The following is a 56,232-nucleotide window of genomic DNA, read 5'->3' as shown; positions in this document are numbered from 1 at the left end:
GCGCGCCGTCTCCTCCGGAGACATGACGCGCCGTCACTACCGTGACGGAATGCTGCGGCGTCGCTCCGCGACGCAAGCTGGCTGGCTGGGGCGGCGTGAAGTCGGACGGCTCGACGCAGTGGGTGGTGGCGGTCACCGCCGGCCCGATTCTGATCTCTGTAATGCGAACCAGGTTCCTCGGGCGGATGGTTCGCTCAGGGCTGGCTCTGACCTGCCAGTTTCATGGGGACCGGCTTGGGCCGGGCGTTTCGTGGCTGCTGTGCGGCCTCATTCTAGCGTTCTCAGCGCCCTCCGGGCTCGTTCCGCCTCCGGCGGAACGAGCGATCTGTGAGGGGCAGCCAGGTGATGCCGTTTCCTCTGCTGCAGAGGTTTTCGTGACCCTTAGTTAGGATCAAGTCAGGTCTAAACCTTTCTCATTGGTTTAGACCATGCTACTTGGCAACTAGAGAATGAGAGTTGGTCGGCCGATATTATGTAACGGGATGTCGACGGCTTGCGGATACGCATGTGTAATGCCAATGAGGCAAGGTTTCGGCGATACAGAACTGATCGACCGGGTGGGTTCTGTATCGCACACGGCTGCCCGGCCGTGATGAACTCGTGGGCAGTTGCTTGGCGTTGAGGGCTGACGCGAGCCCAGCCAGTGGGTGCGCCTGGCCCAGGTTCCCGGCCGGGTTCGGGCGTCAGGTGTTGGGGGTCGTGTGGTGGGGCTCCGCCGGCGGGATGGTGAGATTGTGGTGGGTGAAGAGGGTGGTGAAGAACTGCTCGAGGAGGGGGCCAGCGTGGTGTCGGTTGCTGAGTTCGGTGGAGCTGAATCGGTAGACCTCGTAGCCGCGGAGCTTGAGGTCGCGGTCGCCGCGGACAGTGTCCTCGTACACCTTGGCGGTCGCGTAGTGGTGGCGGCCGTCGACTTCCAGGACGGCGCGGTGGCCGCCCGGTAGGAGCAATAGGAAGTCCATACGGTGGTTCAGCAGGGCTTCGACGCCGCGTTGTTGGACGGTCTTGTGGTCCCAGTGCAGCCAGACCTCTGGGAGCAGGGCGGGTAGGGTCCAGGCGCGGGCGCCGTAGATGCGGTGATAGAGCCGGTAGAGGTCGCGCTGGGGAGAGACGTCCTCGCTGGGCATGGAGGCCAGCAGGCGGTTGTAGAGGTCCTTCTTGGCCTGCTCGGTGTCGTCGGTGCCGGTTCTCTCCTGCCACCACTGCTGCAGGTCGCACCAGCGGATGCCGTCCGGGCCGATGGGCCGGTCGTAGACGAGGACCTGGTCTATCCCCTGCAGGACTTCGAGATCGTTGTCGACGACGCTCAGGAAGCGGATGTCGGACTTGGCAGTGGTGGCGAAGATCAGGGTCTTCGGCCGGCGGGAGGCGCCGGGGCCGGTGCGCAGGAGCTGGAAGTGTAGGTAGCCGTCGCGCCAGCCGGTCTGCTCGAGGCGGATTGCGGTCGGTGCCAGCGCCGTGTTGAGCGTCTCGACGAGGCGGACTTGGGCGCCAGCGTCCGGGAGGGTTGCCGGGTCGACCAGGGTTTCGAGGAAGCGGGTGAACCTGGCGGAGCCGGCCTCGAAGACCCCGAGCTGCTCGAACAGCTCCTCCGCCGACCAGTCCTCTCGGTTGCGGAACACGTGCTGGTGGATCCGGGCCCGCAGGCTCGTCGTCGACGATCCCGTCCACAGCGCCATCGAGTCGTCGTCCAGGTGCCAGAACCGTTCCAGTGCGCGCTCGAACCTGTCCTCGCGGTAGAGCAGCTCGTCGAGGTTTATCGCGGCGGCCAGCTCGCGCCGCACCCGGCCCGGGATCTCGATGACCGTTCCGGCGTCCCAGACGGCGTCCTCGAGGGCGAACCGCTCCTTCCCGCGGACGGACACCTGCGGGGAGTCAAGGAGGCGCTGCGCGGCCTGGAGGAGGCCGCCGTCGTCCGGGAGTGCCTTGAGGCAGGCTTCCAGGCGCAGGCTCTTCGAGCCTGTGTATGCCGCGGGTATCGGTAGCCTGAGCTCGGGCCCCAGCTCGGTCAACTCCCGGTGGGTACAGGAATGGAGCCCCTGCACGACAGTGCTGACCGCTTCTCGCAGCTTCTTCGGATCCACCGCCACGGGCCGAGTGTGGCAGACCGCTCGGACAGCTGTCCCAGAAGCGGCGCAGCCGCCGTCCCGGCAGGCTCCGGGGTGCTGCACCGGAGCGCCGTTGCGCCGGCCTGGGCAGGTCGGCGCAGCGGGGGTACGCGGAGGGCGGCGTTCTGGCCTTCCCGGAAAGGGGCGGTGCAGCGGGGTGCGGGGCGCAGCGGCAGGGTGGGACGATGTGGGGCGTTGGCGGGGATGGGCCCGTCTGTCCGGCTGGGACGTGTGGTGCTTGGTGGGGAAGATCGTCAAGCCGCTTGTGGCCGCAGCACCTAAATGATCTTGAGTGCTTCGTCCCACACGTTGCCTCCGTCCGCCCAGGTCCACAGCCATTGGCGCAGTGACGGTGCGGCGTAGCACAGGCCGTCGTGGGGGTTTTCGCCCCAGTCGGGTTCCCAGCCGTCGGCGTCCCAGAGCAGGACGGGGTTGTCGATCGCGATCAACGAGACGTGCCACTGCATGCTGCAGCCGCCGCCTGTCAGGAAGAGCCATGACGCCGGCCGCCCATACTTTGGCCCTCGCGTGTGAGGGAGGTTGCGCAGGGCCAGTCCGGTCTGTGCCGGTACGGGACGCGGCGCGGTGTCAGCGAGGCGAGGCCTCCTTCCGGGCCGAATACCCCGTCGCCGATCTCGGTGTAGATGCGTCGGATCAGTGGCGGCAGCTCGTAGCCGAGTTGCCGCTCCATTTGCTCGACCTTGGCGTTCGTGAGCGGGGGAAACGGCTGGTCCGGGAGACAGCCGTGGGGATCGCCTGTGGTTCCGGTGCCCCACGCGAGGTCGTGCAGCCGTTCCAGGAGTGCGTCGTCGTCTGCAGCGGTGCGGCGGAGGGTACCGGTCACGGGGCGGAACTGTAGTGGGGTGGCTACCTGGGGCTCCGTAGTGCGGGTGGCCGTTCGGGGACTGCCATCAGTGCTTGAGGTGGTGGTGTTCAGGCGCCGAGGCCGATGTGGGAGACGTAGGTATAGGCGCCCCAGTCGGAGTCGAGGTCGGCGATGACGTCGTCCCAGATCTCCTCCAGCTTCGCCTCGTCGCCGTCGACCATGGCGTCGACGGCCTCGTCCCAGACGTAGCGGACCTGGATGGTGCGCAGGCGGAGGTTGTCGCGGCGGCGGGGCTGGTCGACGAGGTCCTGGTTGACGGGATGGATCTCGACTCGGGTGCCGCGGCCGGCGTTGTTGAGGTGCTGCTTGAAGCCGCCGGGGTTGGTAAGGACGTTGTGGGCGCGCAGGTTCCAGTAGGCGGTGTCGATGGCTTCGAGATTGTGAGGGCGGGGGCGCTGGGTGCCGTGGGTCCAGGCGCGGATGGCGCGGGGGGTGGCGGTGATGCCGGCGTCGCTGAGGGCCTGGGTGCCGCCGGTGGTAGTGGTGAGATAGCGCATCCGGGCGAGCAGGCCACGGCGGGTGGTGGGCGGGGATTTGATGCCGCCTTCGATGATCATGCGCTCGAGGGCGTCTTCGAGGGCGCGGCCGAGGGCGATCTTGCCGTGGACGTTGCCGGGGTCCAGATGGGCGCCGTACTTGCCGAAGTTCTTCCATCCGTCGGTCGACACGTTCAGGCGGCCTTTCGGGTGCGCGGGAGGATGTACTGGTCCTTGAGCTTCATCTGGGTGGTGAGGCGGCCCTCGGTGAACACGGTGCGCCAGTCGGTGCTGTCGCTGGTGGTGTGGAGTTCGTCGGTGCCGCGCAGGGCGACGATGGTCAGGCCGTGGGTGTGGGCGCGGTGGGCCTTGTACCAAAGGTTGGCGAAGGCCTGGGAGCGGATGATGTGCATCCAGTCCGGTCGGCGCAGGTCGCGGTTGTGGGTGGATTCGCCGATGGTGGAGACGAACTTGGCGTAGATCGCCTTCACGTAGGCCTCGGTGACGGTGTCGGCGGTGGTGATGGCGTTCTCGCGGGCGATGGTCAGGACACGGCGGAACTTCTCCAGCAGGCTTTCGCTGGCGCCGGAGGTCCAGGCCTCGGTGATGTGCGGGGCCTCGCTCAGGCCGAGCTTGTGGCAGCGGATCAGCAGGCGGACGGTGGCGTCGTCGAGGAGGACGGGGCCGGTTTCGCGGCGGTTTCCGATCGGGTCGGGCAGGTGGGGGTACTGCCAGGTGGGGCGCTTGGGCAGGAGGTAGATGCCGGAGCGCTTCGGGTCGAAGCCGCCGTCGGGCTGGTGCTGGAGGGCGCCGATCGGCAGGTGGGTCTTCAGGGCGGTGCAGTAGGCGGCGTTGGTGTCCAGGACATCGACCGCCACCGGGAGCAATCGGCCCTTGCGCAGGTCGTCGAGCAGGACGACGTTCTCCCACTTGTGGCGGCCCTCCCAGATGTCGTCGGCGCCGTTGCGGGACTTCTTGCGCAGGAAGTCCAGGGTCTCGGGGTAGACGGTGTGTTCGTAGGTGGCGCCGACGCGGGTCGCGTCGAAGAGTTCCATCCCGTTCGGGATGGCCTTGTTCTCCAGCGCGGCGATCGCGGCCTCGGTGTCGCGGCCGTGCTCCTGCAGGGCCTGGTCGACCGCCGAGCTGATCATGTCGAGGTAGTAGCTGTAGTCCCGGTCCGAGTAGCCGGTGCCGCGGGCGGCGGCCGCCCGGGCGCTGCCGGACCGGGCGGGGCACAGCGGCTGGTTGCCGGTCTCGAAGGTGGCAGGAACATCCGCGGCAGGGCTCTGCACGGCGGGCACGTGGGACGGGCCGTGGGGGCCCTCGGCGGCCAGGGTGGTGCCGGGAAGCGGCGTAGCGGGCTCTGGGAGGCCTTCGGTGGTCGTGTCGGGTGTCTGGGGCACCTTCGGTGCCTGAGCGGGTCCGGTTGCGGGCACAGCGGGGGCCGCGCTGGTCGGGGCGGGTTCGGAGGCCGGGCCGACGGAGGGAGCGGGCGCGGGAGCGAGCGGCGCAGTGGGGGCCGCGGCGGGGGTTGCCGCAGGGTCGGGGGTGGGGTCGGTGAGGCGGGCGTGGGCCGGGTTGGCGGCCAGGGTGAGGGTGGTCAGGGGGCCGAGGTCGCGTTCGGCGATGGCGAGACGGATGTAGCCGCCAGTACCGGTGGTGTCGGGGGTGAGGGTGAAGGTGACGTCGGCGGCGAGGGAGGAGATCAGGTCGGGGTTGTCGGTGTCGAGGGCGGCGAGCACCGGGAGGTGGTGGGTGCGGGCAAGGTGGGCCAGGGCCTGGCCGGCGTCGGCGAGAGCGGACGCGCCGGACAGGGGCAGGCGGGGGTCGGGGGCGGTCTGGAGGCGGTCGACCACGACGAGGGCCAGGCCGGGAATGTCGGCGGCGGTGGTGGTGATTGCCTCCGCGTCCAGGCCGGTGCCGTCGTCGATCAGTAGCGGCGCCGCGGCGAGGAGCTCGGCGGTGCGGGCGACGGCCTGGCGGTCGGCGTCGTCGAGGGTTCCGGCGCGTAGGCGGCGGTAGTCGGTCGGGGTGTGGGAAGCGATCACGCGGGCGGCGATGTCGGCCCGGGTTAGCCCGGAGGCCGCGTACAGGACGGTGCGGTGCTGGGTGAGTGCGGTGGCGCGGGCGGCGCTGATCGCCAGCAGGCTCGCCCCGGTGCCTGGGGCGCCGGCGACGAGGTAGAACCGGCCGGGCTGCAGACCGCCCAGGGCGGTGTCGAGGGTGGTGATGCCGGTGGGCAGACCCGTTGGCGGGGCGGGTTCGCCGTCCCCGGCCGCGGCGGTGCCGGTGGCGGGGAGCAAGGTGTCCAGAGCCTCCCCGAGCGGGGCGAGCCGGCGCCGTGGGGCCGGCGGCACCGCGGCGGCAGCGGGCTCGGGTGCGGGCGCAGTGGCAGTGGCTGACGGCCCGGCAGTCGGAACGGTCGGAGCGAGCGCGGCAGGCCCGACTGCCGGAGCAAGGGGGGCCTCGACAGAGTCGGTGGGGAGGTGAGACGCGGCGGCCGGAGTCTGCGTGGCCACAGCCGCCGGGTTCGCCAGTGCGGTGGGGGTCTTGGTGGTGGTGCTCGGCGGGGCGGGTGTGGCAGCGGCGGGGACTGCTGGCGGCGGGGACGCGGTGGCCGGGAACAGGGCGGTGGCGCAGGCCAGGACGGCTACCGGCCGCTTGTGGCGCAGCAGCACCTGTGGGGTACCGGCGGCGGCGTGGGCGACCAGGTCGCCTAGGACGGGGCGGGCCTCGGCGATGCCGAAGGCAGGCGAGTCGGCGGTGGGCAGGCCTGCCGTGGTGGCCAGGTGAGCGGAGACGAGCAAAGCCCGCTCCCCCTCGCCGCGGGTGAGCTCGGTGATGGTGCCCTGCTCGGCGTCCCGGATGAGCTGGGTCAGCAGCGGCCTTGCCTTGTGCACGCCCAGCGACACGGCGGGCGCACCCTGGCCGGGGGCGGCGAGGTCGGGCGGCGGGGCGGATGCGGCGGGCACCAGGGCCTCCAGGGGACAGGAGCACGGCAGCGGGCAGGAACAGCAATCAGTAATGTAATGCAGACTCTAGCACGTGCGATACATAAATCTCATATGCGGTGAGCTGCAGAGACCGAGCAAGTCGCCTGTTTTGGACAGATTCTGACTGACAGTCAATTATGTAATGGACATATGCGGGTTGGGTGCTTAGGAGGCTCACGCTGCCCCTCGAACCCATGCAGCCTGAGGGCGCCAGTCGTGGCGCACGACGTCCGCGCCGTACGGAGCGCCCCGGTGGTCGTAGCACCAGGGCACAGACGCTGTGCCAGCCGTTGGTCGGCGGGGTGTCGTCGTTGTCGCAGGGGGCGTCTGCTCCCGCAGGCCGGGCGAGTATGCCTCCTGGTGCGGCTCTGGACGAGATCGGCGTCGCCGGCCTCTTGATGCTGGCAGATGCTACCGAGCGGCCAGCTCCGGTGCTCCCCGAGAGAGCGTCGGTCAGGGAGAGCAGGCCGCCGCGGCCGTAGTGCCACCACACCTCGCCCATCGGCCCCAGCTCGGCCAACTTGTCGAGGGAGGTGACCGGGATGGGGATCGAGTCGGAGTAGTCGAGCCAGCTGTCGGTGGAGTACTCCTCGGCGCGGCGGCGGCCGCGCCAGAAGTCGGCGGCCAGGTCGCCTACCTGCCCGGCCGGGTTGTTCAGCGTCGTGGCGCTCGCGCCGGCGAGGACCAAGACGACGGGCGGGTAGCCTTCCCGGGGCGACCCCGGGTAGGCGCGGCGCCACCAGTACGTCATCCGCTCCGCCGCCGACTCCTCCGCCAGCGCCGGGTCGTTGCCCCGGCTCTTGGCGCGGAACAGCACGCGGTAACCGGCGAACTTCGCAGCCACCCTCGCCGGGGACATCGTGGAGCGGTCCGCCTCGACCATCAACACCGGCACCCCGATCTCCGGCGCCTCCCACACCGCGTCCGGGCACACCTACAGCGGCCCCCCAGCGTGAACTCCACCTCCGTCGCCCAGGACGTCACCGTGCCGATCCCACCCGAAGCGTCGGGTTCGGTGCCGCCGCGCACGAACGCAAGCACCGTCTCGTTCACCGCCATCGCGTGCGGCGCACCCGATTCACCCACGCCCCGGGCCGTCGATCTGCGGCCTCGTGTTCCAGCCGACGCAGATTGCCCCGCTTGGTATGGAGGCGGGCTCGGTCGTCGACGTGCTGGTGGTGGAACGCGAACCGCCATCCCCCGGGGTAGCGGTCCGTCCACCACACGAGCACGGCCAACACCGTTGCCACTGCGAACAGGACTGTCCAACCCCAGGCCCCCATTGCGTCCTCCCTAGGTGGCGCGGCACGACGCCAAGGCGTACGCGGAATCCCTTCGGCTGCTGCGGGGTGCCCGCAACGCGATGGAGCGGTTGGGCCTCCTGACCTCCGACATGCCTGAGGAGCGGCTGCGAGACGTGCTGCTCGTTGCCCTCAACGCCTACTTTGAAGGGCAGTCCACGGGCGAGACTCTGAACGGCAAGGGCAAGACCGACATCCTGATCCGAGTCGGAGACCGCAACGTGTCGATCTCCGAGTGCAAGTTCTACACCGGGCCGAAGTCGGTTACCGACGCACTGGACCAACTGCTCAGATACACGGACAACGGCGGCCGGCGGACGCCACTGCTGATGTTCTAACGGGAGAAAGACCCGGATGCCCGGATCGCCGACACCATTGCCGCGATCCGTTCCCACCCGCAGTGCGAGTCCTTCGACTCCAGCAGAGCCGACGAGGACCGGCAGTGGGGTTTCGTTGTCCGGGGCAGCGAAGATCCGGGCAGTGCTCCCCATGCCGAGGTGGCGTTCATTCCCTTCGTCATCGCCTGACCCGCTGGTGGAGGCGCACGGCCAGTCGCGCGCCTCCACCAGTGAACCGGGTTCCCAGGCGTGCTCGTACGCGGTCTTCGGCCGCTCGGTGTACCCGCTTCGCCACCGAGGGGTCCTCGATCCCCAGCTGCACGCCCAGGTGCTCGACCACCGACCACGGCACGTCCACCAGGAATCGGCCGACATGAGCGGTCGTTGCAGGTGTGCCTCGACCAGGAGACGTTGGTGCGCAGACGCTGATCGGTGGGGGCTCGCACGGACCGAGGGACCTGGGTACGTATCGAGCGGCGGGGACTCGACCGGATCGGCGTGCAGGGCCACGACGGCCTGCTGGGCCTCGGCGGGGACGGGTGTGAGGCGGCGGCCGCAGGTTCGGTCACGAGCAGTGGGGCCCAGCGTCGGGCTGTCCGAGGGTCGAACGAGCGCCGCTCGGCGCAGGCGGCTGCTGTCCCCCGCATATAGTGCTCCCACGATCGGCGTACGACAGGGGGTGACCGCGATGGGTGAGGACGAGAGCGGGGAGAGGCAGAGTCTCCCGCTTCAGGTTCAGACCGTCCGGGACGCACTGGTTCGGGACTTCACGGACCTGATCGAGGGCGGCGACGGCGCTTTCCCCCTGCAGGTTTTCCTGAGCCAGGCCATGGCGGCAAGGAGCGTGCAGATCCTCACCGGCTGCTCCGTGTCCGATGCGGCCGCGGCGGTCACCGACGGCCCTGGCGATCTTGGCATCGACGCCGTGGCGGCCTCCCCCGCCACCGGTGAACTGTGGCTGGTCCAGACGAAGTGGAGCGACCGGGGCCGGACCCAGTTCCGTCCCGATGCCGTGCACAAGCTGCTGGCCGGGTTCCGTGCTCTCGACAGCCGGGACTTCGGCCGGTTCAACCCCCGTCTGCAGGCCCTCGCGGACCGCATCGACCAGGTCCTGTCCCAGCCCCGGCCCCGGATCTACCTGGTCCTCGCGGGCACGGGAGACACGCTGCCCGGCCCCGAGATCCACGCACTGGCCGACACTGCAGCAGAAGAGTTCGGCTCGACGGTGCAGGTGCGTGCACTGACGATGGCCGACTTCCTCGAGGTGGTGCAGCGGGAGTCCGCGCTGCGGCCGGTCGAGCTCCAGGCCACCTTCACCGGCGGCTGGTTCCGGCAAGAGGACCCGCACCCCGCGTTCGTGGGGACGGTGGACGCATCCGAGGTCGCCCGCTGGTACGAGGAGCACGGCCAGCGACTGTTCGGCTCCGACGTGCGCTCGTTCCTGGGGGGTACCGAGGTCAACGAGGCCATCGTGGCCAGCGCCAGGAAGAACCCGGACGCCTTCTGGTACTTCAACAACGGCATCACCGTGCTGTGCCAGAACGTGACTGCGGAGTACTTCTCCCGGCGAGCGCCGGGGCAGCCGGTCCGGCTTAGTCTGCAGGACGCCTCGATCGTCAACGGCGTACAGACCGCCGCCTCGCTGTACCAGTGCTACGCACAGGACCCGGCCGCGACCGAGGACATCAAGGTGATGCTGCGCGTCATCACCCTCCGCACCGCGCCCGACGGCTTCGCGCAGGAAGTCACCCGCGCCACCAACACCCTCAACAGCACCCGGGCGCAGGACTTCGTCGGGCTGGACCCGGTGCAGGTGCAGTTGCGCGAGGAGTTCCGAAGCGCTCTGGGCAAGGAGTACGTGCTGCGTCGGGGCGATCTCGAGCCGGCTCCCGAGGCAGGCTGCACGGCCATCGAAGCGGCGGTCGCACTGGGATGCGCCCACCCGGACGCCGGTGTCAGCGCCCGGGTCCGCGCCGACAGCGATGTCCTGTGGCAACAGGGGCCCGACGGCGTCTACCCGCTGCTGTTCGGAGGCCGGCCCTCGGCCGAGCAGGTGTGGCGCTCTGTACTGGTGCACCGGACGGTGCAGCACACCCTGTTCGTTCTCGAGGCGGACCTACGCGGACGTGCCGCGGCAACGGTCCAGCACGGTGCGCTGCTGGTGGCGCACTTGGTGTTCCAGCGCCTGGGCACCTCCTTGATCGACGACCCGGACGCCGACTGGGACACGGTGCTGCAGGACGTCCCCGGTCTGGTCCGGCAGTCACTGGCCGCCCTCGTCCGGCAAGTTGACGCACACTACGGCGTGCACTCGATGCTGCGAGGGACGTTCACCAGTCCCGAGCGCTGCCGGAACCTGGCGCGGGCCGTCCTCGCTGCCACGCCTGGGGACGACACCGCGGCCACGCTCGAACTGACGCCCCGCAGCAGCAGTGCCGCTCGCCAGCCGCGCCGCCCCAGCAGTGTCAGGCTGCTCGTCGACCGCGGGCTGCTCGCGGAGGGCACGCAGTTGATGTACGTGCCCAGCGGCCCGGAGGAGCTCGCGTTGCGTGAGTGGCTGGACGCCGACCCGCGACGGTTCCTTGCGACGTGGCACAACGACGCTCGCCGCCCGCTGGTGTGGGCGGTGGACCGCAACGCCTACTCACCCAGCGGGCTGCTGCACCACCTGTGGGAGGCCGCCGACTGGCGGCAGCAGCCGGTTGCCGTGAACGGATCGACTAGATGGCGTCTCCCGGGTGGCCCCACTCTTGCCGAGCTGGCGCAGTCCGTCTGGGTGCCCGATTCCGCCGGCCCATCGGATGCGGGCGGCGGCGGCCGGGAGGACGGACCGGACGGTGCATGAAGGAAGGCTGGTCGGCAAGCGCTACGAGCTCAAGCGCCTGCTCAGCCGCGGGGGGATGGGACAGGTCTGGCGTGCGCGCGACCTGACCCTGGACCGCGATGTCGCAATCAAGATGATCCGCACCGATCTGCCACCCGAAGAGCAGGACGAACTACTCGAACGATTCAAGCGGGAGGCGAAGGCGACAGCGGCACTCGCGCACCCCTGCATCCTCGAGATCTACGACGCGTGCCTGGACGACGACCCCGACCGTGCCTACATGGCCGCCGAACTCGTCCAGGGGGAGCTGCTGGCCGATGTGATAGCCGCGACGCCCCGGCTGCCGGTGCCCTGGGCCGTCTGCCTCGGTGTCCAGCTGTGCTCGGCACTCGCCTGCGCTCACGACGAGGGCATCGTGCATCGCGACGTGAAGCCGGAGAACATCATCATCGGGTTCAACGGGACGCTGAAGCTGCTGGACTTCGGCATCGCGCTGTCGCTGACGCCCGGCCAGACCCGGCTGACCGGCCAGCACCCGATCGGCACCATGCACTACATGTCGCCGGAGCAGCTCCTCGGTCAGGTCACCACGCCTCGAGCGGACCTGTACGCGGTCGGAGTGCTCATGTACCGGTTGCTGGCGGGCACGTTGCCGTTCGATGGAGAGACTTCCGTCAACATCATCGCCGCGCACCTGGAACAGATCCGGCCCAGGGCGGTCGATGCCACCCGGCCGGAGGTCGGCCGAGAACTGGGGCAACTGCTGCAAGACCTGCTCGCGTTCCGTGCAGAACATCGGCCATCCGGCGCCCGGGCTGTGATCGACCGGCTTCGGCCACACCTGCTCATGCCTGCCGCCGGCCCACTGCAGCTTCCGGGGTTGCCGGGGCTTGCGCCGCCCGTACTGCCCTCCCCGCTCCCGGCTGCCAGACCCCCGGTCTCCCCCGCCGGGGGTGCTCCCTGCACGTTCGGCGGACTGGCCACCCGCGTCGACGCCGCCCGGGCCATGTTCAAGGCCGGACACATGGCCCGGGCACTGCCCGCGTGCGAGGCGCTGGCCGCAGAGCTCGCGAACAGCGGTCCGGAGAACGCGGACCGGGCTCGGGAGATGCGCGTCCAGGCGGCGCTGTGTCGTGCCGCGCTGGGCGAGCATGACAGCGCGCTCGAAGCGCTGCGCGAAGAGTTGGATCCGCTCGTGTCACTGCGCCCGGAGCGGGATCCCGAGGTTCTGGCACTGCGCCAGCACATCGGCCTGCTGCTGTCGGCCCTTGACCGCATCGAGGAGGCGACCGAAGCCCTGGCGGGCGTCTACGGCGATCTCGTCGAGGTCTTCGGTCCCACCTCCGAGCAAGCGGTGCTGGTCCGCGACGCGCTGATCGGGATCCGCCGACGCCCGCCGATCCCATTCGAGCCGCACCCCTGAGAACCGGCCCGGGGCAGGTCAGCTGCGGTCGCGACTACCCCGAGCCGATAACGGGCCTGCACCCCGGCCAGTCCGTCTGCATTCCCTTGGACGGCTCTTGCCATCAATGCGACAAGGCGGCGTGTGGTCGGCGACCCTCGACGTCCGGCAGCGCCTGGCCGCACGAGGCGCGCTCGCCCGCGTCGCCGCCCTGCCGGAGCGGGTCAGCACCGAGGCCCGGTTGCTTGCCGCGATGGGCGCGCTGTGTGGCCACCGCGCTGGCCACACGCCACTCCCCACGGCCTGATCCGTTCCCTGCGTCTGACACAACCCGGCCGGACCATCGGCGAGTTGCAGGACGTGAGATGGCTGCACTACCCGGGCCGGCCCGCCGTTCTTGTTCCCGACCTCTTTGGCCACCGCGGCCCACCGCGCCGGGCAGTTGGCGCTGCGATTGCTGGGTGACCCTCGTATGGCAGGCCTGGACGCGGCCGCGCACCTGACCGTCCTCGCGATCCTCACCTGGGCCGAACAACCAGGCAAGGGTTTCTTCTTCGAACCCGACGCCGCCGCACGCACCGCCGGCCTGCACCGTCTGGCGTTCGAGGCCGCCGTCGCACACGCCCGGACCACAGGCGCCCTGGCCCCTTGCACCGCCCTGCCCAACAGGCTGCTGCGGTGCGACCGACCCAGTGCGGTGAACCCGTGGACAGAATCAGACATCTGACGATGCATGAGCAGTAAGGAGCTCGCTGCTCCGAGGCCGCTGGGAGCGGGATGTCTTGAAAACGGCCGACGTCCGCGGCGGCCGCGACACGAAGATCCGCCGATGTGCTAACAGGTGTTCCGGCCCGCTTCCGCGCGCGGGCCCGACGGCACCGGTAACATCCCAGGGAGCGCTCATGGCAAGGCAGTTGGAAGTCCTCCACCTGGACGCGAACGGGGTGCGGCGGACGCCGCCCGTGGAGCAGGTGGCCGGGGCTCCCCTGACGGAGCGCGGCGAGGTGTGGCAGCCCTCGCGTCATCCGGCGCGGCGCAGTATCGCGACGTGGTGGTGGTCGGCGACAAGCGGGCGGCATGTGGGGTGCCGGTCGCTGGATCGGCTCTCGACGGCGATGCTGCTGGACTTCCATCCGGGTGTGGCCAACTTCGGTGCCTGGTCGGCACAGTTGGTGTGGCGGGAGCGCGGCCGGGAGCGGCGGTTGGTGCCGGACTTCTTCGTGCGGACAACGGGCGGGGAGACGCTGGTGGTGATGTGTCCTCCGCAGAGCGGGCCCGGTGAGCGGTTCGAGCGACAGTTGGGGGTGCTGCGGGAGGCGTGCGGGGCTGCGGGTTGGCGGTTGGCGGCGCCGAGTCTGCCGTCGAGGGCGGCGCTGGCGAATCTGCGGTGGGTCTCGCGCAGGCGGCATCCGCGGTACGGGGACCAACAGGTGGAGGCCGCTCTGGCGGAGGCATTCGCGCAGCCCCGGCCGCTAATGGAGGGTGTCCAGGAGTGCGGGGCGGCACGGCAGTTGGCGCTTCCGAGGCTGTACCACATGCTGTGGCACCGCCGGCTGGGCATGGACTGGGGCACGCCGATGGGCGCGGGAACGGTGGTGGGACCGATGGGCGCGGCGGGGCCGGACGCGGTGCAGGTGCCTGTGGTGGTGGAGGCGCGGTGACGGACGACGCGGCGGTGCAGGTTCTGCGGGCGGACGTGGTGCTGCCGCGGGCGCAGGTGCGGTGCGCGCCGCGCGGGGTCCTGGTGCGCGGGGACCGGGTAGTGTGGCGCGGGGCCGCTTACACGGTCGCGGGCTTCGAGGGGGTGGAGGTCCAGCTGGCGGCGAACGAAGAAGGTCCGGCGGTCTCGGTGATGCTTCCCATGCTCGCGTCCGCCGCCGACTTCGCGGTCCTGGACGGCGCCGGGCGCCGGGTTGTGCGGGCGGAGCTTCCGGATTTCTCGCTGATGGAGGGGATTCCCGAGGGCGCCGCGCTCAAGGCGCGGCAGTGGGAGCTCGCGGTCGTCGAGGTCGACACGGGACTGCTGCCCGGTGCGCTGCCGGGGTCGGTGCCCCGGCCCGCGTTCGACCCCTCGTCTACGACGCTGATCGAGCGGTACCAGGCCAAGGCCGCGGAGATGAACGCGGTGCTGGGCTGGGGGGTGTCGTGGCAGACGGTGCAGTCCAAGCGGTTGAAGTACGTGAAGAACCCGACCGCCGTGGCGCTGGTCGACGGTCGCAGTGTCAAGGCCAAGAAGCAGCACGGTCTGACCGATCCGCGGGTCGTGGAGCAGTTGCTGGTCCTGGTGGGGCGCCAGCAGCGGCGGGTGGATGCGCCCAGTGATGCGCGCAAGCTGTTCGGGCAGCTGCGGCGGGCGGTGCGCGGCGGGTACGGGCCGACGGTGAAGGTCCCGGCGGAGCCGACGCTGTACAAGCTGCTGAAGCGGCTGGGCTTCGAGGCGCGGGACCTGTCCGGGCCCGGCGGTGAGCGAGCGATGTCGGGGCGCGGGCCCGTGCCGCCGTTCTCGGTGACGTCGGCGACGATGCCGGGTGAGCTGGTGCAGATCGACTCGACCGATCTGGACGTGTGGGTCCTCGGCGACGACGGCCGGCCGGCGCGGGTGGAGCTGACGGCCGCGATCTGCGTGGCGACCAGGAGCATCATCTCCGCGGTCGTACGCCCCAAGCAGGCACGCAGGCACGGCAAGAAGCACCGGGACGGAACCGTGGGGTTCACGCGGGCCACGGGGCGGGCGACGAAGGCGGTCGACGCGTGCGAACTGCTCGCGCAGACCCTGAAGCCGCTAGCGATGCGGCCCACGTTCGATCCCGCCGCGCACGCCGCCAATTCCGACCTGCCGTTCGAGGAACTGGCGGCCGTCGACGAGCGCTTCGCTCAGGCCGCGGCCCGGCCGGTGATCGTCCCGGACCTGATCGTGATCGACCATGGCACCGTGTTCACGAGCGGGACGTTCTTCGACGCCTGCGCCTACCTGGGCATCTCGGTGCGGCCGGCACGGCGGCGCACCCCTCAGGACAAGGCGATCATCGAGCGGACGTTCGGGTCCATCAAGTCGATGTTCAGCCAGCATCTCAACACCTACACCGGCAACGACCCGGTGCGGGTGCGGCGGACCATCGACGGCGAGCGGCTGTGGACCCTCGCCGAGCTCGACGACATGCTGCAGCAGTGGATTGTGCTGGAGTGGCAGAACCGCCCCCACCCGGAGCTGGCCGACCCGTACGACGCGTACCTGCCCCATCTGACGCCGAACCAGATGTTCGCGGCGTGCGTGGAGGTCGACGGCTACCTGCCGATCCCGATGACCCGCGCCGACTACCTCCGGCTGCTGCCGACCGCCTGGGTGGGGGTGAGCGAGCAGGGCATCCGGTTCAAGAACCGCCTCTACGACAACCCGGAACGCGACCCCGAAAAGGGCCTGAACCCGTGCCGCCGAACGCCCTCGGGGCTCAACGGCAAGCGGCGCGGGCGCTGGGAGGTGCGGTACACCCCCAACGACCCGTCGAAGGTGTGGCTACGCGACCACCGCAGGGGCGAGTGGGTGGAGGCGACGTGGGTGCACCAGCACAAGGTCGGAGCGCCGTGGACGCAGTTCCTCTGGGACACCGCCGCGTCCCAGCACGTCGCCCGCGGCGGACGGTTCAAGGACGAGGAGGCTATCGCCGAGGCGCTCGCGGAGCTCCTGGAGCGGGCCTCCCTCGGCCCCGACCGCCTCGGGCGGCCCACCGCCCCGGACGGCTGGGCACCCCCTCCCCCGCAGGCACCCGCCAGAATGTTCGACCCGTACGCCGGCCGCGGACCCGTCGACCTCACCGACCTGCCGGACCTGCCCCCGGTCCCGGCACCCGGGCAGGCCGGGGAGGACCTGCTGGCGTTCAGCGACATCGGCCTGTCCCCGGCAGCCGGCCCCGGTGGGACCGCGATCGACTGGAGCCGCAGCGCGCTCCCTCCCGATGCCTCGCTCACCGCCTGGGAGCACGGCCCCTCCGCCGCCGGTGTGGCGGTGCACGGGGCCGGCACGGCTGCCGTCGGCGACGACCTCGCCGAGCGCTACCGGCAGATCTTCGCCGCCCTCGACACGCCCCCCGACGACGGGTCCTCGCCGTGACCGGGCCGCCGAGGCCATCCGACTCGATATACCGGCCCCTGCCCGGTACGGCGTGCCGCAGGCGCGGCAAGATCCGACCGCAAGGAACCGAACGGACGCCGGACAGAGCCGGCAGCCGGCGGTCGACTGATGGGAGACCTGTGAGGATGGACGGCTCCGAGCGCCTGGACCGGGCGGAGAACCTGCTGCTGCTCGAGGAGCCGACACCCGGGCAGCTGTCGCTGAGACCGCCCGCCCCGGTGTGGCCGCAGGACTGCCACGCCTGGCGGGCGATCGCCGCCACCTACTGCTCAGCACCGGACCTGGCGGACTGCGCACCCATGGGCACCAAGGTCGCCGACCACGACAAGCGACTGCTGTACCACGGCATGATGCTCACTGTGGCCTCCCCGGCCATCACGAAGGCGCTGCGCGTCGTGACAGGGCAGATCCGGGCGAACCGGCAGCGCCCCGACGGCAAGGTCGGCGTCGTCCTCGACGGCCCGCGGGGCACGGGCAAGAGCACCGTCCTGCAGGCCATCGGCGTGTACTGGGAGCGCCGGCTGCGCGAGCTGTACGGGCCGGACGAGAACCGGCATCCGGTGGTGGCGCTGAGCGTGCCGCCCCCGGTCCGCGGCAACGTCCGCAACTGGGCCGGGACGTTCGCTCACTACTTCGGGCAGGACCGCGAGGGAGGCGACCCGACCGGCTCGGTGATCCGCACGATGCGCAACGCCCGGACCCTGCTGGTCCTCGTCGACAACATCGACCGCCTGCGCACGGCCGCCGAGGCGGAGCAGGCATTCCAGTACTTCGAAACGATCGAGAAGGACACCGGCGCGACGTTCGTGTACTGCGGGCGCGGTGCCCGGGGCATCGTCGACCCGCTCACCCGCGACAACGCCACCCTGCTGGAGCCCGACGAGGAGCTGTGGAGCGACCACCCGGTGCTGCGTACCGGCCGGATCGGCTACAGCGACGAGGAGATGAAGAAGTTCGCCCGCATCGTCGACCTGTTCGACGCCGACCTGCGGCTGTACCGGCACGAACTCGGCGACCTGCGACCGCTGGCGCCCTACCTGCACAAGCGCAGCCGCGGCTACATGCGGGCACTGTCCCAACTCCTCTGCCAGGCCGCGCAGAAGGCCATCCTGACCGGACAGGAACGCATCACCCAGGAACTGCTCGACGAACTTTCCCTGGGCCGCGTCGAGCAACTGTGACGCCTCTATCCCGGGCGCCGCACCGGCCTTTCTCTTCTCTACTGGGCGGGGCGGCCTGGTGGGGCTGTGCGGCGTCCCAGAGCGGGATCCCAGACCATGCGCAGCCCCTCCAGGGCGAGGCGCTGTTCCGGGGTGAGGCTGCGGAAGGACGTGCGGCATTTGTGGATCCACGTGCCCAGGGCGAACGGCTTCGCCGGGGCACGGGTCAGTGCTGCCAGGACCGGCGGCTCGTAGTGGTTGCGCGGTACGTCGAGGTGGCCCTCACGGAGGGCGAAGGCAACAGCGTGGACCAGCGCGTAATTAAACGTACCGTGGGCGGGGCTGTCGGGGCGATGCCGGCCCAGGGCCTCGGGCAGTGGCGGGATCCCGATGCCGAGCAGCAGCGCCATCTGGTGCTCGTGCAGGCGGAAGAAGCTCTTCTGCTGCTTCTCGATCCACACCGCCGTGTCACCCTCCTCCGCTGTGATGCGCATGTGCAGGGGCGTCCCGGTCTTCCAGAGGCGGCCATGTCCGGGCAGCAGGGTTTTCGCTCTGGCGTACCTGCGCTGCCATTCCTGCGGCCACGACGGGTTCCAGTGGGGGTCGATGTCGGCGAGGGCCTTGTACTGAGCCGGGAGGAGTTTGCCTTCCCGGTCCTTGGTTCTCTGGGTGGCGAGCCAACGGCCCAAGGGGTGGCCGCCCATCTTGCTGCTGGCGGGGACCGCGAGGTGGCCGTGGGCGCGGTGCCAGGCCCTGGCGTGTTCGAGCATGGAATCGAAGGTCTGGATGCGGGCGGTCCACAGCATCCCGAGTTCGTCCAGCGCCCGCTGCTGGCCGGCCGGGAGGCGGCCGAGGATGTGGCGCAGGCGCAGGCTGGCGATGCACTCCCCCAGTGCGAAGCCGTCCGGATCGGTGTAGTCGGCGGGTACGTCCAGGTGCCCGAAGACGGTGCGGTAGGTGCTGGCGGAGGCGTGGGTCTGTTCCCAGCTGCCGATGGCAGGCAGGGCGATCTCCAGGCCGAGTGCCCGGGAGAGTTGCGCCGCACGTTCGGGATGCGCGTAGTGGAGGGGGATTCCGGCGGTCCTGCCGCGGCGTGAGGGGTCGGGCAGGGCGATACGGTCCATGAACGTCTCGTCGTGGGCGCGCAGGGCCTGCAGGATCGTGATCAGGTTCGCGAACGCCGATCCTTTCAGCATGTCGTCGGCGCTCAGACCGCTGCCAAGGTAGACGGGGATGACCAGAGTGGTCTTCTTGCCGGCGCCGGGCGGTTGGCGCAGCCCGCGGCCGATGGCCTGGATAGCGTCGATGATGCTGTACCGCGGATCGACGAAAGCGACCCCGTCGACGTCGGGCATGTCGACGCCCTCGTTCAGGACCCGGACGTTGGACAGCACGGCGCACTCCCGGTCCGCAGTGGCGAAGTCGTCGAGCAGGTCGCGGCGCCAGTCGCTGGGCTGTTCGCCGTGGATGGCCTGTGACCAGAGGTTGTCCACCCGCAGCGGCGCGTCCACTTCGAGGGCGGTGCGGGCCAGTGTGTCGGCGAAGGACTGGGCGGTGGAGACGCGGTTGTGGAAGGCGAGGACGCGGCGCAGGCGGTGTTCGGCGATCGCGCGGAGCAGAGCGACCTGGAGGGCGGCGTTGCGCAGTCCGTTGTGGTGGGCGGTGGTGAACGGGCGGTGCACCGCGAGGATGCCGTGCAGGTCGCCGTCGTCGACGAAGGGCATGACGACCTGGTAGTCGGCGAGCAGGCCCCGGCCGATGGCCTCGGCCATGCCGAGGCAGTACACGGTGGGTCCGAAGATCTCGTAACGGTCCATGGTGGCGAGCGGGATGCGTTCCATGAACGGGTGGCGGGCGGGTGCGGCTTCTGAGCCCCAGATTCTGGGGGTCGCGGTCATGTAGAGGCGGGTCCTGGCAGGGATGGCCGCGTCGTCGTGGACGGTGCCCCAGCCGTCGCCGAAGGCGGAGCAGGTGCGGTGCGCCTCGTCGGCGATCACCAGGTCCCAGCGCGGCAGGCCGTGAAAGCCGTGGGCGCCCTGGACGTGGTGGAGGGAGCCGTAGGTGCAGAACACCGTGACCGGCTGCCCCGTGCGGGCCGCTCGAGCGATCTGCGCCATATCGCGAGTCATGGTCGCCTCGCGGGGGTGCAGTCCGCTGTCGTTCTGGCTCAAGGAGCAGACACCGAACATGGCACCAGGCTGGCCGGCTTGGCGCCAGCGCCTGATCGTCTGTGTCACAAGCGCTTTGGTGGGCATCAGGACCAGCACCGTTCCCCGGGGAGCCAGGCGCCGCGCCGCCCGCTGGGCAATCAGCGTCTTGCCGGTTCCGCACGCGGCCACCACAGTCATACGCGGATGGCCTGCAGCCACTGCGGCCTCGATCGCGGTGAGCGCTTCGACCTGGTGCTCGCGCAGTTCCACGCGTCCTCCTTCCCCGGGCCGCGGACAGACGGGCCGATCGCGCGGGGAATGTACGGGCACCGGGCGCGGTCGCGTCCCGGACGCCGATCGCTTTCGGCCAAAGCTGCGCAGGTGTGGGGCAAAGAGGAAGAACCGGTCGGACTGTCGCCGCGCGTCCCGTAGACACAGCGGTGGAGGCGAAGTTCTGCCGAGGCAGTCGATGGGGTGTCGCGGCACTGAGCGGATTGCGGGGACCGATGGCGGGGACGGACGCGGCCCGGACAGGGCGGAGGTCGCGGGCGAAGGCGTTGCGGCCGGCGCGGCGCCTGGCGCTGTCGGTGCGGTTCATCGGCGGGGAGTCGACCGGGTCGTTCGCGCGGCGTCTGGCGGACGCCAACGGCATCCCAGAGGAGGAGTTCTGGCCGATGCTCGGCTCGTGCGCCCGCAAGAACGGCTCGCCTTCCGATCCCCGGTACAGCGACGGGTACCTCAATGCCGCGGCCCTGGAGCGGCTGGCGGTCATGGCGGGCCGTCAGGTGGGCGAGTTGCAGTTCGCCCTGCCGAACCTGCGCCCCCAGCGGCTTCTGCCAGCCGGGAACGGCCCGGTGTGGGACTGGCCGTGGGACGCCTCGGGCTGCTTCCTGGTGCGCGTGTGCGAAATGTGCGCCCGCATCAAGGGCACGTCCCTGGATTCCTACCTCGCCGCGGATGCGACGTGGCAGGTATGTGCGCGCCACGGCCGCTGGCTCGACAACCGCCGCGAACCCGGCGCCGGTGCCATCTCCCTGACCGCGCTCCCTGAGGTCGTCGAGGCCCACCAGCAGCGACTGCTGATGGAGTGTCGGCTAGGAGCGGGTGGGCGCGCCGCGTTCGCCGACGCCTACGCCCTGCTCTCCTGCTGGTGGAACCTGCCGGCTCTCCACCCCCGCGCGTGGCAGGACCGTTTGCGGGCCCTGGGCCGGAACGGCCGCGACCATCTGCGGGTGGCGCCACTGCTGTTCTACCCGGAGGCTGTACCTCTCGCCCGTGCACTCGCCGCCCGGGAACGCCTGCGCCTGCGCGGCACCCTCACCGACGAGCACGAACACGCGTGGCTGGCCCGCACCATCGAACTCATCGGCACCTGGGGAGTGCCGCCCGAGCCTGCCCTGCCCACCCTGGCACTCTGGGTCTCCCGCAATCCCCACGCGCCCAAGCATGCGCAGGCCCCGTCCCCCGCCTCGCGCCCTGCCCGGGGCCGCAACCGCCCGCTGCCCGCACCCGGCACCCCCGCTGGCCATGACCTCGACGCCACCCTCGGCGAACGCTCCTGCCTGCCTTGGCAATTAGGCGAACTCATCACCACCACCCCGACCCCGGCCGAAGGCGGCTGGACCCTCAACGGTCGCGCCTGACCGCCTTCAGCGCCACAGCCTTGCCATTGGAACCACTTGTCGGTGGCCAGCCAGAATTTGGGCATGCATCATTGCGCGGAAACGGTTGAAAGGCATCTCATACGACCTTATCCTGATGCCTCTCGCCGCTCCCTGGGGGCTACATGGCACCGAGCAAATCCAAGCTGAGGTTCAACTGCTTCCTTCTGCGCGACGGGCTCGATTCGCACGAACAGGCCTTTCGGGTCCAGTACCGCCCGGGAAATAGCCAGGGCATGCGGCGCCTCGCATCCGGCGAAGGCATCCCGGAAGGCTGCGTGGCCTACCTCAGGGAGAACTCCGAGAAAGTTTCTGCTTGGGCCCGGCTTCTGACTCCCACGTTCCCCGAGCTTGAGGCCATCAAGAACGTGTCCCACCGGCTCGTCATCTTCCTCCCCGTCCATGGCCGCACCTTCGCCGTCTGCTTCGGCTACGGCAGCTCCACACTGGAGTGGTCACACATCGAGGCCAATTTCGGGCTCCGCTTCGCCGCCCGAACGTTCGACAGCAGCGCTGTGAGCGGTATCGCAAGCCGGCGCATCGACGCCTCAGCTCGGTCCCAATGGGTCCAGATCCCGTCCAACTCCTCCATCAGCGGCTTCGAAGTGGAGCTGGAAGGGGAGTTCACGCGGAAACTCATGGGAGACCTCGAAGACGGCGTCGAGCTCCCTGAACTCGGGGCCGTTGTAGCAACCGATTCCGTGTCGTTCAAACTCGACACCGACCTTCACTCCGTATGCGATGTTCTTGCTCAGATGCTTCAGGTCACGTTGGAGAGCGAGGCATCACAAGACCTCGCATTCATCGACTCACTGGAGCCTCTTCGTGCCACCAGCGACGTCGTGAAGCGCCTCGAACAGCGCCTGGCCCAGGAGCTGTTCAAAACAACCGACACACCCCCGGTCAGGGACGCGAATCCGTGGAACGTGCACCTCCTCGCCTTCGCCCCTCCGGACGACCTGTCCATCGAGAATCTGCACGACTTCGTCGTCTCCAAGAACGACGAGTCGCGCGAGTTCGACGAGATGTCGTTGGACGCCTTGCGCTCGGCTCTCTCCGACCTTCCCGGCAGGAACACGGTCGGCAGCCTGAAGAGTGTGAGGGTCATGGCACGGGATGCCAACGGGGATCCCGCCAGCATGTCCAAGCCGATCAAGCACTGGCTCGTTTTCGAGGCGGGAGACGGGAACCGGCGGTACCTGCTCACCCTGGGGAAGTGGTACGCCATTGCTGAGGGGTACTGCGAGAAGTTGGACCAGGACTTGGCTCAGATCGAGGACGTCACTGCAGTGCTGGGCCTTCGGACCTGGGACGACTGGGGACCGAAGCTGAACTGGGAGAAGCACTACAACGAGAACGCGACTGAGGATCGCTCGGATCTGATCTGCCTGGACCGGTATCCGCTGTTCGCGGAGGACGGTGACCAGATCGAGGCCTGCGACCTCTTCCACAAAGACGGGTACCTGATCCACGTCAAGCAGTACACGGGGAGCCAGACGCTCAGCCACCTGTTCTCCCAGGGGTTCGTTTCCGCTCAGACCCTCATCTCGGACGCCGCCTACAGGGAGGCCTTCATCGAGGCGGTGAAGGAGATCAACGCGGATCTGGAGGAGGCGGCGAGCGCCAAGCCGCCCCGCTTCGTCACCTACGCGATCGCGTTCGACGGGAAGCAGCGCCTCCCGCACGACCTGCCGACCTTCAGCAAGGTCAACCTCCGCAGTTTCAGCAAGCGCATCAGAATGGTCGGCTCCGTACCGACCCTCGCCCGAATCCAGATGACCTTCAAGCCCAAGAAGGACAAGTAGCCTCCCTGCGGTCCTGCGCGCCCCCGCGCGGGCGAGTGTGCCACGTGTGGGGGGCGACGGCCGGTAATACCTTTGCAGGCAGCGCCCGCCAGGAACGAGTCCTGGTGCCCTCGCCCGGATCACCGCGGGCCACCGCTGGGTCCGCTGCCTCCGACTAATCGGCGGGGATGTCGGAGGTGTGCTTTACGGTGCCGCCATACGTATCCGCTCACCAGGGTGACCACGGCGCATACCCTGGGGCGGGTTCCGTGCAGCCAGGACACGTAGGAGGCGACACAGTGGGGCTTCGCCCGACACACCTCGGCTACGCCTACCAGGACCTGCTGACCGGGCTTCGCCTCGTTGACCTTGCAGTGGGACACGCAAGGTCGGTCGTCGTCGACACCAAGGCGTTCGCCGGGGACCGGTTCGACGACATCACGTGCGAGTGGAGCGACGGCAGTCGCGAGCGGTTGCAGATCAAGCACACCAGCCACGATCGCGCATTGTCGGCCGACAGTTTCACGAAGGACACCCGGAGTCTTCGCCTGGATCTCCTGTTCACCTCCACCGGCCGCGACCTCAATGCGCCATCCGGCACGTCGCACCGTCTCGTGGTGCGCGACACGGATCCGGACGACGCCGATCTGACCAACGTGTTGCGGCCGGTCGGTGCGGGCAACGACCCGGGGCCAGCCTTCCACGGTCTAAGCAGCAGGCGGTTCCGCTTCGATGCCGCGGCCCTGCGGTCTCATGAGCCGTGGAGAACGATGCTTGCGGGCATCGGTGACGATCTGCTCGGCCGTGCCTGCGCGTCCTTGGTCGTCGACACCGGTGTTCCGGCGTTCTCCCTCAACATCCACGATCCCGGGCCGGCCGAGGCGGCCCTGCTGCACCGGGTCGCCACAGAGCTCGGTGCCGGACGTCCTCCGAACCGACACCGTTCGCCCGAGGAGGTCGCACTCGCCCTCATCGAGGCGGCCAAAGCGGCACGCAGCCGCAACGGGACCGTGACGGCTGAGGACCTGCTTCCCCGTCTGGCGCTGGAGGTCGACTTCGGGGCTGTCCGTGAGGGGCACCCCGTGGACCGTGCTGCCGAGGTGCGGCGCCCCGCCGTGCTCGCGAGCATGAAGAGGGCTCTGGAGGACACGGCGCGGCAGGGTGGCGTCGTGGTGGTCACGGGGGCGCCCGGAATCGGCAAGTCGTGGCTGTGCGAGCAGATGGCCGATGACCTGCAGGACACGTGGCTTGCTGCACGCCATCACTGCTGGCTGGGCGCCTCGGACATGGATCGTGAGCAGCGGGTGCTCACCGAGGTCGTGATCGGCAGTCTGCTCCGGCAGCTTGAAGAGGCTGTCCCGAAGGCGGTGGCCGAGGTGAGGCCGCGCTTTGCGGCGACTCCCGAGTCGCTCGTGGACGCTGTCACTGCGGCGCGGCGTTTGGCCCCGGATGTGCCGATCGCGTTGATCGTGGACGGCATCGACCACGTCAGCCGGGTGCTGGGGCACAGTACCGGCGGCGTGTTCCGGGAGCAGTCCGACCCGGCCGTGGGCCTGGTCGAGGAGCTCAGTGCTCTGAGGATGCCGCCCGGTGCCGTCCTCGTGCTCGCAAGCCAGCCGGGTCCCCACCTCGCGTCGGTGGACAGTGGCGCCGACCACTTCACCGTTCCTCCTCTCAAGGGTTCCGAGCTGCGTGATCTGGCGGATCGTCTGGGTCTGCTGGCAGTCCTGACGTCGTCGGATGTCGGCCTTGAGCCTGCCGGCAACCAGGAGGAAGCCGCCGTCACGTTGATCGAGGAGCGTTCACGGGGCAACGCCCTCTACGCCACGTATCTGTGCCGTCAGGCTCTCGGGCCGGCACCTGGACTGGGGTCACCGCAGGCGCGGGCCGTGGCCGGCGGCCCACTCGATCGGCTGCGCGAGGTCCCTCCGTCGGCACACGACCTCGACGACTACTACGACTACCTGCTGAAAGGACTGACCAGCCAGCAGCGCGCTGCCGTCAGCATGCTCGCGGTCTGCGACTTCGCCGTGAGCGCCGAGGAGCTCGGAGAGATCTTTCCGCTGCCCGGGATGATGCTCGGTGCCGCGCTGAGCAGCGTGGCACCGATCGTCGCGCAGCAGCCGGGTATTGGTGGGCTGAGGATCCATCATGAGAGTTTCAGTCGTTTCGTCCGCCGGAGCGACGGCCACCATCGCTGGGTCGATCAGGTCCGGGCCCAGGCTGCCGAGTGGCTGTTGCGGCGCGGGTTCTTCACGGATCCGCGGGCGTTCAGGCATCTGCCCGAGCTCTTGTCTGCTCTGGGCCGAGACGACGACCTCGCCGTGCTGGTCGGTCCCGATTTCCTGTCCCAGGCGATTGCGGGCCTGCAGCCCCCGCATGCCATCATCCACACTCTCACCGTGGCGGCGCGACGGGCGGCGGCCCGTAAGGACTGGCCCATGCTGGTGCGTTGTGTGGAGCTCAGCCGAGCGCAGGCGACCTACCAGGACGAGGGTCTTCCGGGCTCGCTGGTGCCGTACGCGGATGTGCTGGTGGCGTTGTCGGGGGCCGACCGGCTCGCGGCGAGCCTGATGTACGAGGGCGTGCCCACAATGTCCGCGCGGTGGGGGCTACAGCTGTGTGCGGCCGTGGACAGGGCAGGCTGTGCCGCCCCGTGGGAGGCCTACCTGGCAGCGTGGGACGAGGTACGTGACCGCGAGCGCACACACTACGGCTCCGAGAGCGACGAGTCGGTGTTCCTCGCCGAGTTGCGCGGACGGATCCGGCTTCCCGGCCGGGGCACCGGCGAGCCCGGGTCCGGACAAGGGGCGCTCGCTCTCGGGCAGCGTGTCGCCCGATTCCTCGACCAGGAGAACCTGGGCTCCCCCGAGCGTGCTGTCGGTGTGCTGCTGGAGTGCCTTGGCCCCGAATCCTTGATGGAGAGTGCGCAGCTCATCGAACGTCACGACCGGCGTGCTGCTCTGCTGCTCCATCTTGCGGAGACCCGCGGCAACGGGGGCAGCGGTCTGCCCTCTGCCCGGATGCTGGCCAGTGCGGCCTGGGCCAGCGGGCCGTGCGATCCGCGGCGGCTGCTCCACCTCGGCGTCGCAGCCGAGGACATTGCCGGGGACCTGTTCTCCGAGGGCGTCGCCGAGACACTCGCACGGGTGACGCAGGAGGTGCTGGTCGATCGGGCCGGCGGGTTGTCCGGACCGGTGGGCAGGTGGCTGTCGTTGCTCGCCGTGGCGCACACAGTCGACCGGCATGCTCCCTCCCGGCTGCTTCCCCTGTTCGACGGCGTCGGTTTCTACCGCGCCTGGCTGCGGTTCGCTGTTGCCACCGTCGGCCTGCGCCGGGACATCGATGCGGGGACGATCCTTGCCGAGGGCGCGTCCACGGCAGCCCGGGTGTCGCTCGAGGAACTGGCCGGGCGCGCGAACCCGTTCACGGGACAGCCGAGGGCCTGCGACCTCATGGACATCCACCACCTCGTGCGGCGGGTACTGCACGAGGCCGTCACCCTGCTGCTCGACGACGACCTGGCGCTGGGTATCGCTGCCCTGCAGGCCATCAGTCGCGGGACCACCACGTCGCTCATGGGCATGGCCGGATCCGGCCCGCTGATCACCACGGAACTGGTATCCCTGCTGGCCGAGAGCGCGGGCCAAGCCGGAGCCGGTGTCGTGCGCGAGCTCATGGAGACGCTGCGCACGGCCCAGGCCGGGCGCCGCACACTGTACGCCGAGAACGCCGACTTCGAGCTCGAGATGGCCCGGGTCAGTCTCGCCTGCGGCGATCCGCAGGAAGCGCAGCGCTGCTGGGAGCGTGCCGCCCGGTACATGGGCGCGTACGGGAGCCACAAGGACGTCACCGTCGACGAACTGCTGGATCCGCTGCCCCAGCTCATGCAGGCCGATCCTGTCCAGGCGCGTGTACGGCTGGCCCGAACGCAGTCCCTCGTGCATCTTGTCGTGGACCACACCGACGGACGGGGCACCTCGGGGACTGTGCACGAGTGGTGGCGCTTTCTGGCGCTCCTGGACTCGCGGGCCGCCGCACAGTTGGGTACCGACTTGCTCCTGACCGAGCCCGGACTGCCCGATGCCCGGGTGGACGCAGCCCACCAGCGGCTGCTGTCCACACAGGCCGACGCCGCCGACCCTGTCGTCCTGGCGGTGCTGCGAATCGCTGCAGGGCCCGACGGCCGCTCCCAGAAGGCCGACACCGCGCTGCTCGGCCGACTCGCCGACCTGCCGGGCAGCGACGCGGCGCAGGTGCGGCGTCTCCTGCCGGTGCTGGCCAATGCGATCACCTCGACCTACGACGACCAGGTCATGGTCTCCACGTCGGACAGCGCCGGGGACGCACACACCGTTGCACTGCGTGCGGCGGCACAACGATGCGGCGGTGAGGGCGGCCCGCTCTGGACACCCCGGGCCGCTCCCCCGAGAACCTCCCGTGACTGGCGGGGCCCCAAAGAGCGCACCGCCACGGGCGCCTTCCTGCATGCCCAGCAGCGGCCTGCGCTGCCGGAAGGAGCTGCCGGCGTGCTGGCCGCGGTCCGTGACCGCAACAGCAAGGCATATGACGATCCGCCCGGTCCACGGTGGTCCAGGGACGCTCTGGCCAATGCGGTGGGTTGGAGGCTGTTGGAGGCCGTCGACGGCCACGGGGCTTCCGCAGCCGCCCAGTTGCTGCACCGAATCGCCGACGAGATGCGCGCGACCGGGCCCGTTGAGCTGCTCGCAGACCTCGCCGCCGGGCTCCACGCACGCCGAGATATCGCCCCCGAGGTGTTCGGTCCGCTCGCCGCGACGGCGGGCATGCTCGCTTTCACCAAGATGCGGGGCGGCGGCGGGTGGAGGTCCTTCGCCGGCAGTGACCGGCTGGACCTGTGGCAGCAGGCCCACTTTGACGACGCCATCGGCGCGGCCCAGGATCTCGCGGACCGGGTGGCCGACGCTGTCGCCGGCGCCTCCTACAGTCACACCATCGGTGTCAGCCAGGCCCTTGCCTCGGCATTCGCCATCCAACCACCCACTTCACCCCCGGCAGCCGACGCGTTCGCGTGCTGGGACGCGGCGTACGAGGTCATCGCCCACCGTTTGCCGGGCGACGCCCGACTCGGGGAGGGCGTCTACGTTCCGGCCTCAGAGCCGGCTCGGCAGGACGACGTGGACGCGGCACTGTGCCGACTGGCCCTGGCAACCGTCGCCTTCCCCGAGCGCGCCGTCAAGCGCCGCGCCCTGGTCGCCGCGGCGGTCCTCCTCGCGGCCCGGCCCGGGCACGCGCAAGCAGCGTTGGCACACGTCCTCTCCCCCGCCATCGGAGCCGGCCCCCTGACCTGGCTCCTGGCCGTCCTGCGCAACCACATGCCGGACGGGCCACTGGAGAGCACCCTTTGCGAGCAGCTCGTGGACCTGTGCGGCAGCAACATGCTGTCCGTGCGGGCGGAAGCCGCCGCAATCCTCGACCAGGCCGGGCACCGGCCGCCCACCCCTCCGGCGACCTCGGCGCATCCGACACTCGCCCGCATTCTGTCCGCAAGCTTGAACACCGAGGACTGACCATGGACGACCCTCGGCCGTACGCGACCCACCTGGTCGACTACTACCTTGGTGTACGCCTCGACGCGGCCGGGTCCCCGGCCGGCCTTCGTGAGGCCGTAATCGACCTCGTCACCGGCGCCTTCGCCGAGGATGTCGAGCCTTTGATGACCGCCCAGCTGGACCTGCTGGCCGAGCGTCGCTCCCAGATGCCCGACGCCTACCTCGCCGACCAGGCCGCCGTGGAAGACGCTCTGCAACAAGCCGCGGCGGGCCTGCGCGCCGCGCTCGCCCAGGCGGGGCATCTCTGCAATGCCCAAGCCTTCGAGCGCGGTGCGGCCGCACGACTGCGCGACGACCCCCAGACGGCTCTACGGGCCGAACTCGCCCGCGTTCCCCGGCCCCTGACTCGCCCTGAAGCGCTGCAGTGGACACTCGATCCCGCACCCTGGTTCGACGACGGCCAGCAAGACCCACAGCCCTGGCCCCCTCCCGGTCTCGCCTCGGCCGACGGCTTGCGGTCGCTACCGCACAGCGCCTCGGCCTTCCCCCGGGTCACCGACGGCCCTCGCACGGGCTGGGTGCAGATCGGCCTCGCCGAACGGCAGCGCACTCCTGCCCGCCGCCACCCGGACCAGCCCGCCCGCCAAATGCGCCTCGTCGTCGGGCTGGAAGCTTCGGTCGACGGTCCGCCGCCCGACACACTGCCCTTCGCCGAGCTGCCCTGGCATCTGTGGACGACCCCGTGGCGCCGACTGGCACTCGGCCTGGCAAGCCCGGAAGCAGCAGCCACGCACCTCAAGACCTGCGACCGGCCGCTGGTCGGACTCACCGACGCCGGCAGCACCACGACGCTCCCCTCGCCCCGCCCCCGACCCGGCCCAGGGGTGCCCCCATATGTCCTCGCGCCTGTTGCGCCGATCATCGCGGCACTCGATCTCGCGCCCACGGGCGGCATATGCGGGTTTAGCCTGAGCGATGCGACCGGCGAGGCGCTCATCTGCCGCCAGTGGCGGGGACACCTCGTCCACGACGGAAACTACGAGCCACTGCTGCCCGCGGTCACAGGGGCGGACCTCATCATCCGTCCCGACCTCTTCAGGCGCCTGTGCGACATCGTCGGCCCCGCCCGCTGCCGAGCTGGCCTCAACGTCCACCACATGTCAGCACCCCACGACGATGGTCTCCCCGACGAGGATTGAGCACAGTCCGGAGTCCCTACCGTCATCGGCCGCCGAGGCTTTTGGGCAACTGGTACAACTCGCCTGCCAACGCGACAGCCTGTGCTCACCACGTCGTCCACACCCAGGGCCCGGACCGGTGGAGCCGCCAGGCCAGCAGGGCACGTTCGCGACTTGGCTATCGCCGACGGCCGTTCGCCAGTAGCGTTGCCTCTCAACGCACTTGGCGGCCGCCAACACGAGCGGGGAGCCTTCTTGACGTCCGAACTGGTGGCGACCGTGCCGCCGCTGGTGGACGTGGCGTTGGGTGCCGCAGGCTCCTTCGCCACCCAGTACCTCGCCACGCGGGAGACCAAGCAGCAGGCGTCCAGAGCCGCGCTGACAGCGGTCACGACTGAACGCAAGGAAGCGGTCCTGGCGTTCCTGGAGGCCTCGCAGCGAGTGGAGCACAGAACTTTCGAAGGGTGTGTGGTGGAGGTGTGTGGGGAGAGCGGTGTCGGAGCTGACGGGGCGTTACAACTACGAGCGGCTCATGGAGAAGCCGTTCCAGCTGTGCAACGCCCTGCTGGTGCGCGGGCTTTCCCCGGCATCCAGTGCTTCCCGGCCTGCCACCGGGACGGCGGGCGCGACACTGCCCTGCCCGTGGAGGACAAACGGGCGGTGATCTTCCAGGTGAAATGGGCCAGCCATCCGTCGAAGGATCCGGTGATCTGGCTGACCGAGACTATCAAGTAAGTGAATTCCAACATCGAGCACTTGGTCTCCGCGGCTGCCATTGTCTACTTCGAATACGTGGCCCGTGAGGTCCGGGTCCTGCAAAACTGGGCGGGCGCAGGGGTGGGTGGCCTGCTCCCGGCAGGTGGCGATACAGGACTCAAGACCGGTGGGTACATGGAACCGTGGTTCGAACGGATGGCGGCAATCCCTGGCCTGAGCTTCACGGGCAGCCCCGGTGTGGTCCGCGAGTCACTTCCAGGAGCGAATGACCGTCCCGACGAGTCGTACGGCTCTGCGATGTGGCCAACTCCTGAGGGCAGTACCTCTGCCACACCTGCCAGTCGGCACGTACCGCGCGAAGCGCGGGGTCCGGAGTTGGCCGTGCGGGTCTGGGAGGCGTTGGAGATCCCGGGTTCGGCGATGGACTACCACTTCGTCCTGCAACACGCAGTCAGCCAGCTGTGGGCTGAACGCCGTTCTGACCCTGATGCGCTGGAGTTGCTCGAGGTGTTCGCTCTGCTCGACCTTGAGTTGATGGAGGCCGCCCCACAAGCTGTGTCGTTCGACTTCACTGACGATGAGCACTCGTTCGTGCGGGTGTCCTCTGTGCCGCAGTTGATCGATTTGCTCGAGCGCGAGGGTGCCCTGTTGGAGGCCCTCGACCTGGCACGCCGCCTGGCCCGCTTCGGACAGGGCGAGGACCTGGTGGAGCAGTTGTCGGGGAAGGTCACTGTGCTTGCCTCCGAGGCGGACCTCGAGGACGGCCCGGCATGAGCGCTGGGTTGGAGCGGTTGATCCCCGCCGCCTCGTTCCTGGAGGAAGCGTTCTTGCGATGGGTGCTCACCCCGGCGGCGGGGCGGGGCATCGTCGCCCGCGTGCACAGCCAGCACCCGGTGACCGTCGAGGAGCGCACCTACCGGTTGGATTACCTGATCACGGGTGACGTGCTGCGGGTGGCTGTCGAGTTGGACGGATTCGCGTTCCACAGCGACCGGGGTGCGTTCACCTACGACCGGATGCGGCAGAACGACCTGGCCGCCACCGGGTTGACGGTACTGCGGTTCTCCTATGACGCAGTACGCACGGACACCGCGCGCTGCGTCGCGCAGTTGCAGGCGATGCTGCGTCAGGATCCGGCGCTTGCTCCGTTGCTGACCGCTTCACCTCATGTCGAGGTCCCGGACATGGCGGGTGATCCGATGCGGGCGGCTGATCCGCCCCGCCGGGCATCTGTGTTCGGGGCCGGGGGCGGATCGTACTTCGACGACGTGCGGGCGCGGGTGGACCGCGGGCCGCTGCGGGCGTGCCAGGACGAGGCGTTGGGGGCGCTAGCGAACTACTACGCCTCGGGAGGACGGCACGCGGCCGCGGTGATGGCGGTCGGGGCCGGCAAGACCGCGCTGGGGGTCGCGGCCGCGTTGTCGTTCGCCAAACGGCGGGTACTGGTGGTGACGCCAGGCTCGGTCATCCGGGGCACCTTCGCCAAGGCCCTGGATGCGGGTGTGCCGGGCAACGTTCTGTACGGTCTGGCGGGTGGGCCGATGCTGCCCGGTGCGCGTCCGCCGGCAACCCTCGTCCTGGACGCGGCGGACGGTCAGATCAGCCGGGTCAGCCGCGAGCGGCTGCTGGCCGCCGATGTCCTGGTCACCAACTTCCATTCCCTGGGCACCGGTAAGGCCGACGGGGACCTACTCGCCAAACTTCAGCCGGGAGATGTGGACTTCATCGTCGTCGACGAGGCGCACATCGCGGCCAGCGCCTCCTACCAACGGCTGTTCGCCCACTTCCAGAGCGCACGTACGCTGCTGATGTCCGCATGCTTCAGGCGCCTGGACGGCAAGCCGATCGATGCCGATGTCGTCTACCGCTACCGTCTGGTGGACTCCGTCGCGGACGGCTCGGCGAAGAATCTGCGGGTCCACCGCTTCGCGCCGGACGTGGCGGCGACCGTCTACGAGGCCACATGGCCGGATGGGCGGCGCGAGCAGATCGTGGGCCGTGACGCGCTGTTGGCCGCGTTGGGCGACGAGCGGCGGATGGCGCGTATCACCGCGCAGTCCGAAGCGCCGATCCATCACGTGATGGCGGTGACCCGCGCCTGCCTGGACGCGCAGGCTAAGCTCCTGGCCGCCGTGAAGCCGCGGGTGCTGTTCTCCGCCATGGGCCAGGCCCATGCCGAGCAGATCGCGCGGATCGCCGAGGAGCACGGCATCGCCTGCGCCACCTTGCACCACAGCATGGTGCCGTCGGCGATCTCCTCCACTGTGCGCAGGTTCGAGTCCGACTCCGGGGACCTTCAGGGCATCGTGCAGTTGCGGATGCTCGGCCAGGGCTACGACTTCCCGCCTATTACTGTTGTCGTGCCGATCCGCCCCTACGGCAGTTTCGGCGAGTTCTACCAGTTCATCGGACGCGGTGTCCGTGTGCTGCGCCACCCGGGCGTACCCGCCGGACAGCAGTACCTGGACGTGGTCTGCCACGCCGAACTCGGCCTGGAGGACCACCTGGAGGCGCTGTGCGCGGACAACGACATGGACCCAGCTCTGCTGCTGGACGCCCCGCCAATCGAGGTCGCCTCCTTCCAGGGTGACGGGCAGGAAGGGGACGACCCTGCGGAAGGTGCTGGAGGCGACGACGGTGCGGGCGGGATGGACGCGTTCGTCCTGTACGAGCGAGGACGGGTGGAGCAGCGCGTCGTGCATGAGCTGGATCGGGTGGAGGCTAGGCGGGCCGAGCGGGAGTTGGAGTTCATGGCGCAGCGCTACGCCGTCTACGCGCAACGCACGGCGTCGCCACTGCCGTTCGAGAAGTTCGTCGAGCTCATGCGGAAGGTGACCGGTGGCAGCTGACCCGTCGCGGTGGTGGCTTTCGGCTGCGGATGCCCACCCTGAGGTAGCACTTCGCGTGGAGGCGGCGGCCGGCCGGCAGCAGCGCTTCACCGACGTCGACGCGCTCACGGCCCGGTTGCTGGCCGCCTCGCTCGAGGGCCGGCCGGTGGCCGCCGTCACTGTCGGCAAGGGGGCTCGTGTCCCGGACACCGCCAAGGCCGCGGCTCTCACCCGCACGGAGAGCGCCCTGTGCGCGGAGGTGTTCGGAGTTCAGGAGCAGCAGCGGCGCGGCGCGTGGTATCTGCCGCAGCAGCTCTCGCTGAAGGCAGGGGTGGTCAACCTGCCACATCTGCTGCGCCACCGTCCGGCCCACGCACTGACGGTGGCCGCTGGTGACACGGCCCGCCTCACCGTCGCCGAGGGCGGGGATGTGGTGCTGCTGTGGGCGCTGCTGGTGCCCTTGTTTGAGACGCTGATGGAGCCGGTTCGGGTGCGGGCGGCGGGGCCGGCCGGTACGCGTGAGGAGCAGCGGCAGGTGTGGGCGGCGATCGAGGACCGCTACCGGCTGCTGGGCATCGCTTCCGGTGCGCTGGAGGTCTTCCGGTTCGGCGGCGGCTGGCACGCTCTCGACCGCAGAGGGCAGCAGCAGGCCCGTCTGGACCTGCTGGAAGCGCTAGCTGCGGCCGATCTCGAACAGCTGGTGGCCCGTCACCGGATGCAGCGGCTGCAGCAGTTGACGGCAGGGTTCGCGGCGAAGGCGAAGAAGGGCACGCCGCTGGCGCGGCGGGTCCTCACCCGCGCACTGCAGCCGGTGGTCTCCGCTCATTTCGCGGGTGACTGGCTGGCTGTACTCGACTACCTCCAGGCCCCGCCGCACCCGGACGAGGAGGTCATCACCGCCCTGCCCGAGGCGCGCCTGTATGTGGGCATGTCCTCCCAGGCGGCCGAGGTGGCGGCTGAGACGGGCATCGGCGAGGACGAGGTCCAGGCGATGCTCGCGGCGTTCCTCGGCACGAGCGCCGCCGTCTCTCCCATCGAGGAGCGGGTGTCCGTGCTGCGCGACTGGTGGGCGGGTTTCGACCAGGTACACGCCCGCCAGGCGAAGGGGATGCCCTCGTTGTGGGGCCTGCTCGATGAGGAAGTGATGGACCTGTCCTCGCCCGGAGAGGACCGGATCCCTCAGCTGTACCTGCAGGCTCTGCCGCCCATGGTCCTGGAGCAGGTAGGGCGGCTGTGGGAGACGGTGATGCTGAAGCAGCACCCCGGAAGCATCGTCAGCAACCCCCGCCCGCACCACACGATGACCCAGGTTCTCGGTGCAGCGGCCGGGTTCTGGCATGGCATCGGACTGACCGCGTGGTTCGTGTGCGAGGGCCCGTACTCCCGCACCACCCTGTCCGACGCCGCCGGCTACTACGACCGTGAGCTGACCGAGCTGCGCACGGCCGGCTGCCCCGTCGACGCTTCCCTCTTCGAGGAACTGCGCTCCGCCGAGCAGCAGTTGGGAGATCCGGAATCGATCTCGGAGGGCAGGAGTGTTCCGGTCGTCTCCGAGGACGGCCTCGTGAGCGTCACGTTCAGCATGGGCCATGGCTCGCGCCGCGATGGCTTCGAGCACGTGAGGGACATCGTCACCCGGCACCGCCGTGCCTGGGCCGAACGCTACCTCAACACCTACTTGCAGCAGCGGTGGCGCCGCGAACTGGAGGAGGTCGCCCACCAGTACCACCGCCACGTCGCCCTCAAGGGGCGCCCGCCCACGCTCATCCAGTTCTCCCGGTTCGCGATGACCGCCGCCAACCAGTGGACCGGCGGTGACCTCGGGGCGCTCTACACCGCGATCGGCGAGCCCGCGCCGTCCGAGCAGAAGCGGCCCGCCCGCCTGCTGGCCAGCGACGGCCACGACTTCGCCCGCCGGGTGTACCAAGCGCTCGGTGGCGAGCCCATCCCCAAAAGCACCTGGCCAGCGGCCCAGGACCCGGAGGAGATCCGCCGGCAGTGGGAGTTGCAGCGGCTGGCCATCGAGAGCCTGCGCTACGTTCAACTCCAGGAGGCACTCGGACAGCCGCCCACCACCAAGCAGTTCGGCACCCAGCGGCTACGGTGGCCTTGGCCCGGCACGGAAGCCGAAGGCTGGCCGCTCCTGCAGCGCGCCCTCGCTGGCCTCACCCGCACCGGCACGCCCCCGGCCCACTCCCCCGCTGGCCCCGTCACCACCGACCTCACCGCACCATCCCCTGACGGGAAGGGCCTCGTGCCGCTGCTGTTGGCCAAGGGCGGCAACGCGCCCCTACCTACCGAGACAACAGCGGTACGCGTCACGACCGTTGGCGCTCCGGTCGATGTTTCTGCACTTCTCCTCACCGGCGACGGCAAGGTCCGGACCGACCACGACCTCGTCTTCTACAACCACCCCCACCAGGACGGCGTCAGTTCCAGCTGCGACACCATCACCGCTGACCTCGGCCGCATCCCTGACGATGTCCGCACGGTCGCTGTGGTGGTGAGCGTCGACCTCGAAGCGCAACCCACCGCCGTCCTCGACCAGCGCACCACCTGGAGGGCGGACATCACCCAAATCTCAGGTGTGCTCCTGCGCTTCGAGCCGCCCGCCCACGACGCGGGCGAGACGGTCGTGGTCGCCGTTGAGCTCTACCGCCACGGACCAGGCTGGAAAGCACGCGCCGTTGCCCAGGGCTACGACAGCGGCCTGGCGGGCCTGGCCACCGACTACGGCATCAACATCGAGCCCTGATCCCGACGAGGCTTCAGGCGAGGGCGGCAGCCTGGATGTCGTCGTCAGCTCATGCAACACGACACTCTGCCCACAGCCCCCGCCGCCAACACTGACACCGCCTCGACCTGCCCACATCGCACCCCCTCAAGATCACTCCAGAGGGCATCGCCCGATACTCTCACCGGGTAGTTATCCATCTAGTTACAACATTCGCCGCGTAACTAAAACATCCCAGGTCAGAGCGACTATCCGCCAGAGGTCAACATACTCAATAGCAATACCACTACAGCTCAATAGGCATACCAATGGGCAGCTTTAAGTTTGTTGGCTACCTCAAGCACACCTGGTCAGAGCGGCATCATTGTTGCAACTAGAGAGAAGACTGACAAGCGCTTGGTCGACCGCGCGGGTGATCATGCCGGTGAAGTAGGAGTAGTCCCGGCCCGCGTAGCCGCCGCCGGTGTTGGCGGGGGTCGGGGTGGGCGGCTTGCGTGCCGCGGCCGACGTGGACGCGAAGGCCTCGGCGGTGGACGGGGCCAACCGGCCCTCGGCCACCGGCTGTTCGGGCGCAGCAGCACCGGCCCCGGCGGCGGGCGGCTGCTCGGCAGCCGGGTCGGCGGCGGGCTGGGGAGTTGTACCGGGGGCGACCGGCTGTGCCGGCGCGGTGCCGGTCGGGGTCAGGTTGGCGGGCCATGCGCCGGGGGTGTGCGGCTCGGCGGGCAGCTGCGCGACGACGGGCGCACCGGGGCTGGCGGTCGCGGGGTCGGTGGCGGGACCGGGCACGGCGGCGGCCGGTGCGGGCTGCTCGGCGGTGGACGGGGCCGGGTCGGCGGCGGGGTTGTGTACCGGGATGGCGGGGGCTGTACCGGCCGGGTCCGGGTCGGCGGGGCTGGTGATGCTGCGGGCGGCGCGGATCCGGTCGGGGTCGGGAGCGGGGATCTGCTCGTAGGGGTCGGTGTAGTCGGTGATGCGGGCGTGGGCGAGGTCGGCGTGCAGGGCGATGGTGGCCAGGGTGCCGAAGTCCCGCTCGGTGATGCGGGCGTCGAGGTCGCCTTCGCGGCCGTAGCGGCCGGTGTAGGGGGCCAGGGTGATGGTGATGTCCAGGCCGAGGGCGGCCAGGTGGTCGGGGTCGGTGGTGTCGACCGCGGCCAGGAGCGGGAGGTTGCGGGTCCGGGCCAGGTGGGCCAACGCTTGGGCGGCGTCGGTCAGGCGCGGGCCGGACAGCGGCAGGCGCGGGTCATCGGCGCTCTGGAAGCGGTCCACCACCACCAGGGCCAGGCCGGGCAGGTCTTCGGCGCTCTCGGCGATCGCGGCCGCGGTCAGGTCGGTGCCGTCGTCGATGTACAGGGGGGCGGCGGCCAGCTCGTGCTGCAGCGCTGCGACATCCTGCTGTTCGGTGGGGTTCAGGCGGCCGGCGCGCAGTCGGCGGTAGTCCACGGGCAGGTGCGCGGCGGTGATCCTCGCGGCGACGTCCGCGCGGGACAGCCCGGAAGCGGCGTACAGGACCGGCTGGTGGTGCTCGAGAGCGGTCAGGCGGGCGGCGGTCGCCGCCAGGAGGCTGGAGCCCAGCCCGGGTGGGGCCGCGACGAGATAGAAGCGGCCCGGCTGCAGGCCCCCCAGGGCCTCGTCCAGCGCGCGGAGACCGGTCCGCAGACCTGGGAGTGGGTGGGGGCCGTCGGACGTGGCGGCGGTGGCGGTGTCCGGGTCGGGGGTGTGGGGGTGGTGAGGAGTGAGGAGGAGATCCAACGCTTGAGCGAACGGCGCCAACCGACGAGACACACTCGGCACAGCAGCGGGCGCGGCAGCGGTGGTGGCAGACGGCGCGGCCCCGGCGGAGGCGGAGGCCGACGCGGGCGCAGCGGCGACGGCGGCCGGGACGACGGAGTCGGGGGGCACGGCCGCGAGGTCCGGGGCGGGCACGGCGGGACCCGGGGCGGCAGCGGGCGCCGCAGCGGCGGAGGCGGGCGCGGGAGCGGCGGGCGGCACGGCCAGGACGGCCGGGACGGCAGCCGAGGCGGGCACCGGCTCCGCGACGACGGCGGGAGCGGGGGCGGGGGCGGGAAAGGGGGCGGGCACAGGCGGCACGGCGGCAGCCGGAACGGCAGCCTGGTCAGTGGCGGACGGGGTGGTGAAGTCGGCGGGCGGGCGCGGGACACCGGCCCCGGTGGCCGGGAGTAGCACCGCGACTGGGGTGACATGACGGCGCAGGACCTGCGGACGGCCGAGAGCGGCGGCCTGGATCAGGTCGCCGAGCTTCTTGCGGGCGTCCGCGGTGCCGTGGATGTCCGCGCCGGTCAGGTCCCAGCCAAGGCCGGTAGCTGTCGCGGGGGCGGTGAGCACCGCGTGGTCAGTTCCGCGTGCGAGCGGAGTCACCGTGCCTGAGGAGGCGGCCTTGATCAGGTGCGGGAGAGCCGCACGCGCCTCATGCAACGTAGCCGGAGTAGTGGGAGCGACCGGAACGGGAACGGCCGTTGCCGCTTCTCCGGCCGGCGCGGGCACGGCACCGGCCGATGGTGCGGCGGGCACGGCCGATGGTGCGGAGGCAGCGGCCGGGACGAGGGAGGGCGCGGCGAGCGGAACCGGGCCGGGCGACGCGACGGCGGCGGCCGCGGCCGCGGGAGCGGGAGCGGACACGGCGGCCTGGGCGAAGCCCTGGGCATCAGAGGCTGGCGTGGACGGCGAGGAGACAGGCACAGAAGCGTCCTGAAGATCCGGGCCCGACGCGACTGCGGCGAGCGGAGAGGAAGACGGCGGAACGGCCGCCGAATCGGGCGGGACCGCAGTGGAGTCCTGCGCGGGGGCGGAGGGGATGCGGTGCCAGATGAAGACGCAGGATTTCAGGCTGGCGAGTCCGGGGCGTGCCAGGACTGTGTGGAGGCGGTCCTGGCCCGCGAGGATGAGGGGGATGCGGTCCGGTGCCGTGGTGGACCACAGGCTGTAGAGCTGTTGCAGTGCCGCGGTGGGCAGTTGCTCGGCGTCGGGCACGATCACCAGGCGCGGGCGGCGCTGGAGTTCGGTGGCGATCAGCTCCACTGCTGTGTTCAGTGCGCGGGGTTGGGGGCGGTAGTGGTCGAGACCGAGTCCGGCATAGAAGGCGCGGATCAGGCCTGCTCGGTCTTTGGCCGGGTGCGGCCGGAGCCAGACGGTGGGCAGTTCCTGCCGCTGGCTGGCGGTTGCGATCGCCTGGGTGGGTGCCGGGCCGGTGACACACAGGATCGCCCTGTGTTCGACGACGTCGTGGACGGCCTCGGCCAGACGGTCCGCTTCGCTATTGGGTGCAGCGGCGGCCGGGGTGGCCGTCGCAGTGGGTGCGGGGGTGTCTGCTGCGGCCGGGCTGGGTGCGGAGGCGGCAAGTTCGAGCCCGGCGGCGAACTGAGCTGCTGCGACGGCGGCCAGGGCAGGCTGCAGGTAGTCCGTCACCACCGCTTCCAGGGAGCTGTAGGCCTGCTCGGCCCGGCCACTGGTCGGGCCGCCGAACGCGGATCGCGGGGTGGTCAGCAGCGTGGTCCAGTGCGGGCCGGTGATCCGGCCGCGGACCGCGGCGGACAGGGCGGCTTTCAGTTTCCGGCCGGCCGGTGTGGCCAGGTGGCCGCGCAGTGGGTTGGTCAGCTGGTAGGCGGGCATCGCCAGAGCCTGGACCAGGTTTGCGGGGACCGCGTGCCAGACCGGATCGGTGGGGCCGGGCAGCACTAGACCCGCAGCCGCCCCGGCCGCAGCCGCCCCGGCCGCAGCCGCGTCCGGGCCGTGGCCCGTATCAATCGGGCCCGATGGACCAGCGGCGGCGTGGGACGAACGCGAAGCAGACACCGGACGACTCCAAGCACAGCGAAAACGGACCCCCACGGAACGGCAGGGTGGGGCGGTTGCCACGTTAGGCGCCCACCTATCAGGTGTAACGCCAGTCTAGCTGTCGGGTACAGAACGCGGGTGGGATTATGTAACGAGATCGGGTGAACGTCGGAAGGGCTGGGACGGAGCGGCGTTCCTTCATTGGGTTGGCCGGATGACTCTCCACAAGCTGCTAGTCGCCGGTATCTCCTGCTAGCTCTGCTGGGGGCTATGGGTAAGCAGGCCAACATCCGGCTGGACGAAGCCGTGCGGGCGGCGGCCGAGGAGCGGGCGAAGCGGCGCGGGCTGAGCCTGCAGGGGTACGTCGCCGATCTGATCGAGCAGGACGTGAACGAGTCCCGGGCGGCGTTCATGGCCGGCGCCGCCGGCTTCCTGGCCTCCTACGCGGAGCGGTTCGAGGCCGAGTTCGGAGAGGACCGGTACCCGGTCTCCCGGACGGGCTGCCGAAGGACGCGCCGAGGGACGCCGCGTGAACCTGAAGGTCGACCTCGCGTGGATCCTGGCGGTGGCGCAGCAGATCCCAGGCGATCCCAGGTCGTCGACTACGGCGTGCCAATCGCCGCCGATGCCCGGCACCGCGCGGAGATCCTCGGGCAGGAGGTCTACCCCGAGCCGCACCACAAAGCCGCCGCACTGCTGTGCGAACTGGCGCGGCAGCCGAGCCTAGAGGTCCGCAACCTGCTGTTCGCGGCCACCGTGACCGCCGCGTACCTGACCGCGTGCGGGCTGCCGGTCAGCCCCGGCCTCGACACCGTGCTCCCGCTGGCTCGGGCCGCCCGCGACGGACTATCGGTGCGCGAGGTTGCGGCCCAGATCAAGACCTGGACCAGCTGAACCTTCTCGGTCTGGGCACGGGGGCTATCGCCGTGGACTGCGTTCCCCTGCTGGCGCCGCGTTAATGGTCGAACGAGTCGCCGTGGCTTGGGAGGGTGAGTGCGGGCTCCTCGCGAGGCTGGCGCCTCATGCTGAGTACCTGTGTCTGAACCCCGGTTTTGGGTAGCCTGGCGTCCTAGCCTGGCTGGGTGTCCGAGGACGCCGGGCGGGTCGGCGAACGAATGTGCAGGGGTTGCGGTTCCTGGCTGAGGCCGGCAGCGCGCCCCGGCGCGGTGTACTGCTCGGCAGCGTGTCGGGCCAGGCAGTGGCGGGTGGACGGCCAACTGCGCAAGCGGGTGGCGGCCGAGATCAGCGGCGTCGGCCGGGTCGAGTGCCCGATGTGCGGCGAGTGGTGGGTGGCCGGCGTGGACCGCCGTTTGAATGCCCAGTACTGCTCGCGGCGGTGCGTGACGAGGGCCTGGCGGGCCCGGAACGAAGCGTTCGGCGAACGGTCACAGTGACCGCAGCACGAACGGATAATCGGATCAACGTCGGTCAACTCCGATCATTCACAAGGTGATTATTGTGATCACCACATTTTCGGGTCGACTCTGCTTCGCGAAAGCGGGCCCGTCCCGTCACGGTCAACAGCCGTGCCCGGTCCGCGGGTTGGTGGTGAGAGTCCCATGCCCGAAGAGATCGAGACCGCTGACAAGGTCGGCAGCGTCAGCAACAGCCGCTACGAGCAGATCGTGGCTGATCTGCGCAAAGTCGTGGAGGCCCAAGGAAAGGGCCAGTTCATGATCGGCGATGGCGCGTTGGAGATCGAGCCGATGCGCGAGCAGTACGCCCAGGGAGAGCGGAGCGAGGGGCTCTTCACGGTCAAGGAGTCGGTGTTCCGCCTGGCGGAGGACATCGGCCTGGCCTACAAGACGGTGTCGACCCTGCGCTGGGTGGCCTCGAGGTGGCCCAAGGAGCACCGGCAGGACGGCGTGTCGTTCACGGTCCACCGGATCCTGGCGCGGATCGAGGACGAGGAAGAGCGGTTCGCCGCGATCCTCACCCCACCCAAGGGCAAGGCCCGCTGGACTCCGGACGAGGCGAACCGGCGGGTCGGCTGGCAGGTCACCAAGCCGGTCACCCCGCAGGAGAAGGTCAGCGCGATCCACTCCCTGGCCCAGGACGAGGAGGTCGCCGCGGTGGTGACCGGGGACCTGCTGCGGCGCCCGGACGTGGTCGCGCAGGTCAAGGCGGAGGACAAGGTGCGGGTGGTCGAGGAGCTGACCCGCGACGACCAGGTCGCCGCCGCGGTCGCGCCGGAGTTCCTGCGCCGGCTGGCGGTGGTCGCGAAGGTCACCCAGGCCGACAGGGTGAAGGTCGTCCAGGAGCTGACCCGCGACGAGCAGGTGGCCGCCGTGGTGACCACCGGCCTACTGAGGCGCCCGGACGTGGCCTTTCGGGCGATGTCGGACGACACCGCCCGCCACCAGGTCAATTCCGCCCAGGTCGAGCGCGGACGGCAGGCCCGCGAGCAGTTCGAGCAGACCAGCCCCGTCGCGCCGGCGATCCGCAGAATCGACCGGTCGTTGGAGTTCCTGGACCTGGTCACGGCCTGCCACGCGTTCGTCGCCGCGGCCGGCCGGGCAGTGCCCGGTCTGCGCGACCGGCAGCTCAGCGCGGACGAGAAGGCGATCGTCCACGAGCGGGTCGCCGCCTGCCGGGCGACTTTGGACTGGATCGAGACCGCGGTGGACACCGGCAAGGTGGACGTCGACGGCGAGCTGGCCCGCCTGCTGCAGGGCGAGTAGGCGATGCCCCGCGCCTCGCGGCGCAGATCGCCCGCCGCCGAGCGCCACGCCGACACGGTGCGCTTCGTGCTCTTCGAGGCCCGCCCGGCTGGCTTGCTGTTCCCGCAGTTGGCCCGGGCCTCGGCTCTGAGTCCGAGCCAGGTCCGCTCGGGCCTGGCCTGCCTGCGCGACATCATCGCCGAGCGCGGCTGGCCGCCGCTGATCTGGACCAGGGCAGACGGCTACAAGTTCTGCTCGGATCCGGAAGAGCTGCAGGCCTACGAGGTCGCGGTGATCCGGGAGAAGCTCACCGAGATCCGCCGCTTCATCACCTCCGTGGTCGCCCCGCACGCCGTCCTGCAGCCGAAGGGAAGGTGGATCAAGCACCTGAACACCCAGCTCAACTCGGTCGAGTCGACGCTCGATGTGATCGCCGACTACAGCAACGCCTGACCGGTCGGGGCCGGCCGCTTCGCGGCCGGCCCCGACTCCGACGTGAGGGGAAGGTGACCTGGTGGCCCGGCGCCGCTGCTACCCCTCGGACACCTACGACGACGAGTGGGCCCTGATCGAACCCCTGCTGCCCACCCCGGCCTGCGAAACCCGCACCGGCGGTCGGCCCGGGATGCACCCGCGACGCGAGATCGTGGACGCGATCCGCTACGTCGTCGACACGGGCTGCAAGTGGCGCGCGCTACCCAAGGACTTCCCGCCCTGGCGCACGGCCTACGGCTTCATGGCCCGCTGGGCCGCGGCCGGCGTCATCGGACAGATCCGCGACCAGCTCCGCCAGCAGGTCCGCCAGCAGATGGGCCGCGCTCCCGGCGCGGTCGCCACGATCATCGACTCGCAGTCCGTGAAGGCCGCCGAGACCGTTGGCCACGACTCGCGCGGCTACGACGCGGCCAAGAAGATCAACGGACGCAAGCGCCACCTGGTCGTGGACACCAAGGGCCTGCCGCTGTTCGTCATGGTCACCCCCGCCGACATGACCGACCGCGACGCGGCCAAAGAAGTCCTGTTCCGGCTGCGGCTGATGCACCCGGAGATCACCATCGTCTGGGCCGACTCCGCCTACGCCGGACAGCTCGTCACCTGGGCGAAGAAGTACCTGAACCTCACCATCAAGACGGTGAACCGGCCCAAGGACGCCAAGGGGTTCGTCGTCCTGCCCCGCCGTTGGGTGGTCGAGCGCTCGCACGCCTGGGTGATGCACGCCCGCCGACACGCCCGCGACTACGAACGCCTCGTCCAGCACTCCGAGTCGCTCATCACCTGGGCGGCGATCACCCTGATGACCAGGCGCCTCACCCAGAGGCAGTCCCGCCGCAAAGGTCAGCCGCCACCCAGCGAAACGCACCGCGACTGACCCCCCATGGACAACAGGTCCCAGCCGCCCGCGAACCCCGGCCCGATCCACTCTTCCACGACCACTGACGCCTCGTCAGCGGATTCGCCCACCCCACGGCCAGCACCTGGCCGATGATGTGACCAGCCCAGCCGGCGATGGGCTGGCTGATGTTCAGCGTCCGGCAGTCGACTCGATGATGCCTTGCCAGGCCCGCCGATAGCCGTCGGATAGTGGCCCGCCGACCAGGTCGAGCACTCGCTCGGCGGAGCCAACCAGGAGAGCCTGATCGCCGGATTCGCACAGGCAGCGGTGGCCCTCCAGCAGTGCAGCCCCGAGCTCATCATCGGCTTCCAACAGTCGCCGTGGAAACCACTTGCCAGCGCCGATCCATGCACGGCGGTGGTCACAGAGCAGATCGGCCGCCGCCCCCAGGACGGCCCCGGCCACAGCCAGGCGTTCGACCCGGTCCCGTGTGTCCGCCAGATCGGCCAACAGGTCCGTCAGCCCGTACCTCCTCGTCTCCACCGCCTCCACCCCGAGGGCTGGCGGGCCCGCGACCAGGTCGGCCCCAGCGCGGGCGCGGGCACGGGCCCCATTGCCGTGCGGGTCGACCAGCACAAGGCCAGCGGCGTACATGTTCTGGATCACCGCGCGGCGAGACGCGGCATCGGCGGCGAAAAGGTCCGCGAGACCCGCCTGAGTATGGACGAAGAGTTCGACGACACGCCCCTCGAAGCGCACCGTCTCTCGGCACGTCTCACCACCATCCGCCACCAGGACCGCGATGTCGAGATCGCTGGACGCCGTGGCACGCCCCGAGGCCGCGGAACCGGCCAGGATCACGGCGAGCGCGTCCGGGAAACGGCTGTCCGCCAGCCTCCGGGCTTGATCGATCAGGTTCATGGCGATCACAGTCGCACGCCATCATCACCAGCCGCCACAGCGTTTCCGTCTCACCAGTGCCTTCTGACCTGTGGGTCCGTTCGATTGCTAGCCGGGCCGAACACTTCGTACTCCATCAGAAACAGGTACTGAAGGGAGTTGGCAGCAGTGGGGCAACCCCCGGTGGCCTGTGGCCCTCTCATCGAAGGGCCACAGTTTGTCGCTTTTCCCCGCACACGCGGGGGTGGCACGGTCCGTTCCACAGTGCCGTTGGCTGCAGGTGCTCCTTCTCCCCGCACACGCAGGGATGAGCCGGGCACGGTGGACTGCCTGAACCGCTCCGTGGGACCAGTCCGTATCGCTGCTCTCCCCTCCGCTGGGGAGAGCAGCTGTCCCTGGAACCGAAGTCATGCCGGGTGGGGCCTCGCCGCCCTTTGCGCACGCACCGGCGCTGCGGCTGTCGCGGCAGGCCAACGCAGCCACGACTTCCAGCACTCGCTCTGCCCAACCAGCGGCTCAGCGTGCACCCGCGCCTCCCGCACTACCGGCCGGGCATGCCTGCCTCATCCTGAGGTGACACTCGTGGCCGACAGAGTCTCGAGCGTGGGCGAGCCTGCCACCACCCCTCTCCAATTAATTGGTACCCGGAGCGCCCTCTGTCACAGGGCTCGGTTAGCCTGTGCGCCTGCACTGCCTGGCGTGCTAAGGCACACCTGGATCCTAGGGGGAGTACGTATGGGACGGGCCACTGAGCTGACGGCCGCTGCGGTCCGCGCCGCGATGTCCGTACTGGAAGAGGCCAGTGAGCCTTTGCCCTTTCGTGTGGTGTGGGCCGGCGTCAACGCACGCGAGCCGCACATTGCCGAGTCCTGGGACAGGGAGTTCCCCGGCATCAAGACCACACTGGCGGTGAAGCTGCGCTACGAGAGCATCACTCTGGTGAAGGCTGGCTGGCTGCGCAAGCACAATCGCACCTGGGCCCTCACCCGCCCTGGCCTCATGGCCCTGGCAGCCCACTCTGATGCCAACACTCTCTTTGCCGAAGCGGGCCGCCGCTACCGGCACTGGTCGGACAACCGGGAGGCCTTCAACGAGGTGGAGCGGCTGCTCAAACTGCTCGAGCAGCGCGGCGGTTGGGTCAGCATCACCGACCTCTCGGAGCTTGTGCACCTGGATCCCTACTTCCTCCTGGAGTGGCTTCAGGGCACACACCCAGAAGGGTGGCGCCTGGTGCTGGATCCGAACGGCAACATCCCCGTTGATCCTCTTGGCCTCACCGAGCGTGAGTATGGCGAATGGGCGGACCTCGTCGCCGACTACCGCTACAACCCTCCGGTCGATCTACCGGAACTGGCGGAATCTGCCTCTCAGGAGCCCGATCACGCAGAGGCGGACAGCGGCGTACCCCAGCGCAGGGCATGGTTTGTACGGGACAACGCTCGTGTTCCATCTGCCAGGGCTGCCCGCTGGAGACTCAAGGATGTGTGCACCCTGACCGCAAGCCGGCTTCCCAACATCGACGACGAGCCGACCTTCCGCGGGATCACAAGCCGGGTGGAAGCCGCCTACGCCGGTGCAAGCGCCGCCAGTCGTGCCCGGGTCGCCGCTGCGGTCGACGCGTTCCTCAACACCATGCGTGAAGATGACATCGTCGTCGCCACAGACGGGACCCAGGTGCTTTTGGGCACCATCGCCGGCGGGTACGAGACCCTCCCGCTCCCTGGTGGCAGCATCCTGCAGCGGCCGGTGGTCTGGGCTGACATCGACAGCATCGACCTTGAGAACTTTGATGCCCTCTCAGGGCCCCTGAGCGAGTCCTCCACCATCGTGGCCGACCTCTCCCCCTTCCTCGGAGACCTGGAACTCCTGCTCGAAGAAGACCCCGACCAGGAGCCGGTCGCGCTTGGCGAAGCAGATGAACTCCCCCGGGCCACACCAGCTTTGGCCGACAGGCTCACCATGGACGACACCCAATGGCTGCAGACCTGCATCGATCTGCTCGGCCAGCGCCCCCAGTTGATCCTTCACGGGCCGCCCGGGACCGGGAAGACGTACACCGCGCTCGCGCTCGCCCGCCACCTGACCGGCGGCAAGGCCGCGAACACGAGCCTCGTGCAGTTCCACCCCGCCTACTCCTACGAGGACTTCGTGGAAGGGATCCGACCCCGCGCGATCCCGCTCGTCCCCCGCGAGGACAGCGACGACAACTCCAAGGACCTCGCCAGCCCCGGCTCCACCATCGTCTTCGACCTCACCGAGGGACCGTTTAAGAAACTCGCCGACGAGGCCTACGAGCGTCCCCGTGAGACGTTCGTCCTGGTCATCGACGAGATCAACCGGGCCAACCTCGCCCAGGTCTTCGGTGAGCTCTACTTCCTCCTCGAATACCGCACCGAGCACATCAACCTGCTGTACAGCTCCGAGAAGAACACACCCTTCCGGATGCCGCCCAACCTGATCATCATCGGCACCATGAACACCGCGGACCGCTCCATCGCGCTGATGGACGCCGCGATGCGACGCCGGTTCTGGTTCGTCGAGATGCACCCCGCGAAAGCCCCCGTGAAGGACTCCCTCCACCGCTGGCTGCAGTGGCGCGATCTGGCGCCAGACGCCGGCCTGCTCCTGGACGCGCTCAACAACCGCATCGCCGCGACCGCATTGGAAGACCCCGGGTTCCGCATCGGCCCGGCCTTCCTCATGAACCGTGCCCTCTACGAGTCCCCTCACGGCCTCGAGCGCGTCTGGACCTACCAGATCCTGCCGCTTCTCCAAGACCTCCACTGGGCCGACGCCGGCATGGACGTTGAGGCGCACTACGGCCTGGCCGCGCTACGCACCACCTTGCCCGGCATCCCCTCACCGTCCGTGCCCGGCGCACCCGGACACGCATGATTCCCGGCCCCGGCCCGCACCCCGGCACCGCACTCATCGACATCACCGAAGGCGACGACTGGACCCCATGGGTCCTCACCACCGCCCAGGTCGACACTGTCCGCAGCAAGCCCAAACTCGTGGAGATCCGTCCTGCCGGCGGCAACCGCTGGGACATCCGTGCCCGCCGCACCATCGGCGCCGTCCACCTGGGCACCGGCGCCGCCAGCGTGCAACTGCGCATCGCCCCGAAGATGCCCATCGACCGCCTCCTGTACCTCCTGACCTACACACCCGCCCTCGGCACATGGCAACCCAACCTCGTGGACGCAGCCGCCCGCGAAGGCCTGTTCCCCGCCGTTGCCTACCGCTTCGCCACAGCCGCCGAACATGCCCTTCGCCCTGGTGTACTGACCGGCTATCAGTACATCGAAACGACCTCCATGGAACTGCGGGGCCGGCTGCGCACCGGGGCGCAGCTGCGCCGCCGCCCTGGTCAGGCACTGCCTCTGGAGATCGGCTACCACGAACGCACCCACGACATCGCCGATAACCAGCTCCTGCGGACCGCGGTTCGCCGACTGGCGGCCATTCCGTTTGACCTCGGCCCAGGCCTGCGCCGTCGCCTCAGAAGCCTGGACGTCCAGTTGGACGGCGTCAGCGTCCTGCGCAGCAACTCCTCAAGGCCCGAGTGGAAGCGCACCCGGCTCAACGTCCGGTACACACACGCCATCCGCCTGGCGGAGCTCATCCTTGACGGCTGCTCCTTCGAGTACGACCACGGGCACGGCATCTCACGTGTCCTGGCGGAGGGGCTGCTGGTCCGGATGGAGGACGTCTTCGAGCACTTCCTCGTCGCCGCGCTGGGCGCGCACTTCACCCGCCTGGTGGGCGGCGTGGCCCAAGCGCACCCACGCACCCACTACCTCGACGAGCAGCGCCGCCATCCGATCTATCCCGATCTCGTACACCTGCTGCCATCGGACACAGGGGTACCGGCGCCGGCGATCGTCGTGGACGCCAAGTACCAGTACGGCCTGACGACTTCGAACCTCTACCAGATGCTGGCCTACTGCAACCGCTTCGGCCTCAACGAAGGCCACCTCGTCTGCCTGGGCGAGAGCGATGACGTCCCGACCCGTGTCGGGTCCGTCCTCATCCACCGCCACGCCCTGGACATCTCTCTGCCGGCAGCAGACCTCGCCCAACGGCTGCAGCAGCTCAGCCAGAACATTCTCAACTCCCGTACCTCGGGCAGCTGAACATAGGCGCTGGCCGCTCTCCTGCACGGTGACATCCGGCCGCTTGTCACCGGTCGTCAGCTGTTGAAGTGTGGCTCTCGCTGGTCTGGATCTTCGGCAGAGCCCGTGGGCGGCGGCTTCAGTCCACAAGCGTGACGACTGCCGAGAAGCCGGTGAAGTCGGAGGCAAGGGCGTCCATGATGACCTCGTCGCAGACCTGGCCGAGCCAGTACCCGGCCTCGCGCAGGGTCCCGGCGGCCTTGAAGCCGGCCTTCTCGTAGGCGCGGACGCCGGCCTTGTTGGGGGCAAGGACCTTGAGCCAGACCATCCGCAGGTTGGTGATGTGGAAGGCGTAGTCCAAGGTCAGGCGGGTGGCGGCGGTGCCCAGGCCCTTGCCCCGGGCCTCGGGGGCGAGCATGACGACGTACTCAGCGGTGCGGACCGCGCTGTCGGGCAGCAGGGTGGTGACCCCGGCCGGGACCGGCGTCTCGCCGGTGAGGTCGTAGACGGTGAAGCGGATGTTGGAGCCGCGGAGCTGGTGGGCGATGCCCTCGGTACGGGCCTCCAGCGGCTCGGGCTGCTGGCGGCCGTAGCCCACCAGCAGGGCGGGGTCCTGTTCCCACCGCCAGTAGGTCCCCACGAGGTCGGCGCGGTAGGGGCCGAGGCCGCAGGTGTCGTCGCGGACCCAGATGATCGGCTCAGCAGTGATGGCGGGCTCCGAGGGTGAGAACGGGCGTGTAGGCGAGGGTGGAGGGCAGTTCGGCTACCGGGGTGCCGTCCTCAGTCTGCACCCAGGCGTGCAGCCGCACGGGGTCCGCGGCGATGCCATGGCACCAGGTGACGGAGAGGCGGCGGGCGGCCAGCAGCAGCACGGCGGCGGCGGACTCCTCCAGGCAGGCGGTGCGGGCCGGGGAGTACCAGCCGGCCGCCCGCACGGCGAGGACGGCGGCCTTCGCCTGATCGGGGGTGGCCGGGCGGCGGCAGGTTGACGTGGCCCGCTCGACGGCGCGAACGACGCGGAGCATCGAGGTGCTGTGCTCGCCTGCCGCCTTGACGGCGGCGACCGCCGCCAGGGCGCCTGCGGCGGCGAGCAGGCTGCCGGCGGGGATGGGGGCGGGGCGGACGGTTCCGGCGGGGTGCTCGGTGCTGCCCCAGCTCGCGGCCCGGGTGGTGGCGGTGATGACCGGCCAGGAGGTGGCGGCCGGGACGGGGGCGAGGAGTCCGGCGGCCAGCAGCTGGTTGGCGAGCGGACCGGCCAGGGGGTGGGCGGTGCCGTTGCGGGCGGCGTCGCGGAAGCGGGTGGCGGCGGCGGGCAGCAGGCCCTGGACGTGGCCGGTGCGGTAGTCGATGAGGACCAGGAAGTGCCCGAAGTCGGCGGCCCGGACGTGGGCGGGCGGGGCGAGAACATCGAGGTCAGGCACGGGGCTCACTCCTGGCGGGGGCGGCGCTCCAGGCGGGTGCGGGATTGCGGTGGTGGGCGGTGAGCCACGCTTCGGCCATCAGGGCCTGCTCCAAGGTGGCCAGCGGCATCGGCAGGCCGGCGGCGGCCCGGGCCAGGTGCTGGCGGAGGCGGCCAGGGTGCAGGAGGCCAAGGGCGGCGAGGTAGCCGTCGGCGAGGGCGGCCAAGTCGCCCTGGTTGGTCCGCAGGCCGGTGTAGTGGTCGGCGTCGAAGCTTCCCTTGGTGGTCCGGGCGGCCGTCTCCGGCGGCAGCAGCCCGGTCATCGCGCGGGCCAGGTGCGGCTTGTAGGCATGCAAGGGCGGGCGCCGCTGAAGCGGGGTGGTCAGCACCGCGTCCACCACCAGCGGGTCCAAGAACGGGTTGTGCAGCTCAACACCGACCGCGGCGGCCAGCTCGGCGGCGGCGGCGGCCGTGCGGGCCACCTCGCGGATCTCGTCCACCCCGGCCCGCACCGCGAAGTCCAGACCCGGCAGCGGATCGGGCATGGTGGCGGCCCGTTTGGCGGCGGCGGTCAGTAGGTTCCGGGCCCCTGGCTCGGCCCAGTCGGGGAACGGCAGGAGTGGGAACCAGGCCACCTTGCCGTGGTCGTCCCGCCCGGGCGCCCCGATCGCCCGGGTCAGGTCGGTGAGGGCCTGGCGGCGGGTGGTGCGGGCGGTGCGGGCGGCGTCTCGCAGCAGCGGGCCGACTGGGGTGTGCCGAAGGCGGGCCCAGCCGAACGCCTCGGAGACGGCCCGCCGCAGGTGGCGGTGGCGGATCAGGTCGGCGAGGTGGATCGGGGGCTGGAACAGGATGCTGTCGCCGCCGTCGCCGGTCAGGTGGGTGCGGGTGCCCAGTTCGTCGCGCATCCACTCCAGCTGGCCGGTGAGGCGGGCGTGGGTGAGGGTCGAGGGCGCAGGTTCGTCGGTCACGGCGATGTCGGTGATCCGACTGTAGGGCAGGTGACGGTCAGTCAGTGGCAGCAGGTGGTGGGCGATCCGGTGCGGGTGGCGGGCGGCGGCCAGCCGGGCGTGGTGCAGGTCGGCCCCGCCCACATCGCCGTCGGGGTGGACGGTGACCGCGTTCAGCCGGCGGCCGGCAGGCAGGGCGGTGGCGGCCAGCACGGTGACGCTGGTGGAGTCCAGGCCGCCGGACAGGTCGGACGACAGACCCGGGGAGGCGGTCCGCAGGCCTACCGAGGCGGCCAGCGCGTCGTGGAGCCGGACGTCGGGCAGTCGGCCGGGCACCGGGTCCGGCCGCCACGCGGTGGTGATCCTCAAGCCGCCTCCGTGGGCGGGCAGTTCGACCTGGGAACCCGGCGGAAGCTGCTGCACTCCGTCGAAGAAGGTCCGGCCCGCAGCCAGGGCGGGCACCGACGGTGCGAACACCGCGCAGGCCAGCCGCTCGGTGTCGATGCCTGCCCCGGCGAGGGAGGCCAGCAGCCGGGCGGAGGTGGACCAGGCCCAGCCGCCGCCCCACGCGGTGGCGTAGACGGGCCGGGCGGCGGCCGGGTCGGTGTGCACCACCACCGTGGCGGCCGTCTCCTCGATGACGGTGTAGGCGCCGGGCCAGCGCCAGGTGACATCGGCGGGCGGGGCGGTGTCCGCCGGCAGCGACAGCTCGAACGCGCCCGCCCCGCACGGGCCGAGCACCAGGATGCGCCGGTGCCCGCCCGCGGCTGCCCGCACGACGGCGGGGCCGCCACCGAGCTGCCAGGCAGTGGAGCCGGCCGCGAGCAGGACGGCCCCGGCGGGCAGCGGGTGTGTGGTGGAGGTGGTGCTGAACCCTCCGAAGATCACGGATTCCTCCCGGGTGGATGGCGGACGGGGGTGCGGACGGGCCCGCTGCCGGGCCGGGCCGCACCCCCGCGTGGGTCAGCTGTTGTAGGCGCGGCGCTTGTCCTCGCTGCTGCCCTGGCCCTGGCCCTCGGTGAGGGCGACCGCGTCGCCGATCTCGATCAGTGCGACGTCGTCCTCGTCGCCGTTGGCCACGGTGTTGGTCAGGTCGTTCATGGGATCGTCCTCTCTGCGGAACGTGAGGGTGCTGCCCGCAACCCCGGGTGGGGTGCTGGCTGTCCCGCCCCAGGCGCCCGGGGCGGGAAGTCTGGGGTGGTTCAGCTCGCGGGGGCGAGCGCGGCGGGATGTATCGGGGGGCGGCGACGGCCACCGAGGCGGCGGGCCACCGCGCGGGCCGCCCGCCGGGGGTGGGCCAGGAGCTGACGGTGGGTCAACGGCTGCTCGGGCAGCTTCAGCTCAACCCAGACCTTCTTGCCCCGCTCGGTCAGCTCGGCGCCGTGCGCGGCGGCCAGGCGCTCAACCAGGAACATGCCGCGTCCGGACGCCTGGTCGGGGCCGACCGGCCGGGGCCGGGGCAGGGCGGCGGAGCCGTCGTAGACCTCGACCAGCAGCCGCCGCAGATGGGGGTGGACGTACACGCCGAGGGTGATCATCGTGGCGGTGGTGTGCCGCACCGCATTGGTGGCCAGCTCGGAGGTGATCACCCCGATTGCATCGCGGGTGGCGTCGTCCAGCCGGACGCCCCAGCCGGTGACCTGGGGCTGCACCCAGCGCCGGGCCTTCGGCACCGAGGAGGGGTCACCGATCAGAGCGGTAGAGGCAGCGTGCACGGGCATGGCGAGGAACCCTTCGGCGCTGGACGGGGGATCAGCGGACCGCACGCCGGAAAGCCGGCGGCCGGGGACCGGTCCGCCGGTGTGTCGCACCACCGGCTGACCTGACTACGAGTCAACAGGTGTGCGCCAGGCATGAACACGGTAGGAACGTGCCGAGCGTCTGAAACCCTTGAAACCTGCGGCCGGGGGGCAGTGGTGGCACGCGAACGGACACCCAACGGCAAGCTGGCGGCGCTGGTCGCCGAGTGCCGGTGGTCAAGCAACGGCGAGTTCGCCCGCGCGGTCAACCGCGCCGGCACCGAAGCGGGGTTCAAGCTGCGGTACGACGAGTCCGCCGTCTCGCACTGGCTGGCCGGTACACGGCCCATGACGAAGTATCAGAAAGTGGTGCTGGAGGTTCTGGCCCGGCGCCTCAGGCGGCCGGTCACCGCGTTCGAGGCCGGGTTCGCCGATCAGCCCGACGTTCAAGCCCGCTCCTGCGGATACGGTGGCGGGACTGATCGACCTCGGGAGCATGGACATGGACCCATCGCGCAGGGGTGTGCTCGGGGCGGGCCTGTACTCGGTCGCCCTCACCGTCCCCGGCTGGCCGGACCACATCGGCCGCCTCGAGAAGCTGAAGGCCGACCCGCACACCCGCATCGGCATGGCCGAGGTGGAGTCCGTCATCGCCATGACGGAGAAGATCAGCGCACTCGACGACCAGTTCGGCGGCCGCACCGCCCGCCCCATGGCCGCCGCGTTTATGGTCAACAACATCGCCCCGTACCTCAAGGCCACCGCCACCGACGAGGTCCGCAAGGCCATGCTCTCGGCCGCGGCCGACCACCTCTACTTGACCGGCTACATGGCTGTGGACGAGCGCCTGGACCTGCTCGGCCAGAGCTACTACACCAAGGCCTTGGAACTGGCCCTTGCGGCAGGCGACCACCTCACCTACTGCACCACCCTGCGGGGCATGAGCGTCCAGGCCGTCGAACTCGGCCACGGCCAGGCCGCCTTGCGGTACGCGGACGCCGCCTCCGTCGCCTCGCCCGAAGCCGGGCCCCGCATGCGGGCCTTCCTCGCCGGGCAGCAGGCCCACGCCCTCGCCCAGACCGGCGACCGCGCCGGAGCACTCGCCATGCTCCACTCCGCCGAAGTCGCCATGGAACAGGCCGAGTCCAAAGCCAAGGCCCACGGCTCCTACGACCCCTCCTCGCTCGCGTACCACGTCGCCCAGGTCAACTACGAGCTCGGTGACCGCGCAGGCGCCATCCGCGCACTCCAGCACTCCGAGAAGGTCCGGCCCTCGGTCTACCGGCGGGCCAGGGTCCGCCACCGGGCGATGCTCGCCGAATGGCAGCTCGAAGCCGGGCGCCTGGAGGAAGCTGTCCAGAGCTGGAACCTCGCCCTGAACGACTTCCCGCACGTTCAGTCAGGCCGGGCCGACGACCGCTTCCGCACCATGCTCTCCGCGACCGCGCCGCACCGCCGCAACCCGCACGTCCGCGAACTCCTAGTGACCTGAGTCGGAGATTCGGTGGCAGTAGGCGGCGACCTTGTCGAGGATTTCGTCGGCGGTCTTGGTCCAGATGAACGGTCTGGGGTGGTCGTTCCAGTCGGTGAGCCAGGTGCGGATGTCGCGTTCGAGGGCCTGAACGGAGCGGTGGACGGAGCGGTGGACGCCGCGGCGGAGCTTCTTCTGGGTGAGTTCGGCGAACCAGCGCTCGACCAGGTTGAGCCAGGAGGATCCGGTCGGGGTGAAGTGCAGGTGGAAGCGGGGGTGGGCGACCAGCCAGGTCTTGATCGCCGGGACCTTGTGGGTGATGTAGTTGTCCAGGATCAGGTGGACGTCCAGGTCTGCGGGGACCTGCCGGTCGAGCTTGGCCAGGAACTCCTTGAACTCGGCGGTGCGGTGGCGGCGGTGGAGTGAGCCGATGACCTTGCCGGTCGCGGTGTCGAGTGCGGCGAAGAGCGTGGTGGTGCCGGAGCGGACGTAGTCGTGGCTGCGGCGCTCGGGCACCCCGGGCATCATCGGCAGCACCGGCTGGGAGCGGTCCAGGGCCTGGATCTGCGACTTCTCGTCCACACACAGCACCAGGGCGCGTTCGGGCGGGTCGAGGTAGAGGCCGACCACGTCGCGGACCTTGTCGATGAACAACGGGTCGGTGCTGAGCTTGAACGTCTCGGCGCGGTGCGGGGCCAGGGCGAACGCGCGCCAGATCCGTGAGATCGCGGACTGGGACATGCCGGTGGCCGCGGCCATCGACCTCGTCGACCAGTGGGTGGCGTTCCTCGGCTTCTCCTCGAGTGTTTTGACGATGACCCGCTCGACGTCCGCGTCGGTGATCTTCCGCGGGACTCCTGGACGGGGCTCGTCGCCCAGGCCGTCCAGGCCACGGTCCAGGAAGCGTCGTCGCCAGGTGCGGACCGTGTCCGCAGCGAGGCCCAGGCGCCGGGAGACCTCCATGATCGAGTGGCCCTCGGCGCACTCCAGGACGATCCGTGACCTCAACGCCAGTGCCTGGGCCGTCGAACGCCGACGCACCCAGGACTGCAACACCTCCCGCTGGCCATCGGTGACCGACAACGGCGGAATCTTCGGACCAGGACGACTCACACCCAACCAACGACGAATCTACGACTCAGGACACTAGACCGGGCCGCTCTGATCGCTCCACGTTCAGCGTGATCTCGGCCGGACTGCCTGTCTCCTCGAAAGCAGTCGTCAACAGCGCAGGCGCGACTTCTCAGCTTCTCAGTCATACGAACGCGGTGATGCGCTGATGCACAGGGCTCTCAACCGTCGGGCCGGTGGCTGGTGTCAAGGTGGTGGTATCGAACGACGGCAGCCAGCGTGTTTGGCCTGTAAGCATCCAGTCCCTTGCCGCAACGCATGGCCTTACCGCGGCGAGGTTTCCGTCTACCTCGCATGAGTGATTCCCGCTGTGGTGCGGCGGGTCTGTGGCCGCGCGCAGCCCAGGGGTGCCGTGGTGCTTGGGCCCATGGGAAGCCTGGCGGCGCTTCGCAGCGTGAGTGCTGTGGAGCGCCACCAAACCGGTGGCCGGGCAGGGTGCTGCCAGTTCCGTTCTTACTGATCATTTCAAAATGAGGTCCGGAGCTTCCGTAGGCAGATGATGCTGCAGGCGAGTTGGAGCAGGCCGAGGTGGAGGTCGGCGCGTATCT

38 protein-coding genes are annotated in these 56,232 nt (G+C 70.0%); 23 read left to right on the top strand and 15 right to left on the bottom strand.

Features of this window, described 5'->3' with window-relative positions; translation table 11 throughout:
• Window positions 1-683 precede the first annotated feature (683 nt).
• From ACIP60_RS37465 to ACIP60_RS37440, 6 genes are all read right to left on the bottom strand, one after another.
• Window positions 684-2,009 (bottom strand): hypothetical protein, encoded by a 1,326-nt coding sequence (locus ACIP60_RS37465; RefSeq protein WP_400693871.1) that lies wholly within the window; start codon window positions 2,007-2,009, stop codon window positions 684-686.
• 374 nt (window positions 2,010-2,383) lie between these two features.
• Window positions 2,384-2,572: a hypothetical protein gene (locus ACIP60_RS37460; RefSeq protein WP_400693868.1), complete on the bottom strand. Its 189-nt coding sequence runs from the start codon at window positions 2,570-2,572 to the stop codon at window positions 2,384-2,386.
• A gap of 17 nt (window positions 2,573-2,589) precedes the next feature.
• On the bottom strand, window positions 2,590-2,949 hold the full coding sequence (locus ACIP60_RS37455; RefSeq protein ID WP_400693865.1) for a hypothetical protein: 360 nt from the start codon (window positions 2,947-2,949) through the stop codon (window positions 2,590-2,592).
• An 89-nt stretch (window positions 2,950-3,038) separates the two neighbouring features.
• Window positions 3,039-3,659 carry a hypothetical protein gene (locus ACIP60_RS37450; protein WP_400693862.1) on the bottom strand — a complete coding sequence of 207 codons (621 nt, stop codon included), beginning with the start codon at window positions 3,657-3,659 and terminating at the stop codon, window positions 3,039-3,041.
• A 2-nt stretch (window positions 3,660-3,661) separates the two neighbouring features.
• Entirely contained in the window at window positions 3,662-6,439 is a 2,778-nt protein-coding gene (locus ACIP60_RS37445; protein WP_400693859.1) for a DnaB-like helicase C-terminal domain-containing protein, read from the bottom strand.
• Between the two features lie 46 nt (window positions 6,440-6,485).
• Window positions 6,486-7,355 carry a hypothetical protein gene (locus ACIP60_RS37440; RefSeq protein ID WP_400693857.1) on the bottom strand — a complete coding sequence of 290 codons (870 nt, stop codon included), beginning with the start codon at window positions 7,353-7,355 and terminating at the stop codon, window positions 6,486-6,488.
• Between the two features lie 402 nt (window positions 7,356-7,757).
• Here ACIP60_RS37440 and ACIP60_RS37435 point away from each other — a divergent pair, with 402 nt between their 5' ends.
• From ACIP60_RS37435 to ACIP60_RS37405, 7 genes are all read left to right on the top strand, one after another.
• Window positions 7,758-8,099 carry a hypothetical protein gene (locus ACIP60_RS37435; RefSeq protein WP_400693854.1) on the top strand — a complete coding sequence of 114 codons (342 nt, stop codon included), beginning with the start codon at window positions 7,758-7,760 and terminating at the stop codon, window positions 8,097-8,099.
• A gap of 688 nt (window positions 8,100-8,787) precedes the next feature.
• The gene (locus ACIP60_RS37430; RefSeq protein ID WP_400693851.1) at window positions 8,788-10,944 is read left to right on the top strand and encodes an AIPR family protein; all 2,157 of its coding nucleotides are present in this window, start codon (window positions 8,788-8,790) and stop codon (window positions 10,942-10,944) included.
• Window positions 10,937-12,346, top strand: a complete 1,410-nt coding sequence (locus ACIP60_RS37425; RefSeq protein ID WP_400693848.1) for a protein kinase — start codon at window positions 10,937-10,939, stop codon at window positions 12,344-12,346. Before ACIP60_RS37430 ends, ACIP60_RS37425 begins: the two co-directional genes overlap by 8 nt.
• Before the next feature lie 451 nt (window positions 12,347-12,797).
• Window positions 12,798-13,052 carry a hypothetical protein gene (locus tag ACIP60_RS37420; protein ID WP_400693845.1) on the top strand — a complete coding sequence of 85 codons (255 nt, stop codon included), beginning with the start codon at window positions 12,798-12,800 and terminating at the stop codon, window positions 13,050-13,052.
• Between the two features lie 175 nt (window positions 13,053-13,227).
• Complete coding sequence (locus tag ACIP60_RS37415; RefSeq protein ID WP_400693842.1) at window positions 13,228-13,986, top strand: TnsA-like heteromeric transposase endonuclease subunit; 759 nt, start codon at window positions 13,228-13,230, stop codon at window positions 13,984-13,986.
• The gene (locus ACIP60_RS37410; protein ID WP_400693840.1) at window positions 13,983-16,433 is read left to right on the top strand and encodes an integrase; all 2,451 of its coding nucleotides are present in this window, start codon (window positions 13,983-13,985) and stop codon (window positions 16,431-16,433) included. The genes ACIP60_RS37415 and ACIP60_RS37410 overlap by 4 nt, the downstream gene beginning before the upstream one ends.
• Window positions 16,434-16,579: 146 nt before the next feature.
• Window positions 16,580-17,635, top strand: a complete 1,056-nt coding sequence (locus ACIP60_RS37405; RefSeq protein ID WP_400693837.1) for a hypothetical protein — start codon at window positions 16,580-16,582, stop codon at window positions 17,633-17,635.
• Between the two features lie 38 nt (window positions 17,636-17,673).
• Here the strand turns inward: ACIP60_RS37405 and ACIP60_RS37400 are convergent, their stop codons facing one another.
• Entirely contained in the window at window positions 17,674-20,034 is a 2,361-nt protein-coding gene (locus ACIP60_RS37400; protein WP_400693834.1) for a Helicase associated domain protein, read from the bottom strand.
• 317 nt (window positions 20,035-20,351) lie between these two features.
• On the opposite strand from ACIP60_RS37400, the gene ACIP60_RS37395 reads away from it, so the two are divergent.
• The 8 genes from ACIP60_RS37395 to ACIP60_RS37360 all read left to right on the top strand — a co-directional run bounded on the left by ACIP60_RS37395 (window position 20,352) and on the right by ACIP60_RS37360 (window position 36,218).
• Window positions 20,352-21,407, top strand: a complete 1,056-nt coding sequence (locus ACIP60_RS37395) for a hypothetical protein (RefSeq protein ID WP_400693831.1) — start codon at window positions 20,352-20,354, stop codon at window positions 21,405-21,407.
• A gap of 143 nt (window positions 21,408-21,550) precedes the next feature.
• The gene (locus tag ACIP60_RS37390) at window positions 21,551-23,230 is read left to right on the top strand and encodes a DUF6119 family protein (RefSeq protein ID WP_400693829.1); all 1,680 of its coding nucleotides are present in this window, start codon (window positions 21,551-21,553) and stop codon (window positions 23,228-23,230) included.
• A 278-nt stretch (window positions 23,231-23,508) separates the two neighbouring features.
• Window positions 23,509-28,758: an ATP-binding protein gene (locus ACIP60_RS37385; protein WP_400693826.1), complete on the top strand. Its 5,250-nt coding sequence runs from the start codon at window positions 23,509-23,511 to the stop codon at window positions 28,756-28,758.
• Window positions 28,759-28,760: 2 nt separating this feature from the next.
• A complete protein-coding gene (locus ACIP60_RS37380) occupies window positions 28,761-29,939 on the top strand; it encodes a hypothetical protein (RefSeq protein ID WP_400693823.1) in 1,179 nt (392 codons plus the stop codon).
• 234 nt (window positions 29,940-30,173) lie between these two features.
• Window positions 30,174-30,653 carry a hypothetical protein gene (locus ACIP60_RS37375; protein WP_400693820.1) on the top strand — a complete coding sequence of 160 codons (480 nt, stop codon included), beginning with the start codon at window positions 30,174-30,176 and terminating at the stop codon, window positions 30,651-30,653.
• Window positions 30,654-31,409, top strand: a complete 756-nt coding sequence (locus ACIP60_RS37370) for a hypothetical protein (RefSeq protein WP_400693817.1) — start codon at window positions 30,654-30,656, stop codon at window positions 31,407-31,409.
• On the top strand, window positions 31,406-33,484 hold the full coding sequence (locus ACIP60_RS37365) for a DEAD/DEAH box helicase family protein (protein ID WP_400693814.1): 2,079 nt from the start codon (window positions 31,406-31,408) through the stop codon (window positions 33,482-33,484). Before ACIP60_RS37370 ends, ACIP60_RS37365 begins: the two co-directional genes overlap by 4 nt.
• Window positions 33,485-33,539: 55 nt before the next feature.
• Window positions 33,540-36,218: a TerD family protein gene (locus ACIP60_RS37360; RefSeq protein ID WP_400693811.1), complete on the top strand. Its 2,679-nt coding sequence runs from the start codon at window positions 33,540-33,542 to the stop codon at window positions 36,216-36,218.
• Between the two features lie 315 nt (window positions 36,219-36,533).
• On the opposite strand, the gene ACIP60_RS37355 is transcribed toward ACIP60_RS37360, so the two are convergent.
• On the bottom strand, window positions 36,534-39,824 hold the full coding sequence (locus ACIP60_RS37355) for a DnaB-like helicase C-terminal domain-containing protein (RefSeq protein WP_400693808.1): 3,291 nt from the start codon (window positions 39,822-39,824) through the stop codon (window positions 36,534-36,536).
• A 435-nt stretch (window positions 39,825-40,259) separates the two neighbouring features.
• On the opposite strand from ACIP60_RS37355, the gene ACIP60_RS37350 reads away from it, so the two are divergent.
• The 5 genes from ACIP60_RS37350 (at window position 40,260) to ACIP60_RS37330 (ending at window position 44,018) form a co-directional block, all read left to right on the top strand.
• The gene (locus ACIP60_RS37350; protein ID WP_400693805.1) at window positions 40,260-40,883 is read left to right on the top strand and encodes a hypothetical protein; all 624 of its coding nucleotides are present in this window, start codon (window positions 40,260-40,262) and stop codon (window positions 40,881-40,883) included.
• Window positions 40,884-41,194: 311 nt separating this feature from the next.
• Entirely contained in the window at window positions 41,195-41,383 is a 189-nt protein-coding gene (locus ACIP60_RS37345; RefSeq protein ID WP_400693802.1) for a hypothetical protein, read from the top strand.
• Between the two features lie 165 nt (window positions 41,384-41,548).
• Window positions 41,549-42,670 (top strand): DUF6192 family protein, encoded by a 1,122-nt coding sequence (locus ACIP60_RS37340; RefSeq protein ID WP_400693800.1) that lies wholly within the window; start codon window positions 41,549-41,551, stop codon window positions 42,668-42,670.
• A 3-nt stretch (window positions 42,671-42,673) separates the two neighbouring features.
• Window positions 42,674-43,102: a RacP protein gene (locus ACIP60_RS37335; protein ID WP_400693798.1), complete on the top strand. Its 429-nt coding sequence runs from the start codon at window positions 42,674-42,676 to the stop codon at window positions 43,100-43,102.
• Window positions 43,103-43,163: 61 nt separating this feature from the next.
• On the top strand, window positions 43,164-44,018 hold the full coding sequence (locus ACIP60_RS37330; RefSeq protein ID WP_400693795.1) for an IS5 family transposase: 855 nt from the start codon (window positions 43,164-43,166) through the stop codon (window positions 44,016-44,018).
• Window positions 44,019-44,171: 153 nt separating this feature from the next.
• Here the strand turns inward: ACIP60_RS37330 and ACIP60_RS37325 are convergent, their stop codons facing one another.
• Window positions 44,172-44,903, bottom strand: coding sequence for a nucleotidyltransferase domain-containing protein (locus tag ACIP60_RS37325; RefSeq protein ID WP_400693792.1), 732 nt, complete (start codon window positions 44,901-44,903; stop codon window positions 44,172-44,174).
• A gap of 714 nt (window positions 44,904-45,617) precedes the next feature.
• On the opposite strand from ACIP60_RS37325, the gene ACIP60_RS37320 reads away from it, so the two are divergent.
• Together ACIP60_RS37320 and ACIP60_RS37315 are read left to right on the top strand one after the other, a co-directional pair.
• Window positions 45,618-47,777: an McrB family protein gene (locus ACIP60_RS37320; RefSeq protein ID WP_400693790.1), complete on the top strand. Its 2,160-nt coding sequence runs from the start codon at window positions 45,618-45,620 to the stop codon at window positions 47,775-47,777.
• On the top strand, window positions 47,774-49,018 hold the full coding sequence (locus tag ACIP60_RS37315) for an McrC family protein (protein WP_400693787.1): 1,245 nt from the start codon (window positions 47,774-47,776) through the stop codon (window positions 49,016-49,018). The genes ACIP60_RS37320 and ACIP60_RS37315 overlap by 4 nt, the downstream gene beginning before the upstream one ends.
• Before the next feature lie 118 nt (window positions 49,019-49,136).
• Here the strand turns inward: ACIP60_RS37315 and ACIP60_RS37310 are convergent, their stop codons facing one another.
• The 5 genes from ACIP60_RS37310 to ACIP60_RS37290 form a co-directional block, all read right to left on the bottom strand.
• A complete protein-coding gene (locus ACIP60_RS37310; RefSeq protein ID WP_400693874.1) occupies window positions 49,137-49,688 on the bottom strand; it encodes a GNAT family N-acetyltransferase in 552 nt (183 codons plus the stop codon).
• Window positions 49,689-49,695: 7 nt separating this feature from the next.
• Entirely contained in the window at window positions 49,696-50,418 is a 723-nt protein-coding gene (locus ACIP60_RS37305; protein ID WP_400693784.1) for a lasso peptide biosynthesis B2 protein, read from the bottom strand.
• Entirely contained in the window at window positions 50,411-52,231 is a 1,821-nt protein-coding gene (locus tag ACIP60_RS37300; protein ID WP_400693780.1) for an albusnodin/ikarugamycin family macrolactam cyclase, read from the bottom strand. The genes ACIP60_RS37305 and ACIP60_RS37300 overlap by 8 nt, the downstream gene beginning before the upstream one ends.
• Window positions 52,232-52,306: 75 nt before the next feature.
• Complete coding sequence (locus ACIP60_RS37295) at window positions 52,307-52,444, bottom strand: albusnodin family lasso peptide (RefSeq protein ID WP_400693778.1); 138 nt, start codon at window positions 52,442-52,444, stop codon at window positions 52,307-52,309.
• Window positions 52,445-52,545: 101 nt separating this feature from the next.
• The gene (locus ACIP60_RS37290; protein ID WP_400693776.1) at window positions 52,546-53,064 is read right to left on the bottom strand and encodes an ATP-binding protein; all 519 of its coding nucleotides are present in this window, start codon (window positions 53,062-53,064) and stop codon (window positions 52,546-52,548) included.
• Window positions 53,065-53,584: 520 nt separating this feature from the next.
• On the opposite strand from ACIP60_RS37290, the gene ACIP60_RS37285 reads away from it, so the two are divergent.
• Window positions 53,585-54,574, top strand: a complete 990-nt coding sequence (locus tag ACIP60_RS37285; protein ID WP_400693775.1) for a tetratricopeptide repeat protein — start codon at window positions 53,585-53,587, stop codon at window positions 54,572-54,574.
• On the opposite strand, the gene ACIP60_RS37280 is transcribed toward ACIP60_RS37285, so the two are convergent.
• Window positions 54,563-55,672 carry an IS630 family transposase gene (locus ACIP60_RS37280; RefSeq protein ID WP_400693772.1) on the bottom strand — a complete coding sequence of 370 codons (1,110 nt, stop codon included), beginning with the start codon at window positions 55,670-55,672 and terminating at the stop codon, window positions 54,563-54,565. The two genes, ACIP60_RS37285 and ACIP60_RS37280, sit on opposite strands and share 12 nt — an antisense overlap.
• Between the last annotated feature and the right edge of the window lie 560 nt (window positions 55,673-56,232).

The sequence above is a fragment of the Kitasatospora sp. NPDC088783 genome, assembly GCF_044750705.1.
Classification (GTDB): Bacteria; Actinomycetota; Actinomycetes; order Streptomycetales; family Streptomycetaceae; genus Kitasatospora; species Kitasatospora fiedleri.
This window is presented reverse-complemented; position numbering and strand designations above follow the sequence as displayed.

Bases quoted from the DNA above. Each gene is read 5' to 3' on its own strand.
- ACIP60_RS37325 (WP_400693792.1), bottom strand. From the start codon at position 44,903: ATGAACCTGATCGATCAAGCCCGGAGGCTGGCGGACAGCCGTTTCCCG.
- ACIP60_RS37340 (WP_400693800.1), top strand. From the start codon at position 41,549: ATGCCCGAAGAGATCGAGACCGCTGACAAGGTCGGCAGCGTCAGCAAC.
- ACIP60_RS37365 (WP_400693814.1), top strand. From the start codon at position 31,406: ATGAGCGCTGGGTTGGAGCGGTTGATCCCCGCCGCCTCGTTCCTGGAG.
- ACIP60_RS37290 (WP_400693776.1), bottom strand. From the start codon at position 53,064: ATGCCCGTGCACGCTGCCTCTACCGCTCTGATCGGTGACCCCTCCTCG.
- ACIP60_RS37415 (WP_400693842.1), top strand. From the start codon at position 13,228: ATGGCAAGGCAGTTGGAAGTCCTCCACCTGGACGCGAACGGGGTGCGG.
- ACIP60_RS37335 (WP_400693798.1), top strand. From the start codon at position 42,674: ATGCCCCGCGCCTCGCGGCGCAGATCGCCCGCCGCCGAGCGCCACGCC.
- ACIP60_RS37320 (WP_400693790.1), top strand. From the start codon at position 45,618: ATGGGACGGGCCACTGAGCTGACGGCCGCTGCGGTCCGCGCCGCGATG.
- ACIP60_RS37460 (WP_400693868.1), bottom strand. From the start codon at position 2,572: ATGCAGTGGCACGTCTCGTTGATCGCGATCGACAACCCCGTCCTGCTC.
- ACIP60_RS37405 (WP_400693837.1), top strand. From the start codon at position 16,580: ATGGACGGCTCCGAGCGCCTGGACCGGGCGGAGAACCTGCTGCTGCTC.
- ACIP60_RS37295 (WP_400693778.1), bottom strand. From the start codon at position 52,444: ATGAACGACCTGACCAACACCGTGGCCAACGGCGACGAGGACGACGTC.
- ACIP60_RS37420 (WP_400693845.1), top strand. From the start codon at position 12,798: ATGGCAGGCCTGGACGCGGCCGCGCACCTGACCGTCCTCGCGATCCTC.
- ACIP60_RS37285 (WP_400693775.1), top strand. From the start codon at position 53,585: ATGGACCCATCGCGCAGGGGTGTGCTCGGGGCGGGCCTGTACTCGGTC.
- ACIP60_RS37390 (WP_400693829.1), top strand. From the start codon at position 21,551: ATGGCACCGAGCAAATCCAAGCTGAGGTTCAACTGCTTCCTTCTGCGC.
- ACIP60_RS37315 (WP_400693787.1), top strand. From the start codon at position 47,774: ATGATTCCCGGCCCCGGCCCGCACCCCGGCACCGCACTCATCGACATC.
- ACIP60_RS37430 (WP_400693851.1), top strand. From the start codon at position 8,788: ATGGGTGAGGACGAGAGCGGGGAGAGGCAGAGTCTCCCGCTTCAGGTT.
- ACIP60_RS37355 (WP_400693808.1), bottom strand. From the start codon at position 39,824: ATGCCCGCCTACCAGCTGACCAACCCACTGCGCGGCCACCTGGCCACA.
- ACIP60_RS37380 (WP_400693823.1), top strand. From the start codon at position 28,761: ATGGACGACCCTCGGCCGTACGCGACCCACCTGGTCGACTACTACCTT.
- ACIP60_RS37350 (WP_400693805.1), top strand. From the start codon at position 40,260: ATGGGTAAGCAGGCCAACATCCGGCTGGACGAAGCCGTGCGGGCGGCG.